This window comes from Aquimixticola soesokkakensis (assembly GCF_900172375.1).
Classification (GTDB): domain Bacteria; phylum Pseudomonadota; class Alphaproteobacteria; order Rhodobacterales; family Rhodobacteraceae; genus Aquimixticola; species Aquimixticola soesokkakensis.
The window spans coordinates 111,937-166,826 of record NZ_FWFS01000010.1 but is presented as its reverse complement, the minus strand read 5'-3'; the positions used below and the strand labels follow the sequence as shown (position 1 = coordinate 166,826).

Genomic DNA, 54,890 nt, shown 5'->3' with positions numbered 1-54,890 from the left:
GATCACCGAATTTCGCACCCGCGAGGACGGTTGGTACGACGACGTTTTGATTGCGCAGATGATCGATCTGGCCCGTTCGACGGGCGATGTGACGCGCAATCCGGTGACCTTGTCGCGGCTTGATGCACGCGAAGAAAGCTTTTGGACGTCGCATTTTGGCGGGCTTTACGTGTTGCGCGATGTCGCGGCACCGGCAGTGATCCGCGGGGGCGCGGCCTTGGAGGGCGATTTGCCCTTGCCGGTGATCGACATTGCCGCGCGCAATGCGGTGGCACGGTTTTTGACCGACAATAGTTTGGTCGAGCCGGTGGTGCGCGCCCGTGGCACGCAGGGCGCAACGTTTCTGGCGCAGAAACTGGATTTCATGGTGGTCGAGGCGGCAAGCGCGGCCGGCGTGTCGATTGGCACCGGCACGCCACGCGCCCTGCGTGATGCAGCCCAGCAGTTGGGGCCAGCTCTGCCCGAAGCGGCGCAGGGGCTTGGGGCGTTGTTGCGATGGTCGCAAGAGGGCGGAAGCTGGCCTGCGCTGTCGTCCCAGCATCCGGCATATTTTTACACCCTGCGCGCAGCGGCAGAGCATCCGCTGGCACCTTTGGTGAACCGGTTGCTGGCCGAGCTGTGCCCCGCAGACCCCGTTCAGGCCTTTTTGTGGAACAAGCCGCAGTTTTACGCAACCTACGCCCGGTGGGCGGAGCCGATGCAGGCCTTTGTGGCGGATTGGCTTGCGGCGCAGTACCTGCCAGACAAAGCTGCCTTTCGCACCGCTCGTTTTGTCACGCGCGACGCGGCACTATCGGGGGCAAGCGCGGCAGTGCGCCGCGTGGCCAAGGCGGCGCCGGTCCCGCCACCGCCACCCCTGCCGTCAGCGTCACCGACCAAGCCACTGGCAAGCCCCTGGGGCTCTGCAAAGCCAACGGGGGCGCCCAAAGCGCCTGATATCATCGACCTCGTGGGCCCTTGGGGCGCGGTGCAAAGGAGAGAGGAATGATTGCGTTTTTTCGATTGGCGGTGTTTGGCTTGATCGGGCTGAGCGTGCTCTATGGGCTGGTGCTGATTTATGCGCGCTCTGTGAGGCGCGAGAAGCTGGAAAAAGACTGGCTGCGGGAGGGATCAATCGGCGCGCAGGAGGACTATGTGTCCCAAGGACTGGCCGAATACCGCAGGTCTTTCGCCAAGAAATTGATTTTGCTTGTTTATATTGTGCCGATTGTGACGGTCGGCCTTGTGCTGTATGTCGTGAATTTTAGCTGAAGGGGCGTTTGAATGCGTTACGTCAAATGGGGACTCGGGGTCATTCTGGCCATCATCGTGTTTGGGTTTTTGCACTACACCCTGCCACAGCACGACATCGTGCGGATCGTCAGTTCCGAAAACCGCCGGATTGATTTCGGTGAGAACTCGATCTTCTGGGCTGCGCCGGATTCGGGCAATGCCACTGCGGCGAACCGCGATGTGTTCTTCATCAACACGGTCAAACCCAATGGCAAACCGATGGTCTATCGCAATGAAGATACGGGCTGGGGCTGGCCACCCTATTTCAAGTTCGACACATCCAACCTGCAAGCGCAGGCCAATGATCTGACCTCGACCTCGGCCAATCCGCAGTGGGTGTCCGTCACCCATTACGGCTGGCGCAACGAGCTACTGTCGATTTTCCCCAATGCGGTGGGGGTCAAAGCGGTCGCAGGTCCCGATGACACCTCTTTTCCCTGGGTGAACACGGTGATCTTGCTGTTCCTGCTGGTGCTTGTGCTTTTGATCTGGCGGATGATCGCGCAGTTTCGCGAGCGCACGATTGATCCGCTGCTCGAGGATGTCGATGACGCCTGGGACGACAGCCGCACCGCGGCGCGCGGCAAATGGCGCAGGTTCAAAGGCTGGCTGGGCACCTGGAAAGGCAAGCCGCGCAATTGAGCTGCGGACAGTGACGCCTGTGCGCGACCACTTGAAAGACGCCCCTGTTTTGGGGGCGTCTTTTTTCGTGCGGGTCCGCTTTATTCGGGCTGTACAACGCCCTTTTGGTTGGTGACGCGATACTGGCGCGGCGTCATGCCGAAATGGTCGCGAAACAGTCGGTGAAAATGGCTCATGTTTGCGATCCCGACGTCTTGCGCAATTTCCGCAAGCCCATCGGCCGTGCCCGCCAATTGCCGCGCGGCATAGGCCATGCGGTGATCGTTGATGTAATCCGAAGGTGTTTTTCCGAGGAATTTCTGGACCGTGCGGCTGACATGGGCGTGGGCCTTGCCCGTGCTGCGGGCAAAACCGGCGGCGCCGTCGCGAAATACCTCCGGGCGCCGCGCGGCAAGACAGGCCTGCGCGAGCCAGTCGGGCGCATCCGCAGGCAGCTCGACCGGCTCGGCGCTCAAGTCGTTGAGAAGCGGCAGCAAAAAGGCTTCGATCTGCAGCTTGGTGCGCGCCCCGCGCTCCAGAACCGTGGCGCGCTGCGCCAGGTCGATACGGGCGCGGGCGTCGAAATGAACCTGCTGTGGAAAGGGGTTTTCTTTGCCAAAATAGCGCTCGCCAAGGCCATATCGCTTTTCAAGCCGATCAACGAGCGCGGATTGAATCACGATGTTGACGACGTGAGTCTCTTCCCCGACGCCTTGAAGCCCGTGCAGGTCATGCGGGCGCACGAAGACGCAATCCCCTTCGTTCAAAAGAATTTTCTCGCCATTGATATAGTGGCGGGCGCGCCCGTTGGTGAGCCAGAAAATTTCGTAAAAATCGTGCGCATGCATGGCTTTAGGCACTGAACGTGACAAAAGAGTGCGCGAGAAATGGAAGCTGTCTGACTTGTTCAGAATGTCAGCGGACTGAAGCGTCAGTGTGTTCATATGCAACCCGAAAACCTGTTAAAAGTGGAACCTATGCGCCACGACATCACACTGTGTTGCTTGACGCATGGTTAACAATATACGCACGTTCAGGTTGATTGTCGCTCGCAAAGTGACATCGCACAGCCTTTTGGTGCAAAATCGCGTGCAGAGTTGAGCAGAGCGGCGGCAGGGCCGCGCGGCGGCGTTCTGAACGCGGTGTGGTGACAGCGCGCCGCAAACCGGATAGGCCTGCGCGCAGGACATAATATCGGGCCTTGGGTGCAAGGCCATAAGACGGGATACGCCGATGCCGCAGACTGTTTTTGAGCGCAACGTAAAGATCGCCCCTTCCATTCTATCCGCAGATTTCGCCAATTTCGGCGCGGAAATTCGCGCGATCGAGGCGCAGGGCTGTGATTGGGTGCATGTCGATGTGATGGACGGGCATTTCGTGCCCAACCTCACCTTTGGCCCGCAGACCTGCAAGGCGATCCGCCCGCATATCAAAACGGTCATGGACGTGCACCTGATGATCGCCCCCGTCGATCCCTATATCGAAGCCTTCGCCGAGGCCGGGGCCGATTTCATTTCAGCCCATGTCGAATCCGGCCCCCATGTGCACCGCACGATGCAGGCCATTCGCGGCTGCGGTGTCAAAGCGGGCATCGCGTTGAACCCCGCGACGCCTGTGGAGGCGGTGGAATATCTGCTCGACATGGTCGATCTGGTCAATGTGATGACGGTGAACCCGGGATTTGGCGGGCAGAAACTGATCCAGAGCCAGATTGCCAAGGTCGAACGCCTGCGGGCGATGATCGGCGATCGCCCCATCCATATCGAAATCGACGGCGGTGTCGATCCGACCACCATCCCGCTGGTGCGCGCGGCCGGGGCGGATGTTTTCGTTGCCGGTTCTGCCGTGTTCAAAGGCGGCTCGGTTGACCAGCCCGAAGTCTATGGCGACAACATGCGCAAGCTGCGCGCCGCTGCTGAATAAGGAGAAAACCATGACTATTCAGAAAACCGTCCAGATCGGTGATTTGTCGATTTCCAACGATCTGCCTTTTTCGATCATTTGCGGCCCGTGCCAGCTGGAAAGCCTCGATCACGCACGCATGTTGGCCGAACGCATCGCCGAGGCCTGCGCGGCAACGGGGACCGGCTTTATTTTCAAAGGGTCCTACGACAAGGCCAACCGGTCTTCCTTGCAAGGCAAACGTGGCCTGGGTGCCGACAAGGGGCTCGAAATCCTGTCGAAAATCAAAGACGAATTCGGCGTGCCGGTGATCACGGATGTGCATGAGCCGTCCCATTGCGCGATGGCGGCGGAATTTGTCGATATCCTGCAAATCCCCGCTTTCCTGTGCCGCCAGACCGATCTGTTGCTGGCAGCGGGTGAAACCGGCCTTGCGATCAACGTGAAAAAGGGCCAGTTTCTGGCCCCTTGGGACATGCAGAACGTGGCGGCGAAAGTGGCCTCGACCGGCAACGAGCGGATCATGCTGTGCGAGCGCGGGACCTCCTTTGGCTACAACACTTTGGTAAGCGATTTTCGTGGTTTGCCGACGATGGCCGAGACGGGCTATCCGGTGGTCTTTGATGCGACCCATTCGGTCCAGCAACCCGGTGGCAATGGCACTTCGACAGGGGGCGATCGTCGCATGGTGCCGCCTCTGGCACGCGCGGCAGTGGCCGTTGGCGTCGCGGCGCTGTTCATCGAGACGCATGAAGACCCTGATAACGCGCCGTCCGACGGGCCGAACATGGTGCGGATCGAAGACCTGCAGCCCCTGCTTGCCAAACTGCGCGCGATCGACACGATCCAGAAGGGCTAAGTCCTTTTGAAAACGGCCTTTCCTGCGGCTCAGGCGCTGCGGGAAAGGCGATGCACCGACGCCTCGTTGCGGTGGTGCAGCACGAAGGGACGGCCCTCGACCTCGGCCACGCGGATCGGTGTGTCATAGAGGGCCGACAGACGCTCCGAGGTCAGCACCTCACGCGTCAGCCCTTGATGGACGAGTTTCCCGTCCTTCATGGCAACCACACGATCCGCCCAGGCGGCGGCATAATTCACCTCGTGGATCACGATCACGACCGAGCGCATTTTTGCCCCCGGACGCGAGAGGTCGAAGAGGCGCGACATCAGCGTTTGCGCATGGCGCGGGTCAAGGTTGTTGAGCGGCTCGTCAAGCAACAGCCAATCCGTTTCCTGCGCATAGGCCATGGCAACCTGGGCGCGCTGGCGTTGCCCGCCGGAGAGTTCGTCGATGTAGCGATGCGCCAGATCATCCAGTTCAAAGAGGTTGAGCGCTTGGGCGATCGCGGTGTCATCGGCAGCGGTGAGGCGTCCGTGGCTGTGCGGCCAGCGCCCGAAAGCGACCAGATCGCGCACCGTCAGCCTTGAGGTGATGCCGCTTGATTGTGTCAGGATCGCAAGGCTACGCGCAAGGTCGCGGCGCGGCGTTTTGCCAAGGTCGCGCCCGTCGATCTGCACAGTGCCCGATTGCACAGGCATAAGCGCGGAAATCAGGTGCAAAAGCGTGGATTTCCCCGCGCCATTCGGGCCGATCAGCGCCGTGATTCCGCCCTTGGCAATGTCGAGGGAGATGTCGTTCAGGATCACGCTATCGTCGATTTTATGGCCAAGGCCGCTGGTCGAGATCATGCTGATTTTCCTTTCAGAACAAGGGCTAGAAACACAAGGCCGCCGACGAACTCGATGATCACCGCAAGCGAGGATTCCTGGCCCAACAGGCGTTCGAAAACAAACTGCCCTGCAACAAGAATGATGGCGGCGATCAGGGCCGTTGCGGGAATGAGCAGCGCATGGCGATGGGTGCCAAGCAGGCTGCGCGCAAGCGAGGCGGCGAGCAATCCAAGGAAGGTCACGGGGCCGACGAGCGCTGTTGCGGAGGCGGTGAGCACGGCAACGAGCGCGAGCACCACGAGCACCCAGCGGTCGTGGTCCAGCCCCAGCCCGAGTGCGGTTTGTCGCCCCAGTCCCATCACGTCGAGGCGGCGTGCAAGGGCAAGGCTGGCGAGGAGGGCAGGGGCAATCAGCAGGCTCGCAAGGATCAGGTTTCCGCGATCCACAGCGCCGAACGTGGCAAACATTTTTCCCTGAACGATGGCAAATTCCGAAGGGTCGATCATCCGCCCCATCAGGCCCGAAAGCGAGCGCAACAGCACCCCAATGATGACGCCGGTCAGCAACATGCGTGACAGGTCGCGCGGGCCGCTCTTTGCGCCAAGCAGGACGGAAAACAGCGCGCAGGCCGCGACCACCATGACGCTGGTGTCGATCAGAAACTGCGCCCCCGCGCCGATGCTGGCCAGTCCAAAGCCGCCCATGGTGAACACCAGCAGGGTTTGCACAAAGATGAACAGCGCGTCGAACCCGAGGATTCCGGGGGTGAGGATGCGGTTTTCGCTGACCGTTTGAAAGAGGATCGTGGCGGTGCCGATGGCAAGGCCCACAGCCACCAGTGCCGCCAGTTTGACGCCGCGCAGGCTTAGGATAAAGGCTGCAGGGCCCGCCTCGTCCCCCCGGATCAGCGCCCAGGTCGGGCTGGCAAACTGCCACATCAAAAAGGCCCCCGCGAGAGCAAGCAGGGTCACGGCAAGGGCGGCGAGGCGACGGTCAGCTGGCATGATGCGCCTCTTTTTGACGGTGGGGCGCGCGGTGCCGTCGGGGTTTGCTTGACAAGAGCCACAGGAAAATCGCCGCGCCCAGAACGCCTGCCACGGTGCCCACGGGAATTTCATAGGGGTAGCGGATCAGCCGCCCGATGATATCCGCGCTCAGCACAAGGATCGCACCGCCGACTGCCACAACGGGCAGGGAGGCGCGCAAGCGGTCGCCCATCAGTCGCGCGACGATATTGGGCACCACAAGGCCGATGAAGGGGATCGCGCCGACAGTGACCACGACCAGCGCCGTCACCAGCGACACGGCCACAAGGCCAAGCCGCAGCGCCCCGCGATAGTTCAGACCGAGCGAAAGCGCGGTGCCTTCGCCCATGCCCGCAATGGTAAGCATATCGGCGGCGAAATAGGCCAAAAGCGCCACTGCGCCCGCAATCCAGAGCAATTCGTAACGCCCTGCGATGACGCCGGAAAAATCCCCCGTCATCCAGTTGCCCAGATATTGCACGAGGTCGGCTTGCCACGCGAACCACGACGCCCCCGCGCCCAATATGCCGCTCCAGATCATGCCGACCAGCGGCACCATGAAGGGATCGCGCGGCGATAACCGTCGGACAAGGGCGAGGAACAGGGCAGCGGCCATCAGCGCCGTGCCGGCCGCGACTACCATTTTGACCATCACCGGCGCTCCCGGGGCCAGGAGGGTGATCACGATTAGCCCCAGCATGGCCCCCTCGGTCGTGCCGGTGGTGGAGGGTTCGACAAAGCGGTTGCGCACGAGTTGCTGCATGATGACCCCTGCCACGGCCATGGCAGACCCCGCCAGCAAGGCTGCAAAACTGCGTGGCAGGCGGCTTTCGAGCATCAGGTGCAGGGTGCCGCCGGTTGCGTTGGGTGTCGCGCCCCCCGCCGACCCAAGCTCTGCCGCGCCGACGAGGGTACTGATGACCATCAAGACGGCAAGCAGGGCCAGGGCCCGATATAAAAAGGGAGAGCGGCGCGACATCCCGGTTCAGCTTTCGGGGGAGAAGGCGGCGATCAGATCGTCGAGGGTCGAGGTCACGGACTGGATGCCGCCGGTGTCGAGATAGATGTTGCCGGAATTCAGATAGACAACATGGCCCTCTTTCCAGGCTTTGGTGCCGGTTACGAGCGCGTTGTCGAGGGTGGCTTTGGCCGCTTCGCCGGATTGGCCGATGGCTGCGCCACGGTCGATCACAAACAGCCAGTCAGGGTCGGTCTGGGCGATGAATTCAAAGGAAACCGCTTCGCCATGGGTGGCCTCGCCGATGCCTTCCACGGCTTCGGGCAGGTTCAACGCCTGGTGAATCCAGCCAAAGCGCGAGGTCGCGCCATAGGCCGACACATTCCCGCCGTTGGTCAGGATGATCAGCCCGTTGCCCTTGCCTTGGGCGGCCTCGGCGGCCTGTGCGATTTTCGCGTCCAGCTCTGCGCCCAACTGGGCCGCGGCATCCTGCTTTTCAAAGATTTCGCCATAGGCGGTCAGGCGGGCATGGATCTGTGCGATCTGATCGGTGGGGTCGATGGTCATGTCGATGGTGGGGGCGACCTGTGCCAGCGCCTCGGCCTTGAGCGACGAGCGACCGCCCGCGATGATGAGGTCGGGCTGGGCCATGGCCAGTTTTTCGAAATCGGGTTCGAACAACGTCCCCATCACCGGCACGCTGGCGGTGACATCGGCCAGCAGCGGAAGGGAGAAATCGGGAATGCCTGCGATCGTCACGTCCAGCGCATCGAGCGTGTCGATGGCGTTCACGTCAAAGACGACAACGGTTTGAGGTGCCGGGGTGATGGTTTGCGCACCGGTTGCCGTTTCAATCGTCACCTCTTGCGCGAGCGCCGGAAGGCTGGCGGCTCCAAAGCAGGCGAGGGCGAGGAGGGGGAGGAACTTGCGGGGAGTGATGTTGCGCATTTGCGGCATATCGCGGGCCTTTCGCTCAAGGAATGTCAGGGCATGAACGTGTGGCTGACGCTGGCACGCGGCTGGCTGCACGAAATATGCAAGACGTAAATGCCGTCGCCAAGGCTGTCCAGCGCTAATCCGATCAAAAGTATCGGATTAGTGCTTAGGCGGGTGTGCGCGGGGATAATGCGACAAATTGCCCATAAGAAATGGCCCGCCCCAAAGCGGGACGGGCCAAAGGCCGTTGTTAAAGCTCTGCGTCTAACCGGGCTTATTTTTCGTAAGCGGGCAGCGCTTTGAGCTGTTCTTCGGTCATGGACACGAAGACGCGCAGCGTGTCGCCATCGTTTTCCTGCATCACGTCAAGGTCATCCATGGCAAGCGCAACGGGTTTTTCACCAAGGCCCAGGAAGCCACCAACGTCGATCACGGCTTCGTCAACGGTGCCGTCAGCGGTCAGAACGAGGTCGGACACTTCGCCCAGATCTTCGTCATTGGGACCGTAAACGCTGGCACCGGTCAGGGCGTCAGCCGTGATCTCGGCGGACTCGATCTGGGTGTAGCCGTCGCTCATGCTCATGTCGGCCTGCATGGTCGCATCAGCGGACATGTCGGTCGTCATTTCCGGCGTGGCCATGTCGGACTGGGCCTCTGCGGTCAGGTTCGGGTCCTGATCCATGGGCGCTGTTGCTTGCATGTCGGCGTCTGCCGTCATGGTGTCATCGGCCATCGGCGCTGTCATGGTTGCATCGTCGGTCATCGTGTCGTCCATGGCCGTGTCCATGTCGTTGGACATCTGGTATTCAGGGGCGTTTTCGAGAGCCGATTGCGGCGCATTCACAACGAGGAAGAAGTCGTTGGGGTTTTCTTCGGTGCTGTCGTCGGCCACGAAGTCGAGTTGATCCATGCGGATGGCAACCTGACGTTCGCCCAGACCAAGGAAGCCGCCGATGTCGAGCAGCACTGCGTCCACGGCACCGTCGCGATCCAGGATCACGTCACCGATTTCCCCGATGTCGTTCCAGTTGTCCTGCACGCCGTCGATGCTGTCTGCGTCCATATCGGCATCTTGTGCGTAAAGGCGCATGCCGATGAGATTGGTCGCTTGCAGTTCCATCGGGTCCATTTGGGTGAGGAACATGCTGGAGGACATGTCACTGGAGGCGTCCGCCGTCACTTCGGCATCTTGCGCATATGCACCCAATGCGGTTGCGGACAGGATTGCGGTCGAAAGCAAAAGATTTTTCATGTGTGTCTCCCTAGGGATAGTTTGAATGGCGCTTGTTGCGCTTGGGATGACAACAGTGCTGGGCGTGAGTTTGTTCCAAATTTTTCTTTAATGGCAATATGTTGCCTGTTTGGCGCAAGAATAGGCGAGGTTTCGCGGATGTGGTCTTGCATGCGAAAAAGAGCGGAACTTTTGGGGGTTTTTTGCATTTGCGCGCGCGTTCTTTAAAACCGGGGGTCGCGTCAAAACCGGGGATCGCGTCAATCTTTGTTCGCGCCCCGCCGGTTTGTGACGCCAGCGCCGCGGCAAAAAAAATCGCACAGCGGTGAGGCTGTGCGATTAATGCGGGTGCGTTTGTGACCGAGGGGCGGGAGCGGGCTTTGGCGGGTGGCCGCATGGTCGAAAACATCGAAAGCTTCGGGGCATCTTTTAATGGGACCCTTGTGCCAGATCTTGGGTGCGCAGCGCCGAAAGAAGCGCATCGAATGTCGCGTCCGCTGTGTGGTCGCAGCGGATATCTTTGGCGCTGTCGCCAACATAAGCCTGCGCCAGCGAGTGACATAATGCGCTGCGGCACTGCACATGAAGATCGAAAAGATCTTCTGAATGTATGGAGTAAGTCATGGTATAGCCTCGCGTTTTCTCGTTTTCATCAGTTGCGGGACCAACGCGCAGCTCTGGGGGGCGGGTTCCGGATCGGGCGGTTTTTTGTGTGAATATGGTTACTTGGTCACGACTCCGTAGCGTCATTTCCGCGCAGGGGCAGGCTTTGCATGGAGGTCGGGGAACTTTCCGCCAATTGCGGGGTTGATGTCTGATCGTATTTAGCCTGTCCGTGATGCGCCTGCATCCGGCCTTGGCGCCGCTTTTGAAAAGACGGCTTTGAAAGGGAACTGTGTGAACGACGAGACGAATGATCCGCGCATGCCTCACTCCGGATCAAAGCCTTCGCGCCACACCGTGGCCCCTCAAAACAGCGCAAGCCAGCAAACGGACGCCTCACAGGATGCAGCACGCGTCGCGCCGACCGCGCGCCTTGCGCGTGCGCGCGGGGCAACGCCGGTCGCAACGTCAGGGCTGCTTGTGTTTCTGGCGGTGATCGCGGCGGGCTGTGTGATTTTCGTGGCCAAGCCGGTTTTGCTGCCCGTAACCTTTGGCATCCTCGTGGCGCTGACGTTGAGCCCCTTGGTGCGCACCGCGGGGCGTTTTGGCATTCCGCCCTCGGTGTCGTCTATTTCGCTGGTGATCGCCTTTGGTTTGACGGTGTTGATCGGGGGATATTTGATCGCGCCCGCAGCGACTGACCTGTTGCAAAGCGCTCCTGAAATCCAGTTGGAAATTCAACGCAAGATTGCGACACTGAGTTCGTCGATGGCCGAGTTGATGCAGGTTTCGGCGAATGTGGAGGATATCGCGGGCAGCACGCCGAGCGATGTGCAAAAGGTGGATGTGCAGGACGGCGGGCTGCTGACCTCTGCGGCGATCAACATGGCCTCGATCCTGGCCTCGGGGCTGGTGGCTTTGGTGCTGTCGCTCTTCCTGCTCGCCTCGGGCGACACGATGCAGCAAAAAATCATTTCCGCCCAGCCGACCGCTTCGAAACGGCGCCGCGCGCGCGCGATCTTGCAGGCGGTCGAAGTCTCCGTGTCTCGCTATCTTTTGTCGATTTCGATCATCAATTTCGGCTTGGGCTGCGTGGTGACATTGGCGCTTTGGGCCTTGGGCGTGCCCGAACCCGTTGTCTGGGGGGCGCTGGCGTTCATCCTGAATTTCATGCCCTATCTGGGGCCGGGTATTTTCACCGTGGTGATCGCTTTGGTGTCTTTTGTGTCGTTTGACACGATCGGGCAGGCGATCTACCCGCCGCTTGCCTTCATGTTGATCAACGCGATGGAGGGCAATGTTGTGACCCCCGTTGTCGTGGGCCGTTCCATGTCGCTCAACCCCATCGTGGTGTTTATTTCGGTGGTGCTTTGGGCGTGGCTTTGGGGCGTTGCGGGGGCGCTTGTCGCCGTGCCGATGCTGGTCTGCCTGAAAGTTGTTTGTGATCACGTTCCGGGCCTGGCCATGTTGGGCCATTTCCTCGGACCCAAAGGTGCGGTCTTTCCCGGACGGCGCAGGCAGGGTTTCACATGACCCGTATTTGTGTCGTTCTGAACGCAGGGTCGGGCCGCAAACAGGCGCAAAGCCTGTGCGAGTCCGTTGCTGCCGCCTTCGAGGCGCAGGGCTGCCCGGCCCAGTTGCGGCTCGCTGAAGGCGCCGAGATCCCCAAAGTCGCCCAGCAGGTTGCACGCGAAGGTTTCGAGATTGTCGTGGCTGCGGGCGGCGATGGGACCATTTGCGCGGTCGCCTCAGCGCTGTCTGGCAGTGGCGGGACCCTCGGGATTTTGCCGATGGGCACGTTCAATTATTTCGCCCGCTCCCTCGATTTGCCGCTGGACGATATCGAGGCAGCGGTAGCGGTGATTTGTGCGGGGGCCAAACGGCCCTTGGGATATGCGCGCGTGAATGGGGAGGTGTTTTTGAACAACGCCTCGCTGGGCACCTATCCGGCGATCCTGAAGGAACGCGAAGCGATTTACGACAAATGGGGGCGCTCGCGGGTGGCGGCCTATTGGTCGGTGGTCAAAACCCTGCTCGGGCTGCGGTCACAGATGCGCCTGCGGCTGGTGGCGCAATCCGCGCAGGGCCCGATCAGCCATGATCTGGCGACCCCTTTGGTGTTTGTGATGAACAACGCCTTCCAGCTCGAGGCGATGGGCCTGCCGGGCAAGGAGCACATCGCTGCGGGCAATCTTTTAGCCTTTGTGGCGCCGAAAGTCGGGCGGTGGGGGATGATCCGCATCGCTTTGGCGCTGGCCGTGGGGCGTGCGCGCAACCACCGCCATTTTGAAATGATTGCCGCCCCCTCTCTCACGCTTGAGGAAACCGGTAGCCGCAAACACCGCCCGCGCCGGATTGCGCGCGACGGGGAACGGGCGATGCTTGCCGCTCCGTTTCGCTTTGAACTCTGTCGCGATGACCTTAGCGTGATGGTGCCCCAAACCCGTGCGCAGGATTTGCGATGATGCGGTTGGTCCATCTGTCGGATTTGCATTTCGGGCGCGATCGCGCCGAGCTGGTCGCCCCGATGATTGCGCAAGTGAACGCGCTTGCGCCTGATCTGGTGCTGATCTCGGGCGATTTTACCCAGCGCGCGCGGCGCGACCAGTTTGCGCAGGCGCGCGATTTGATGTCACGGCTGGAGGCGCGGGTTCTTGCGGTGCCGGGCAATCACGATATGCCACTCTGGAACCTGCCCGCGCGGCTTTTGGCGCCCTTTGCCCGCTATCGCGCTGCAATTGCGGATGATCTGTGTCCGGTGTTCGAGAATGACGACATCGTCGTCGCCTGCGCCAATACCGCCGATCCGCTGGCCCATCAGCGCGGCTTGTTCCGCCCACGGGAGGTGGCGCGGATTTGTGCGCTGTTTTCCCAAGCGGGCGCGCGCAAGCGGGTGCTCGTTGCACACCATCCGCTGGAACAGCCGCCCGGATCGAGCAAAGCGCCGATGAAAGGTGCCGAGTCGGCGGCCGCAAGGCTGCGCGAGGTCGGGGTGGATCTGGTGCTTTCGGGGCATTTGCACCGCTGGTGGATTGCGCCGCTGGGGGCGGTGGGGACGCGCGGCTTGCAGGTGCAGGCGGGCACAGGCCTGTCCAACCGCCTGCGCGACGAAGAAAACAATTTCAACCTGATCGAATTGCGTGCGCAGGCCATCCGCGTCACCCGCTATCTGACGCTGGAGAATGGCACGAGTTTCACGCCCGAGGCCGCGCAGGACTTTCCCTGCGCGCCCTGAGGGGCGTTACAGCAATTCGCGCGGGATCGGTTCGGCGGCGTTGGGATCGACGGGGTTGATGTGAAGCGCGCGGCTTTCCAATTCATCCGAGCGCTGCGCGAGGTCAAGCACCTCCTGCAGTTGGGCACCGCGTTTGAAATCCGGCTCGCTGGGGGTGCCGTTCTGGATCGCACTGATGAAGCGCTCGTACACCGTGGGCACTGGCGGGCAGGCGACATCGGACCATGTTTGAGACAGGAGCGCGTCCGGGCCGATGCAGCTGCGCAGCACCGAGGTCGCATCCTCGAAACTGACTTCGAGCGCGCCGAGATCGCCGTAGATGCGCAGATAAAGATCGTTGTGATGGCCCGAGGCAAAGCGCGTCGCGCTGATCGTGCCAAGAGCGCCGTTTTCCAGTTCCAGATGCATCACGGCGCTGTCGTTCGCGTCGAGCGGATAGTCTCCGATCCGGTCGAAGGGCGCCTTGTGGAAGGTTTTCAGCCGCGCCGAAACCTGCACCGGCGAGAGGCCGGCAATGAAGGTGGCGTAGTCGATGATGTGGATGCCCACATCGCCCAGCACGCCTTTCGATCCGTGAGCGGTGGACAGACGCCACAGCCATGCAGGGTCGGTTTTCCAGTCGCCCCACGCGGGCTGGGTCAGCCAGCTTTGCAGGTAGGAGGCATCGAAATGGCGTATCTCGCCAATGGCGCCGTCAGCCACCAGTTTGGCCGCCGCTTGCAGCGCGGGGACATTGCGGTAGCTGAGGTTGAGCATATTCACCTTGCCCGCCGCCTGCGCTGCGGCGACCATTTCCAGCGCCAGCGCAAAATCGGTGGTCAGGGGTTTTTCGCACAGCACGTGCTTTCCCGACGCCAGCAAGGACATCGAGGTCGCGTAATGCGCCGCATCGGGTGTGACATTCGACGCCGCGTCAAAGTCGCATTGGAGGATCGCCTCATCCAGCGTGTGGTAGCGCTGCGCGATGCCGAATTCGTCACAAAATGCGTTCAGCGCATCGGGGCGCGCATCCACTCCGGCGACGATTTCGACGTTCTCCATCTGCTTGTAGGCCTCGACATGGGTGCGGCCCATATTGCCGGTGCCGAGTATCAGCAGGCGCACAGGTGCCGCCATCAGCGAAAGCCCTCTTCGCCATCGCTATGCAGGCGGGGGCCGCGTTCCTGAATGGGTTCGAGTGCGGTTTCGACCGGGATATTGGGCGCATCCGTGGGGTTTGCGACCCGCGCGGCGGGGTTGAAGGCCCATGTCACCCCGTTGGAAATCACGCGCTGCACATTGGCGTCGTGATAGGTCGGGTAGGTTTCATGGCCGGGGCGGAAGTAGAAAATATTGCCCGCACCGCGTTTGTAGGTCAGACCCGAGCGAAAGACTTCGCCGCCCTGAAACCAGCTGATGAACACGGTTTCCAGCGGTTCCGGCACCCCGAAGGGCTCGCCGTACATTTCTTCGTTCTCAAGCTCGAAATAATCGCCCAGGCCGGCGGCAATGGGGTGGTTTTTCGAGGTCACCCAGAGCCGCTCGCGCTCGCCCGCTTCGCGCCATGTCAGATTGCAGGCTGCGCCCATCAACATTTTGAACGGCTTGGCGAAATGGGCTGAATGCAGGAAAATCATCCCCATGCCCGACCACACCGCTTCGACAACGCGTTGCGCGACCTCGTCGGACACGTCGCCATGCGCGGCATGTCCCCACCACAGCAACACATCGGTCTTGGCCAGACGATCTGCGCTAAGCCCGTGTTCGGGGTCTTGCAGCACGGCCGTCTCGGCCACGATGCCGTCCTGCGTGTTGAGGGCATCGGCGATACAGCTATGCATGCCGTTTGGGTAAATCTCGCGGACAGTTGCGTTTTTCTGTTCGTGGACGTTTTCGCCCCAAACGAGTGCGCGGATGGGTGACTTTGAGAGGGGGGCGGTCATGGCAGAGAGTCCTTGCTGTTGGTCGAGCGGGTGGCCGTGACCAGAGCGCTTTGAGGGCAACCTGTTGGCAGGTCGTGAGGGATGCAAGGGAAATTGGCGCTAAAGGGCCGATTTCAAAGCGGTTTGACAGGCGATGCGAAAGGCTTGTGCATCGCTGGGGTTTCGTGCGCAGGTTCTGGCCGCGCGCCGCTGGCTGGGCTAGAGTGGGCAAATCATCTATGAGTTTGTGAGGTCCGATTGATGAAGCCGCAAGAGACGTTCGGCCATACGCCCGTTCCAAAACCGAGCGCAGTCGGGGCGGTATCGCCGCGTAACATCCGCATCGCGATTGCGGCGTTCAGTCTGGTGCTGGCGGGGGTCAGCGCCAGCTACATGCTGCGAGAATTCGCGGGCTACCGAACCAACACAAAAGAGGCGAATGCGGCGTTTCTGAAGCTTCAGGCGATGGATCACGACCCCGAAATGGGGCGCGCGGTCTATACGCGGATTGAGGCCCTGGATACATGTTTGCGCGCGCAGACCTCTTTGCTTTCGACGATGTTCGTTGATAATTCACCCGAACGGATTGCCCAGCATTGCCTTGAAAGTGCACAGAAAATTCTCGATGACGCGCCCAGCTTTTCGCTGGCCTATTCCGTTGTCGCCCAGTCCCAGGTCGGCCTGGAAAACTGGGACGCGGCGGGGGAGGCTTTGGTCAATGCGCGCGCGACGGGGCGCAATGAAAGCTGGCTTGCCCAGCGGCGGGTCGCAACAGCTTTGGCGATGCCCGAACCCCGCAGTGATGCGGTGGAGGTGGCGCTGCGTGCGGATATCGCGCTGCTGCTGACAACAACAGAGGCGCGTGGCTGGATCGCGAGTTACTATCTGGGCGATGAGACCGTGCGCCCGTTGATCGTCGCGGTGGCGCAAACGCTGGATGATCGGGTTCAACAGCAGTTTCTGGCGACGATCCGTCGTTTGGGGCAGGGCAGCTAGGCTTTGAGCGTGGAGACCGGTCCGGCGTCAGGCGGATATGAAAAAGGCGCCCACCAAAGTGGACGCCTTTGAAATCTTTGCAGATTTCCCGCGAGGGAAGTCTTATGCGAGTGCGAGGTTGATCGCGGACTCACGGCCGTCACGGCCAGCTTCGATGTCGAAAGTGACTTTCGCGCCATCACGCAGGGTGGTGAGACCCGAACGCTCGACTGCGGAGATGTGAACGAACACGTCTTTTTTGCCGCCTTCGGGCTCGATAAAGCCGAAACCTTTGGTGCTGTTAAACCATTTCACGGTGCCATTAGCCATCGTGTATACTCCTGTTTTGCGCTGCCCGCGATACTGCGGCAGCCCGGCTAGGTCAGTGGTCGATCGAAGACTGTAGCCGTAAGGAAAACAGAAGGGTCGAAAGAGATAACGTCGCAGGGCGGGTTATAGCATGTAATTTGCGACTCAGTAAGGGGTTTCTTTTGGTGTCGCTTTGTTGGGCAGGCCGCGCCTTTCGGGGGCCTGCTTGGGGGCGTCTCGCGCCAGATGGTTCTTGGGCTCTTTGGGGCGCCTTGGCCCGTCCTAGCGCGTGAACTTCTTGTGTTTCAGGCGTTTGGGTTCCAGGGCATCGGCGCCAAGGCGGCGCTTTTTGTCTTCTTCGTAGTCTTCAAAGTTGCCTTCGAACCATTCCACATGCGCATCGCCTTCAAAGGCGAGGATGTGGGTGCAGATGCGGTCGAGGAAGAAGCGGTCGTGCGAAATAACCACAGCGCAGCCCGCGAAATCGGTCAGCGCGTCTTCGAGCGCGCGCAGCGTGTCGACGTCGAGGTCGTTGGTCGGCTCATCGAGCAGCAGCACGTTGCCACCCGAGCGCAAGAGGCGCGCCATGTGGACACGGTTGCGTTCCCCGCCCGACAGAATGCCGACTTTTTTCTGCTGGTCGCCGCCTTTGAAGTTGAAGGTCGAGCAATAGGCGCGGCCGTTCACTTCGGCATCGCCGAGTTTGATGATGTCTTGGCCATCCGCAATGGCTTCCCAGACGTTGGCGTTGGGGTCGAGGTCGTCGCGGGACTGATCGACGTAGCTGAGTTTGACCGTATCGCCGTATTCGACCGTGCCTTCGTCGGGCTGTTCCTGGCCCGTAAGCATCCGAAACAGCGTGGTTTTCCCCGCGCCGTTGGGGCCGATCACGCCGACAATCCCGCCCGGCGGCAGGGAAAATTCGAGCCCCTCCACCAGAAGCTTGTCGCCCATCGCCTTTTTCAGGCCTTTGACTTCGATCACCTTGTTGCCAAGGCGCGGGCCGTTCGGGATGACGATCTGCGCACGGCCCACTTTTTCGCGCTCGGACTGACCGGCGAGTTCGTTATAGGCGTTGATGCGCGCTTTTTGCTTGGCCTGACGGGCCTTTGCGCCCTGACGCATCCATTCTAGTTCGCGTTCCAGCGTTTTCTGTTTGGATTTGTCCTCGCGCGCTTCCTGGGACAGGCGTTTGGCTTTCTGTTCAAGCCAAGAGGAATAGTTGCCCTCGTAGGGGATGCCTGCACCGCGGTCGAGTTCGAGAATCCAGCCGGTGATATCATCGAGGAAATAGCGGTCGTGGGTGACGCAGAGGATGGTGCCTTTGTAGTCGATCAGGTGTTGTTGCAGCCATGCGATGGTTTCGGCGTCGAGGTGGTTGGTCGGCTCGTCGAGGAGCAGCATATCGGGCGCTTCGAGCAGCAGTTTGCACAGGGCCACGCGGCGCTTTTCACCGCCCGAAAGCGTTGTCACCTCAGCGTCATCGGGGGGGCAGCGCAGTGCCTCGAGCGCCACGTCGATCTGGCTGTCGAGATCCCAGAGGTTCTGTGCGTCGATTTCATCCTGAAGCGCGGCCATTTCGTCGGCGGTTTCTTCGGAGTAGTTCATCGCGAGTTCGTTGTAGCGATCGAGCACGGCCTTTTTCTCGGCCACGCCAAGCATCACGTTGCCACGCACGTCGAGCGAGGGGTCGAGTTCGGGTTCCTGCGGCAGGTAGCCGACATTTGCGCCCTCTGCGGCCCAAGCTTCGCCTTGGAAATCTTTGTCCTGACCGGCCATGATGCGCATCAGGGTCGATTTCCCCGTGCCGTTCACGCCAACCACCCCGATCTTCACACCGGGGAGAAAGTTTAGACGGATGTTTTCAAACACCTTTTTGCCGCCGGGGTATGTTTTGGACACGCCGTCCATGAAGTAAACGAACTGATTGGCTGCCATGGGAATGCTCCGTTGGTGCGGGTTAAGGGCGATATTTTGCGCTGGTTTAGCGGTTTGAGGGGCTGCGTGCAATGCGCGCGCACGGGGCAGGCCGTGGCGCAAGCCTGCTCCGGTATCGGGCGCTTCGTCCCCTTGTTTTGGAGCGGCTTGCCGCCTATGGGTTTTGGAGCGGCTTGCCGCCTATGGACGCGGCGGGGCAGCTTGGAACGCGAAAATGCAGGCGATGCGAGACAGAGGAGTGACGGTTGCAGGGCTTTTGGCCGCGCTCTCGCTTGCGTTCGTCATCGGCCTGCACCAGCCGCGCATGGCGCGTGTCGACATCGAAACCACATTGTACGGCGTCGCGCTTGAGGCGATGGAGATATGCGGGCATGGCGCCGGGGGAGAAGAAACACCCCGCGATTGCGCCGCTTGCGTGTTGGCGTCACATGCGGTTTTGCCCGCGCATCTGCACGCCACGCGCCCGCGTGCGCCTCTGTATCGCATCGCCCTGCGGCCCGCGCCGAAGTCGCAGCAGGCGCACCGCCATCCCGCGCGATATTTTGCGCGCGCCCCGCCGATTGGAACAGGGCTGATCACGGCCTGATCGCGGCCTGACCTGCGACATCCTGAGGTGTCACAGCGGGCCGCTTCTTTCCTTTCACAATCGGATAAAATCAAATGAAAACTGTATTTTGCGGTGCGGCTGCGGCTGTGCTTTTTTCCCTCTCGCCGGTCTTTGCCCATGCCACGCTTGAAAGCGGCACGGCGCAGCGCGGGGCGGCCTATAAGGCGGTGATCCGCATTGGCCACGGCTGCGAGGGCAAGGCCACCAAGGCCTTGCGCGTGGCGTTGCCCGAGGGCTTTGTGTCGGCCAAGCCGATGCCCAAAGCAGGCTGGCATCTGAAGGTCGAAAATGGGGCCTATGCGGCGCGCTATGTCGTGCATGGCAGCCCTGTGGCCGAGGGCGCGCGCACGGTGGTCTGGTCGGGCGGCGTTCTTGAGGATGCCTGGTACGACGAATTCGTTGTACGCGGCACCGTTGCGGCGGAATTGGCGGTGGATACGCCGCTCTATTTCAAAGTGACCCAGCTGTGTGACGGGGCGCAAGCGGCCTGGACCGAGGTGCCGGCCGCCGGCGAAACCACCTCCGATTTGGCCATGCCCGCGCCGATGGTGACGGTCATCGAGGGGATGACGCATTCCCATCACTAGGGCTGCGCCCCTTTGACGCTTTGTGCCAAGCGGTGATCCGCCCTGCCGCGCCACGTGCTGCGGCAGGGCTTTTTTGCAGCATTTGTGACATCTTGGCTGTGGAGTACTGGACAAGCGCCTGACTTGCCTGCCAGATGCGCGGCAATGCGCCACATATTGCCACATGCCCGCGCCGGACAGGTTATCGGCCTTTTGGGGGGATCGTTTGATCCGGCCCACGAAGGGCATGCCCATATCACCCGCGCTGCGCTCAAGCGCTTTGGCCTGGATGAGGTGTGGTGGTTGGTGTCGCCGGGCAATCCGCTTAAGGCGCATGGTCCAGCCGAAATAGAACGGCGTTTGGCGCGCGCGCGCGACGTGATGGATCACCCGCGCGTCAGGATTACCGATTTCGAAACGCAAGCGGGCACGCGCTATACGGCGGCGACGCTGAAAGCGCTCATAAAAGCCTATCCGGGGGTCACTTTTGTTTGGCTGATGGGCGCGGACAATCTGGCGCAATTCCATCGCTGGGACCATTGGCGCTGGATCATGGAAACCGTGCCGATCGGCGTCATCGCGCGGCCCGGGGCCTCGATTACGGCGCGGGTCTCGCGGGCGGCGAATGTCTATGAAGGGGCCAGATTGCCGTCGCGCGAAAGCCGGATGCTGGCCAAGGGCCGCGCGCCGCGCTGGTGCTATGTGAATGTCCCGATGAGCGATGCCTCGTCCTCGGCGATCCGGGCGCGGGGCGATTGGGCGGGCTAGGGCGGCTTCTGTCCGGCTTGTGAACGCGCGCGCCATGGCTGTGGCTTGCAGTGCGCGCGGGCGCGGGCTTAACTCGCGCGCATGACACGCGATTCCCGTTCCCCCGACGCCATCCCAAAATCCAGCGCCGCGCGCACCAATGCTGCGCGTTTGAGCCGCCGTGCCTTTTTGGGCGCAGGGGCTGCCAGCGGTGCGCTGGCGCTCGCAAGCCCGCTTGGGGCGCAAACAGCCCCCGCGGTTGTGCGCTCGCCCTATCCGGTGGCGCGGCCAAGCGATCTGTGGAAGCGCGCGGTGCCAAGCGGGGCGCAGGTCGTGGCGGATGCGCGCCTTGGCGGGGCCGTAAGTGCTGCGGTGGCGGATGCGGCCACGGGCGTGATGCTGGATCAGTTCGACGGGGCCGATGCCTTGCCCCCCGCCTCGGTGGCCAAGGTGATTACCGCGCTCTATGCGCTTGAACATCTCGGGGCAGATCACCGCTTTGGCACGCAGGTGATCGCCACGGGGCCTGTTGCGGGCGGCATCGTTCAGGGCGATTTGGTTTTGGCGGGGGGCGGTGATCCTACGCTCGACAGCGACGGGTTGGTGGCGCTGGTGGCGCAACTGAAAGCGGCAGGGATCACCGGTGTTTCGGGAGCGTTTCGGGTGTGGGACGGGGCCTTGCCCCAGATCGAGCGGATCGACAGCGACCAAACCGATTACGCAGGCTACAATCCGGCGATTTCGGGGCTGAACCTGAATTATAACCGTGTGAATTTCGAATGGCGCAAGCAGGGCGGGGCCTATGCGGTGTCGATGGATGCGCGCGCGGCGACGGTGGTGCCTGCTGTGCGGGTCGCATCGGTCAGCATCGTTGCGCGCAGCACGCCGCTGTTTGCCTATCGAGCGGATGCGACGCATGAATATTGGTCCGTGGCCCAGGAAGCGCTGGGCAATGGCGGGTCGCGCTGGTTGCCGGTGCGCAGGCCCGCGCTTTACGCAGGCGATGTCTTTGCGACGCTTGCCGCGGCGCAGGGCGTGCGATTGGGACCGGTGCAGGAGGCGCGCGGTCTTAGCGCAGGCACGGTTGTGGCCAGCGTCGCGAGCGCGCCGTTGACGGTGATCGTCAAGGACATGTTGAAATATTCAACCAACCTGACCGCAGAGGTTTTGGGTCTGGCGACCACGCGCGCGCGCGGCGGGCAAGCCAGCACCTTGAAGGCCTCGGCAGGGCTGATGAGCGACTGGGCGCAGGCGCGGTTTGGCGTGCGAAGCCTGTCCTTTGTGGATCATTCCGGCCTGGGGGGCGCAAGCCGCATCACGGGCGCGGATATGGTGCGCGTTCTGGTCGCCCCCGGGGTGGAGGCGCGCCTTGCGCCCCTGTTGAAGGCGGTCGCGGTCGAGGATGAGGGTGTGAGCGTGGTTGCCAAAACCGGCACGTTGGACTTTGCCTCGGCATTGGCAGGCTATGTCGAGGTCGGCGGCAAACGTCTGGCTTTCGCCAGTTTTGCCGCCGATCTGCCCGCGCGCCGTCAGGCACAAGCGAGCGCGGCAGAGGTGCCCGTCGGGGCGCGGACCTACAACAGCCGCGCCAAGGCGTTGCACCGCGCGTGGATTTCGCGCTGGTCGACGCTTTACGCCGTTTAGTGTGACACCTGTGCGATGGTGAGGTGGCGCGCGCGGGCGCCACGCTCGATCGCAGCGGCATGAAGGCGGTCGAGTTCCAGTTCGTCGCGGATTTCTTCGAGCATGCGCAATTCGCTATCGCGGATACGCCCGTCCGAGGCCGCAACATCGCAAGCCAGCGCATAGGCGGTTTCAAAGAGGCGCTCGGGAAGGTTTTCGCGCACAAGGCCAAACAGCGCATCCAGCCCGTCCTCCTGGTCAAACAGCGCGATAACCGTTTGGCTGACGCCTGTGATGCGGTCGGCATCGTAATCGCCAAAGACCGGAAGGTGATTCACGATATTTTCGATCGAGAGCAATTCCGAGGTGCGGATCGTCTCGTCGGAGGCGGAGACGGCGAACATGATCGCCACGAGGCAGTCCTGCGGCGTCATCGAATGGGTGAAATCCTGCACTTTTATAGTCCTTTGAGCACGGTTGAGCGGCAGATTATTGACGAAATCGGGGCGGGGCAATAGGAGAGGGGGCTTGCGGGGAGCGACCTCGCGCGAGTTTGAGGAATGTCGTGATGACTGATCTGCGTGACGCTGGAATGACGTCGAAAGCCTGGCCGTTTGAAGAAGCGCGGGCCGTATTGAAACGCTATGAGCAGTCCAAGGACAAAAAGGGCTATGTGCTGTTCGAAACGGGCTACGGGCCCTCGGGTCTACCGCACCTTGGCACCTTTGGCGAAGTGTTGCGCACGACGATGATCCGCCGCGCCTTCGAGGTGATTTCCGATATTCCCACCAAGCTGATTTGTTTTTCCGACGATATGGACGGAATGCGCAAAGTGCCCGCGAATATGCCGCAACAGGAGATGTTGCAGGCCAATGCGCAAAAGCCGCTGAGTGCCGTGCCCGATCCTTTCGGGGAATACGACAGCTTTGGCGCGCATAACAACGCGATGCTGCGCCGTTTTCTGGATACTTTCGGGTTCGAGTATGAATTCTACTCGGCCACGGCGTTTTACAAATCGGGCGATTTCGATGCGGTGCTGAAACGCGCCTGCGAGCGCTATGACGACGTGATGAAAGTCATGCTCAAGACTTTGCGGGCGGAGCGGGCGGCGACCTATTCGATCTTTCTGCCGATCCATCCCGAAACCGGCCGCGTGCTCTATGTGCCGATCAAATCGGTTGATGCGGTGAATTACACGGTCACTTTCGATGACGAGGACGGGCGTGAATGGACGCTGCCCGTCACCGGCGGCAATGTGAAACTGCAGTGGAAGCCCGACTTTGGCGCGCGTTGGGCGGCGCTGGGCGTCGATTTCGAGATGTATGGCAAGGATCATGCTGCCAACTCGCCGGTCTATGATCGCATTTGCGAAATTCTGGGCGGTGTCAAACCGGCACATTTTGTCTATGAGCTGTTTCTGGACAAGAACGGTGAAAAGATTTCGAAATCCGTGGGCAATGGTCTGACGATCGACGAGTGGCTGAGCTATGCCTCGACCGAAAGCCTTGCCTATTTCATGTTCCAGAAACCCAAAACCGCGAAACGGATGCATTTTGACGTGATTCCGCGGGCGGTGGACGAGTATCACCAGCAGTTGCGCGCCTATCCCACCCAGACACCGGAGCAGCAAGCGGCAAACCCCGTGTTCCACATCCACGGCGCGGATGTGCCTGCGTCGGATATGGTGGTGCCGTTCTCGATGTTGCTCAACCTTGCCTCTGTGGCGGGGGCAGAGCAGAAAGAACAACTGTGGGGCTACATGCGCAACTATGCGCCCGACGCCTCGCCACAAACCCATCCGCAACTGGATGCGGCGGCGGGTTTTGCGGTGCGTTACTACAATGATTTCGTGAAGCCGGAGAAAGTGTTCCGCGCGCCGAACGATCAGGAACGCGGGGCGCTGCAGGCGCTGGTGGCCGCGCTTCAAAGTCCCGAGGCCGCGCTGGACGAGATTGCGCGCAAGAATGCGCTGATGGGCACTGAGGATGCACTGCCGGAGGCGGATTTCACCGATGGGGATTTCTTGCAGTCGGTGGTCTTTGCCGTCGGCAAGAACAACGGCTTTGAAAACCTGCGCGAGTGGTTCAAGGCGCTCTACGAGGTGCTTTTGGGTGCCAGCCAAGGGCCGCGGTTCGGCAGCTTTATGGCACTCTACGGGGTCGAAAAATCCGTGGCCCTGATCGAGGATGGGTTGGCGGGCAGGCTCGGCTGAGGCCGCGGTTTGCACGAAAATTGATCCAAACACCCCTGTTGTGCCGTTTAAGTGACATCACAACAGGGGAAAATCGGTATGCGTATTTTACTTGGATTGATGACATCGCTTGCGCTGGGCGGCACGGCTTGGGCGCAAACAACGATGAGCGCACCCGAAGCGGTGGTGCGCGAGCAGCTTGAGGCGTTTGACACCCGTGACGTTGCGCGCGCGTGGAGCCATGCCTCGGACACCATCAAAGGTCTTTTCGGGTCGATCGAAACCTTCGCCCGGATGGTCGAGCAGGGCTACCCCCCGATCTGGGACAGCGCGGGCGCGCGGTTGATTGGCGAGCGTGCCGAGGGCGGACGCCAGATTGTCGAGATGGCGGTGACCGGCGAAAACGGACGCGAACAGGTGTTCGAATATACTTTGATCGAGACGGCGCAGGGCTGGAAAATCGACGGCGTGCGTCCGATCGAGTTGCCCGGACTGGCTGTCTGACGCCCGCCTGTGTTGCGCCCCCCCGAGCTGTGGCGCGCGCTTGGTTAACGGCGGGATTAACCCGTTGACCCTATTCCTTTGCCCATTCGGATCACGCACCGGACCTCACCCTGAGGCCGCGCGGGATGTCATGGATGTGGAAAGGGGTTCGAATGAACAAGGCAATTACCGAGGGTCTGGCATTGATGCCGACCACATTTGCAAACGGGTTGGACGTCTGGTCGAGTGAAAACGGCACGCCCGGCTCGGCGACCTACGAAACGGCGGCCAATGCGGCCTTCGTCGCGGCGGACGCAGATTTCGGCGGTGCGCTGGAAATTCTCAAACAAACATCGACCACCAAGCTGCGCTACATGGGCGAAACGCCGATGCTGCCGGGCATGTATCTGCGCGTCACTGCGCGGGTCAAAGCCATGTCGGGCAACCTGTGCTCTGTGCGCATCGCGGGGTGGGCAGGTTCGAGCAGCACGGCCCACGTAAACGGTTTGGTCGAGGTCGGCCCCGAAGTGGCGCTAACGGCCTACGGTGAAGTTGTTGAAGTGTCGGCAATTATCGGCACAGGCGCGCGTGGCGGCGTTGACATGCCTTGGGGGCTGTCGCCGATCCTGGGACACTTTGGTCTGGATCTGGTGGGCAGCAACGGCGGTGTCGTGCGCATCGACGATCTGGTGATCGAGGATGTGTCGGATTTCTTTCTTGCCGACAGTCTGGGCCAGATTGATGTGCGCGATTTCGGGGCGGTTGGCGATGGCGTCACGGATTCGCTTGCGGCTTTTGAAGCAGCAGATGCGGCGGCGGCGGGGCGCACCGTCCTGATTGCCGAGGGCGTTTACGCCTTGTCGGGCGGGATCACCTTTGAAAACCACGTGCGTTTCGAGGGCACGGTCACGATGCCCGCCGGCGCAATTTTTTCGATGCGCAAAGATTTCAACCTGACAAGCTATATCGACGCCTTCGGGGATGAGGTTCTGGCGTTTCGCAAAGCGTTTCAGGCGCTGCTGAACTTTACCGACCATGACAGTCTGGATCTTTGTGGTCGCCGGATCGAAGTGACAGAACCCTTTGATATGCAAGAGGTTGTCGGCAACAAGACCTCCTATGAGGTGCGTCGCGTGGTGCGCAATGGCCAGTTCAACGTGCAGACCAGCAGCGCGTGGGACGACACTGTGGTGACGTCAAGTGCGACCTACTCGGTGGCCTCGCCCGAACAGCTGACCAATGTTGCCAATATCGCCAATATCCCCGTCGGCGCGCGCATCAGCGGCGCGGGCGTCGGCCGCGAGGTTTACGTGAAAGCGGTCAATGTCGGCGCCGGGTCTTTGACCTTGAGCCAGCCGTTCTACGGCGCGGCATCCACCCAGACCTACACCTTCACGCGCTATAAGTATGTGCTTGATTTCACCGGGTTTTCGAAGCTTTCGCAGTTCCAGCTGTCGGATGTCGAATTTCTGTTGAACGGCCGCGCCTCGGCGATTGCGATGGCCCCGGCCGGCGAGACGTTCCACGTCAAGGATTGCCACTTCAAAAAGCCCAAAGACCGCGGCATCACCTCGATTGGCACCGGCTGTCAGGATCTGCAAATCGACCGCTGTCATTTCTATTCCAACGAAAGCAACCTGGCTGCAACCGCACGCACGTCCATCGGCTTTAACGTGAATGCCAACGACAGCAAAATTCGCAACAACCGGATGCAACACATGGGGCATTCGATGATCTTGTTTGGCAATGGCCACCTGATTGTCGGGAACCACTGTTTCCAAGGCGACCAGTTGACCGATAGCCCGCGCAAAGGGTCGATCATTTTCACCTATCCCAATGTGAAATCTTTGGTGACCGGCAATTACATCGACAATTCGTTTATCGAGATGACGAATGAACATGATGCCGCGCCCGCGTTTTCCAACGAGTTTTCGTTCGGTGGTCTGACTGTCACGGGCAATATTTTCACGGCCAATGACGTGGCGGCGTCCTTTTCGTGGATCGTGATCAAACCCTATGGCGCGGGACATTTCATTCAGGGGCTGGCGGTGCAGGGCAACGTGTTCAAGGCGTTGAACGGCAATGTGGACCGCGTTGAGCGCGTCGACGAAAGCTTTGCAACGCTCGACTACTGGCGCACGCGCAACCTTGTGTTTTCTGGCAATACGTTCAACGCGATCAATCAAAGCACGTTCAACCCGGTGTCTTTGGAGTTCACGCAATCGACGGCTGCGACCAGTTGGACGCTGGATGCCTCGGCCTATCTGCCCTTTGGCGGGAACGCGCGGACGGTAGAATCCGTCATGCCCGAAGGCGCGATCAAAAATGCCAGCAATGCCAATGTATTCAGTCACCCCTATGTGGTGAACAACTATGGCACGACGGCCAAATTGACCCAGTTGAACTGGTCCGAGCCGGTCAAGGGGACGGTGAACGTGATTATTCGCGCCGATAAGCCGATTTAACGCGCGACGACATGCAGCCAAGGCCGGGGGGACTTTCCTCGGCCTTGGCTATTCAGGCGCCACCGGCTGCGTGAGATCATCTGCCGTGAGGTGAAAGGCTTTGCCAAAACCGCCGTTCAGCGCGCCACTCAGGGGACGAAACCGCACGAAATGGAAATCCGAAAACGCGAGGTAGAGTGCGGATTTCGGGTGATCGCTGCGCCATGCCGCAAGCAGATCGTCGGTTTTCTCCGCAAATTCAGCCACCGCCGATAGGGTAAGGCGGGGAAAGGCCAAGGGATCGCCCTTGTCGGGTGGTTCTGCGATCAAGAGCGAACAGGTCGGGGCGGTGCGCAAGGCTTGGGTGTGTAGGGCGAGGTCCGAAATCAACGTCAGTGGAGTGAAATCAGGTGTCATGCCAAAGCCGATGCGTGTCACATGGGGCGCGCCATCCACCAAGACGCCGAGCGCGGCAAACCGCGCGTGGCTGAGAAGCCTGCGCGCAAGGCTGCGGGCCTCGGAGTCGGTTGGGCGCAGGATGTTTTCGGGGCGTGTCGTCATGGTCCCAGCCTATCATAGGCGCGCGCTAGGGGCAGGGGTAAATCGCCCCAATTGCGACACGCGCCCCGTTTGGGGCTGGTTCTGCCGCCCGCGCGCGCTACTGTCAGTCGTATGATGGATCACGAGTTTCTTTTGGAGACGCGCGCGCAAGCGCAGGCGTCATTGCCGGATGCCTTGCGCGTGCTTTTGGCGGATTATCCGCGTCTTGGCTGGGACTCACACCCTGAATTCAGCGGTTTGGTGTCTTTCTGGCTGGAGCGGCATTTGGGGTTTCGCAAACTTCTGGCCCAGCTGCAACGCGATGCGCAGGAGCGGCTGGATCGCGATATGTCGGCGCAAAGCTACGCCCATCGGCTGTCGCATATGGGCGGCTCGCTGGTGTCGGGGTTGCATGGCCATCATCAGATCGAGGACCACCATTATTTCCCGCGCCTCAAAGCCCTTGATGGGCGACTTGAGCGGGGGTTTGATATTCTCGAAAGAGATCATGCGGCGATGGACGGGATGCTGGCGCGCTTTAGCGAGGCGGCAAATCTGGTGCTCACCACCGGGCAGGACGCGGATGCACGCGAGCATACGGCGCGGTTTTCCCAAGAACTGGCGACCTTTGGGGAGCTGCTGGACCGTCATTTGATCGACGAGGAAGAGATCATCGTGCCCGTGATTTTAAACAATGGCGCGGCTGGTTTGTCCTGAAATCAGAGCGCGGTGGTGCGGTGCGCTAAAGCGCCTTAGTCCAAGCGCGCATAGAGGTTGACCAGTTCATTCTGGTTTTCCAGCATCCACGCCCCCGTCTGCGCAACCTCGATCAATATCTCGTCCGCGATGGTGCCCTCCTGGGTGGCGGCCCATTCAAATTCGGGCATGATCCGCACCCAGTTGGAAAATAGCAATTCCGTCGAAAGTTCGATCTCCGGCGTGGGCGGGGCCGGGATGCGGAAATCGGGATGGGTGAAGGCCAGCGCGAAACTTGCCCTGTCGAACTCGTCCAGCGTTTCGATGAGTTGGCTGCGGTGCATCTCGCTTTTGAGGTCGAGCGACAGCATGCATAGCCCTTTTTCCATCCGTTTGAGCAGCATGCGTTGGCGTCCTGCGATGTTGACCAGCTGCGTCGTCAGCGGATTGGCCGAAGCCATCACCATGCTTTGCTCAAGCGCGCTGGTCGCGAGATTGGAGACTTCCGTCAGCTCGTCCGCTGCACTGGAGAGCGCGCCCAGAGAGGCGGGCCGCATCGCTGTGCCTTCACTTGGCAAGGCCAGCATGCGCTGCATTCCCTCCCACATCTTCTTGGAACGCATCAGTGTCGAACGGACAGGCGGGTTTTGGGTCGCCGGCCAGCCCAAGGCCTCATTGCCGTTCAGAAGATTTTCCAAACTGTCCTCAAACAGGATCATGTCGTGCTTTAACGCGGCCTGCATCTGCGCTGCTTCAATGCCTGCGGTAATATAGCAGGCCTGCGCGGCCATCCTCTGGGCAAGCAACCGCTGGCGACCGGCAACATTGACCATATCATTCACCATCGATTGCGCGAGGCAAAGCTGCGGACAGGCTAGAAGAGCCAGAAAAACACCGATTTTCAGATAGACAGGCATCACGTGGCTCCAAAGGTCACGTCGACCATGACAACTATCCGTAAGCAAAACGCTAATTTTGGCCGTTTTCCGGCCGTATCCGCCATCTGCTGAACATTTATGCAGCTTGCGCGATGCTCCCTGCGCGCCCTGAGATTGTGTTGCGCTGCCTTGCGCAGATTGGAACGCGATGCGGGGGGGCGGCGTTAGATTGGTGAAATCACACTTTGGAGCGCGGCATGGACACGTTATTTTCGGTTTTAGGGGGCATGGGACTGCTGTTTTTACTGGCGGTCGGGGTTTTGGCCGGATGGATTGCGTCCCTGTTGAACGGCGGGCGCCACAAGCTGCGCTACATTGCGATGGGCGTCGTCGGGGCGCTGATTTTTCCGCTGCTGCTCGCGGTGCTCGGGGCGACGGTGGTCGCGGCGGGCGGGCTGGTCCTGCTTGTGCTTTCGGCGCTGGTGGGGGCGGCCATTCTGTTGGTCATTGCCAAACTGGTGTTCGACTAAGCGCCAAACGGCGCATTCTTGAGGGAGGAGACCTCAAAGGAGATGTCATTTGACTGTCGAAGCCATGCTCGACCGCGTTTTTGTATTTTTAAACCGGATTAATAATTCCTTCATCGATCTGGCCATTGTGGCCGGGGCGATTGTTTTGGGGTTGCTCTTGAACTGGGCGTTGCGCGCGTTGATCCGGCGGATCTTTGCGGATCGCTCGCATGTGGTGCGCGAATTGGTGCGCCGCGCCGCGATGCCCATGCGTATGGTGGCGGTTCTGGTCGCGCTGTTGATCATTCTGCCGGCGGTGTCGTTGCCAACGGTGTGGGTCAACGGTATCCAGCGCGGGATGGGCATTGTCCTCTTGCTCGTGATCGGTTGGACCCTGATCCTTCTCGTCAATCATTTTACCACGCGCGCCGTGGATCGCTATAAAACCGATGATGAGGAAAACCTGACGGCGCGCAAGACCATCACCCAGCTGCGCGTGCTGCGTCAGACCTCTTTTGTGGTGATCGTGATGCTTACCGGCAGCTCGATTCTGCTGACCTTTCCGGCGGTGCGCGACTTTGGTTCTGCGCTTTTTGCCTCTGCCGGTGTGGCCGGCCTTGTCATCGGGATCGCGGCGCGTCCTGTTTTGTCAAATATTTTCGCGGGTGTTCAGATCGCCCTGACCCAGCCGATCCGTATCGATGACGTAGTCATTGTCGAGGGCGAATGGGGCTGGATCGAGGAAATCACCGCGACCTATGTCGTGATCCGCATCTGGGACTGGCGCCGGCTTGTGGTGCCGCTTACGTATTTTATCGAGAACCCGTTCCAGAACTGGACGCGCGACAGCACGAATGTCATTGGCGCGGTGATGTGGCGCGTGGACTATACCGCACCGATTGATGCGATCCGTGCGCGGTTGATCGATATCGTCAAAGACAGCCCCTATTGGGACGGGCAGGTCGTTAATTTGCAAGTCACCGAAGTCGGCGATTATGTGGTCGAGCTGCGCGGCTTGATGTCCGCACGCACCTCGCCGCGCCTCTGGGAATTGCGCTGCGAAGTGCGCGAAAAACTTTTGACATGGTTGCAGAACGAACATCCGCATGCCCTGCCGCGAGCGCGCAACAGTTTCGAGTTCAGGGGCGAAACGCCCGCGCAGGAGGGCCGCAGCCTGTCCGCCGGTGCGCGCGGGGACGGGCGCGCTGAAAACGGGCCGTTTGACATGACCCCGCCGCATCAAAAGGACGGGCAGGGCGATCGTTAGACGCTATTGTAGGTGCCGATGATGTCATGAAAGCTGTTGACCAGCGAGTCGAGCGACGGCGCGATGGCGATAATCGTGCCCGAGGACACAGAACCGGTTGCGTAGGAAAAGATCATCTCGTTGAGAAAGCTGTTCCAGAACGACAGGGCCATCTTGGCGCGCAGTTCGATCTGCGGGCTTGCGGGCGGGGGAAGGTCGCTCAGCGGATCACCGTTGACCAGCGCGCTCGCGGTGTTCGTCAGCGTCGTCTGTTCGCGCGCGATTTGCGCAGCATCAATCAAGGTGCCATTGCGCGCGGCTTCGCAAAGGTTGGTCATCAACATCTGGGTGTCGGCAAGATATTGCGCGGCTGTCATCACCCAATGCACATCCTGCGCATTGTCGTGGGGCCGGGTGACAAGCGTCTCGACAAGGTCATGGCTGGCGGCAATGAAGGTTGCGGCATCCGAAGTGCGCAGCGCGGCGAGGGCCGTGACCTGGGCGCGCAAATCGGCGTCGAACAGCGGCAACAGGCCGATCCCCGCATCGCCGTCGAGCAGACCGGCGAGGTTTTGGTCGATGGCAGTTGCCGTTTCGGAAGCCGAGGCAAGAGTCGGGTCGATTTGCACAAGACATGCGTTGAGCGCTGTTTCGACAGCGCGTGTGTAAATCAGGGCGGCAGCGTTGATATGTTCAAGCTGAATCTCCTCCGCCCGGGCAGGCGCGGCGAGGGTCGTAAGCGCCAGGGCGCAGGCGCAGGCACGGCGCAAAATAGAAACCAACATGGCAGATCCTTTGGAATATAGGTCTGTGGGTCAGGATAGGGTGCAGGGGTTAACGCGCGGTTGAGAGCGGGATGTCGCGGCGCGAACCCCACAGTTGCAGATTTGTCGGCGGTGGCTTTCGCGCGCTTTCGTGTGCTTTTCGCTGGACGGCGCAGATCAGCTTCGCTAAATCGCTTGCACCGGCTGGATGGCCGCGCGATATCGCGCTGTGCCCGTGTGGCGGAATGGTAGACGCAGGGGATTCAAAATCCCCCGCCGCGAGGCGTGCCGGTTCGAGTCCGGCCACGGGTACCAGCCGGATTTCAATGAAAAATCTTCCAAAAGCAGACCGGCATTTCTAACCGCTCGGATCGCGAAACGCACTGATGCTGGCGCGCAAAGCTGGGCCCGCGTTGCCGCGGCGCGCAGGAATGACAGTCTTCAAGGCCCTTGGCGGAGGTATGACATCCGCGCGCGGTCAGGCGTCTTCTCGAAACTGTCGGGGAATAAATGGTGCTGTAGGGGAGGATTGAACTCCCGACCTCTCCCTTACCAAGGGAGTGCTCTACCACTGAGCTACTACAGCGCCGGTGCGGTGTGATCGTCGTCACGCCCGTCTTGTGGGCGGCTGATTAGACGCAAACGAGAAGGCGCGCAAGCGGTAAATGTTGAAAAAATCGGCCAGGGGCGAAAACTCTTGGAATGGGATCGCGGCTGCGGCGCAGAGCAACAGGTCGCGCAGAGGTGAGCGAAGTTCTGGACGCCCTAGCCCCGTTTCGCTAGGAAACCCTCATGGAGCAAGACGACAAGCGCAAATCACCCAACCGACCCCAGTCCAGCAGCCGCGACGCGCGGATGAAGGCCGCCTTGCGGGCGAATCTCGCCAAACGCAAGGCCCAGACCCGTGCGCGGCGCGAGGGCGATGGGGTGGACGGTGATCCTGCGCAGATCTCTCAGCCCGACTCGAGCGAAAAAGATAACGAATAGGCGGTAAAGATGGACAGTATTCTGGTGCGCGGCAATGGCCCGCTGAGCGGCGATATTCCGATTGCAGGCGCAAAGAACGCCTGTCTGACGCTCATGCCCGCAACATTGCTGTCGGACGAGCCGCTGACGCTGACCAATGCGCCGCGCCTCTCGGACATCAAAACCATGACCGCGCTGCTGGCCTCTTTGGGGGCCGAAGTCACCAGCCTGCAAGATGGCAAGGTGCTGGCAATGTCCTGTCACAACGACATAAACCCCCATGCCGATTATGAAATCGTGCGAAAAATGCGAGCTTCCAACCTTGTGCTCGGGCCGCTGCTGGCGCGTCTGGGCCATGCGGTTGTCTCTCTGCCCGGCGGCTGCGCCATTGGCGCGCGTCCGATGGACATTCATATTGACGCTCTGGCGGCGCTGGGCGCGGACATCGAGTTGAAAGAGGGCTACCTGCACGCCAAAGCCAAGGGGGGCAAACTCAAGGGCGCGGTGCATGAAATGCGTTTTGCCTCTGTCGGCGCGACCGAAAACTTCGTGATGGCGGCCACGCTTGCAAAAGGCACATCGGTGCTGAAAAATGCCGCCAAAGAGCCCGAGATCGTCGATCTGGTGCGCTGCCTGCGGGCGATGGGCGCGCAGATCGAGGGCGAAGGCACCGCGACCATCACCATCGAGGGGGTGGACCGGCTGCACGGCGCCACCCACCCGGTTGTGACCGACCGCATCGAACTCGGGACCTTCATGCTGGCCCCCGCCATCTGTGGCGGCACCGTCACCTGTCTGGGTGGCAAGATGGACCTTGTCGCGGCCTTTGCCGAAAAACTGGATGCAGCGGGCATTTCCGTTACCGAGGACGCGCGCGGCCTGACGGTCAGCCGCAAAAACGGGCGCGTCAAAGCCGTGGACGTGAAAACCGAAATCTTCCCCGGCTTTCCGACCGACCTGCAGGCGCAGATGATGGCGCTTTTGTGTACGGCGCAGGGCACTTCGGTTCTTGAAGAAACGATTTTCGAGAACAGGTTCATGCATGCGCCCGAATTGATCCGCATGGGTGCCAATATCGAGGTGCACGGCGGTCACGCGACGGTTCACGGGGTCGAACGCCTCAAGGGCGCGCGCGTCATGGCCACCGATCTGCGCGCCTCCGTGTCGCTGATTCTGGCCGGACTGGCGGCAGAGGGCGAAACGGTGGTGAGCCGCGTCTATCACCTTGATCGCGGCTACGAGCGGGTCGAGGAAAAATTCAGCGGCGTCGGCGCGCATATCGAACGCATCAAGGAGTGAACCATGGTTGAGGACGCGAAATTCGAGGATGGCTATGAAAAGCCGTTGAATCTCAAGGCGCTGGACGCCGACGATCTGCGCGTCCTTTCCGCTTTGGTCCAGGACGCCGTGGTGCCTGCGGGCGAGATTTCCTTTGACCGCGACAAGCGCCGTTTTGCTTTGCTGATCAATCGTTTTCGCTGGGAGGATGCCGGATTTGCGCAGCAGCGCCAGCGCCCCGTCGAGCGGGTTCAGGCCGTGCTGTGTTTTGACGATGTGCACAGCGCGCAAAGCCTCGGGCTTGAGGCGCGCGACAAAGACACGATCCTGTCGATTCTCGCGATCACCTTCGAGGCGGGCGAGGATGGCACGGGCCGTGTTGAGGTGACGCTGGCAGGGGACGGGGCGATTGCGCTGCGTGTCGAGGCGCTGGATGTGACGCTCAAGGATGTGACGCGCCCCTACATCGCCCCCTCCAAGAAAGCGCCCCGCCACCCCGACTAGGCCCGCCTGCGGCCTCTTGCGCGCTTGAGTAGCGCGCGCGCGGACGGTAAGTCTGCCGCAAAGGAGACATCCATGCCGCATTTTCTGTCCCAAACCGACGCTGATTTCGAGGCCCGCTTTACCGCCCTTTTGGGAATGAAGCGCGAGGACAGCCCTGACGTGGACACTGCCGTTGCCGCCATCATTGCGGATGTGCGGGCGCGCGGCGATTCGGCTGTGCTGGAATTGACGGCGAAATTCGACCGGATGGCGATCGCCCCTGCGCAGATGCGCTTTAGCGAGGCCGAAATTGCGGCCGAATGCGCCAAAGTGAGCGACGCAGACCGCGCTGCACTGGAACTGGCCGCCGCGCGCATCCGCGCCTATCACGAACGCCAGTTGCCCAAGGATGAAAGCTGGACCGACGCGACGGGCGCGACCCTTGGCTGGCGGTGGTCTGCGGTGTCGGCCGCGGGGCTGTATGTGCCCGGCGGTTTGGCGTCCTACCCGTCTTCGGTGCTGATGAACGCGATTCCTGCCAAGGTTGCGGGCGTGGGCCGACTGGCCATCACCGTGCCAACGCCGGATGGCGTGACCAACCCGCTGGTGCTTTTGGCCGCGCGCATCGCAGGGGTCGATGAAATCTACCGCATCGGCGGTGCACAGGCGATTGCGGCGCTGGCCTATGGCACCCAAACCATTGCCCCCGTCGATAAGATCACCGGTCCGGGCAATGCCTTTGTCGCCGCCGCAAAGCGGCGCGTGTTCGGCAAGGTCGGCATCGACATGATCGCGGGCCCGTCGGAGATTCTGGTGATTGCCGACAAGGACAATGACCCCGACTGGATCGCGGTGGATTTGCTGTCGCAGGCCGAGCACGACGAAAGCGCGCAATCGATCCTGATCACCGATGATGCCGCCTTCGGAGAGGCCGTGGCGCAGGCCGTGGCCAAACGTCTCGAAACGCTGGAGCGGCGCAAGATTGCGGGCAAAAGCTGGGAAGATTTCGGGGCGGTGATCGTCGTGGATAGTCTCGACAAAGCCGTGGAGCTGTCGGATCGCATCGCGCCCGAGCACCTTGAACTCTGCGTGGCCGATCCGGTGGCTCTTAGTCGCAACATCACCCACGCGGGCGCGATTTTTCTGGGTGCATGGACGCCCGAGGCCATTGGCGACTACATCGGCGGGCCGAACCACGTCTTGCCCACCGCCCGTTCGGCGCGGTTTTCGTCGGGACTCTCGGTGCTTGATTTCATGAAACGCACCACGCTGGCGCAGATGACGCCGCAGGCGCTGGCGGCGATTGGCCCAAGTGCCGAACGTCTGGCGCAATCCGAAAGCCTGCAAGCGCACGGGTTGTCGGTGCGCGCCCGTCTGGATCGGCTGAACGGGCCGGATGCCGTCTGACATGCGCCTGCTATCGCGTCTGCGCGCCAGGCCGCTCCCGGAAACCGAGGCCCGCAAAGCCCGCTCGATTGCGCAGCTGCGCAGCGAAGCCGTGCCCGTGTTTGACATTCTGCCTCCCCTCGATGGCGCGGCGCAGATCACGCTGCGCAAAGCCCCGCAAGTGGCGGGTCGTGCGATCGGGGCAATGATCTGTGCCGTGCTGGGGGAAACGCGCGACATCGATCTGGTGGCCGAGCTGGTCGAACAATATCACGCCGACGATCTGTTCACGGCCGCCGAACGCGCCTTTATCGCGGACCCCGCGCCCGATGATGCGACCTGTGCGCGCTTTGTGTGGCGCTATGAGGGGGTCAACGTGCTGCTTTGGGCCTGCGGGTTCGGGGACGCGCTGCCCTATCCTGCCGAAGCGGTTCATGCGCCGCGGATGGGGCGGCTGCTCAGTCGCCTCGGGCGCGAGGGGCTGCAAGTGCAGGCCAAAATGCGACCTGCGGGTGATATCCTCGACGCGGCCGATCTTGCCTATCGCTATCACTGGGCGGTAAGGAACGCGCGGCTGAATAAACGGCATCCGCCGTCCAACCTCGATCAAGGGGTTGTCTACGAGCGGCATTACGCATTCAATTGGCTGATCGGATCGCTCGGTCAGGACTGGGACGATATCACCACCGATACGTGACCCAAATACGTGACCCAAAAGGGCAAGCGCTGGAGACATCATGAGTAAACTGGTGGCCATCGAGATCGACGACACGGGGCTTGCTGCCCCGACGCCGGAGATCGAACAGGAACGCAAGGTCGCCATTTTCGACCTGCTGGAGGACAACAGTTTCGATCTGCCCACGCGCGCGGACCGCAGCCTGGCCAAAGGGCCGTTCAAGCTGCTGCTATGTATCCGCGAGCGGCGCCTCGTGTTTGACCTTTCCGAGGAAAGCGGCACGCAGGTTGCGGAATTCCATCTGTCTCTGGGGCCGTTCCGTCAGGTGGTGAAAGACTATTTCCAGATTTGCGAAAGCTATTTCGACGCGGTCAAGAAACTGCCCCCCAGCCATATCGAAGCCATAGATATGGCGCGCCGCGGCATCCACAACGAGGGCGCGCGCGTGCTGCAAGAACGCCTTGAGGGCAAGGCCGTGGTCGATATCGACACGGCGCGCCGCTTGTTCACCCTGATCTGCGTTTTGCACTGGGGAGGCTGAGGATTGCCGCAAACCCTGCCCACCTCGGTGCTGTTTTGCTGTGACCACAACGCGGTCCGCTCGCCCATGGCCGAGGGGTTGATGAAAAAAATTTACGGCCAAACGCTTTACGTCCAATCCGCGGGCGTGCGCAATGATATGGACGTGGATGGCTTCGCGGTCGCCGTTTGTCACGAACTCGGCGTCGAGTTGTCACGCCATCAGGCGCGGTCTTTTGAGGAAATGCAGGACTGGGGCGACGATATCTCCAGCTATGATGTCGTCATCGCCCTTTCGCCCGCCAGCCAGCGTATGGCACTGGAATTAACGCGGTTTTTCCACCTTGAGGTGGAATATTGGCCGATCATGGACCCCACGGGCATGGGGGAGGGGCGGGAGGCCAAACTTGATGCCTACCGCCAGACTCGCGACCAGATCGCACAGCGTATCGCCGAGCGCTTCGGCCCCGCCCCCCGATAGCGCAGGCGCAGGCTGAACCAAAGCAGGGTTTGTGGCGCGCAAAAGCCCCCGAATGCGCAGGCAAGCCCTTGAATACACCTGTCGCTTGGGTCAAATTCGACAAAACTGATGCTTACAAGCACGCGATCTTATAAATCGCGTTGAATCGTGCTTGAAAAACCCCCCGCAAAAGCGCATCTACTGCTCGCCCGACTGTTTCACGGGTGGAACAACTATGGAGTGAACATGGCCAAGGAAGAAATGCTCGAATTTCCCGGTGTCGTTAAGGAACTCCTGCCGAATGCGACATTCCTGGTCGAGCTGGAAAACGGCCATACGATCATCGCTCACACGGCAGGCAAGATGCGCAAAAACCGCATCCGCGTTCTGGCAGGGGACAAAGTCCAAGTCGAAATGACGCCCTACGATTTGACCAAGGGTCGGATCAATTACCGCTTCCGCTAAGGGACGCTTGCAAAAGACCTTCGGGTCTTTTGGCTGTAAAATGAACGGTTTGACATGCGATTGATCCTCGGCTCAGGCAGCCCGCGCCGCAAAGAACTTTTGGCGACATTGGGCGCTGAGCCCGACGAGATCCGCTCTCCCGACATTGACGAGACCCCGCACAAGGGCGAATTGCCACGCCCCTATTGCATCCGGATGGCCCGCGAAAAGGCCGCCGTGATCGAGGCGACTGCGCAAGAAATCGTTCTGTGTGCCGATACCACAGTTGCGTTGGGGCGGCGTATTCTGGGCAAACCGGCCGATGAAAAAGAAGCGGCGCAGTTCCTGACCCTGATGTCGGGGCGGCGTCACCGCGTGATCACCGCCGTGGCGGTCAAGCGGGGCGATCAGCTGTGGCAACGCGATGTTGTCACCACCGTCCAGATGAAGCGCCTCTCGGACATGGAATTGAACGCCTATCTGGCGTCCAACGATTGGCAGGGCAAGGCGGGCGCCTATGGCATTCAAGGGCCTGCGGGCGCGTTTCTGCCGTGGATTCAAGGCAGCTATTCTGCGGTGATGGGCCTGCCTTTGGCCGAAACCGCAACACTTTTGACCGCCGCCGGTTACCCGCTTTACAGACAGGATTGAGATCATGAAGGGCAGTGTCATCGCCTTGGGCGTTTGGGAAGAACAACGGATTGCCGCGCGCATCGTCGATGGCAAACTCGAAGACCTGCTCATCGATTTGCCCGAGGATGCGGCCCCGGCCCCCGGCGCGATTTTTCGCGCGCGCGGCGGGCGGCTTCTCAAGGGGATGGGGGGGGCGCTTTTGGACCTGCCCGAGGGCGAGACCGCCTATCTGCGTGGCTCCAAAGGCCTCAAACCCAATGCGCCGATGCTGGTGCAGGTGTCGCATTACGCCGAAGACGGCAAGGCGGTGCCGGTGACGACCCGTCTGCTGTTCAAGTCGAAATTCGCCATCGTGACCCCCGATGCACCCGGCCTCAACATCTCGCGCAGCATCGAGGACGAAGACGAGCGCCTGCGCTTGCACGACCTTGCCACCGCCGCGATGGAGGATGCCCCGGAAGCGCTGGGCCTGATCCTGCGCTCGGCCTGCGAGGGGGCGTCGGATGAAACGGTCTCCGAAGACATTCTGGCGATGCGCGAATTGGCCGAGGCCGTGCTGGCCGACACCACGGGGGAGCCGGAATTGCTGGTCGATGGTCCCGATGCCTGGGATCTGGCATGGCGCGACTGGCCACAGGCCGAAGTGTTTGACGATGGCCCCGATGCCTTTGAAAACCACGGTGTGCTCGAATTGATCGACAAGGTGCTCGATATCCGCGTTGGTCTGGGGGGCGGGGCCTTTGCCTTCATCGAGCCGACCCGCGCGCTGGTGGCGGTGGATGTGAACACCGGCGGTGATTTTTCCCAAGCAGCAGGTCTGAAGGCCAATATCGCTCTGGCGCGCGATTTGCCGCGTCAGTTGCGTCTGCGCGGGCTTGCAGGGCAGATCACCCTCGATCTTGCGCCCATGCCCAAAAAGGAACGCCGTGTTTTTGAATCCGTGCTGCGCGCGGCCCTCAAAGAGGACGGCACAGAAACGGTGATGGCGGGCTGGACGCCGCTGGGCCTGTATGAATTGCAACGCAAGCGCGAGCGCCTGCCCCTGATCGCGGCGCTGGCATGAGCTGTCCGATCTGCCAGAAGGAAACGGATGCGTCCTATCGCCCGTTTTGCTCGAAGAAATGTGCCGATATCGACTTGGCCCGCTGGTTCAACGGCGGCTACGCCGTCCCGAGCGCGCGCGAAGAGGATCCCGACGAAGTGCAGCGCGCCCTCTTGGAAGCCCTCGAAGCCGAGGCGGAAGAGCGCGCAGCGGATGGAGCGAAAAAACCACACTAAAAACTGCGCTTTCCCTCTGGACACCGTCCCAAGGCGCGACTATTACACCGCAACCCAAGCGACGCTACGGCCAAACGGCCAGCTTCGCATCCCGTGCCCGGGTAGCTCAGGGGTAGAGCAGTGGATTGAAAATCCTCGTGTCGGTGGTTCGATTCCGCCCCTGGGCACCATTTAACTCTCTTTAAAATCCAGAGTTCACATGCGATTTCGTGTGGTTTTTGCTGTTCTTCTGCGCGTGGTTTTCGTGCGGGAGACGGGCGGTTTCCTATGGGGTCTGTCGCAAAAATAATTTGTCTTGGGTTGCGCGATAATACTTGATTAAAACAGTCAGATGTTTTAACCCTCCCTCGAAAGAGCGAGCACCCAAGACCCTGTGGCAGCCAGCGATACCCCCTGACGCCAATAGGACTTTACATGAACACTCGCTCCCGCCTGCTGGCGAGCACAGTTGTGCTCGCAGCGCTGCCGCTTTGCGCCCTTCCCGCTCTTGCCCAAGACGTCGAGGACATGTTTCTGGGCACCATTGTCATCGGCGAAAGCCGCCGTGGCATTCAAACCGACACGGCCGACTCCGTGACGGTGATCACGCAAGAGGAAATCGATGCGCGCCAGGCGTCGAGCATGGCCGAGCTGCTTGATAGCGTGCCCAATGTGGCGCTGGTGAACGGGTCGCAGCCGCAAGGTGCGGCCGTGTCGATCCGCGGCCTGGGAACGCAATCGGGTACCTATGGCACGGACGGCAAAGTGGCGGTTGTGGTGGATGGGGTGGCCAGCGGGGCCGAGGAAATCTATCGCAACGGCGCGATGATGGCCCTGGAGCCCGAGCTGTTTCGCACTGTCACCGTGACGCGGGGACCGGCGGAAAGTTTCCGCTATTCCTCGGGGGCCATTGGCGGCACGATCGAGGCCGAAACCAAGGAGGCGTCCGATTTTCTGGACGGCGACGACACCTTCGCGCTGCGCCAGAAACTGGGCTACGAGAGCAACGGCAACGGTTATTCGACCTCCACGATCCTTGCGTTTGCGCCCGATTCCAAGCTCGATGTGATTGCCTTTCTGGGCTACCGCTCGGTGGGAGATCGCAAGGACGGCAGCGGCACCACGCAGGATGCCACCGGTTTCGACCAGCCTTCGGCGCTGTTGAAGGCAAACTATGCCTTTAACGACGCGCACAAGCTGACGTTCTCGGTGTCCTACAACGAGGTGCCCGAATACGATGTGCCCTATAACGCCTATCTTCCGAGCTGGTCGGATACGCTTGTGGATCGCGAGACCAAGGATAGCACCGCCTATCTTGCCTACCGCTACAACCCGATCGACAACGACCTGATCAATGTCGAAGCGCGGCTGACCTACAAGAAAGAAGACATGCGTATCTTCGATGTGGCCGGGACATCGACCAGCGGCATCTACAATGCCGATCACAGCACCGAGACCTACGCATTGCGTCTGGAAAACGAGGCGCGGTTTGCCACGGGCGCTTTGGGCCACAGCCTGCTCACCGGGGTGGAGGTCAAGCAGCGCGAACGGTCCTCGACCCTCTTGGCGGGCGATTACATCGGCTATAACGATGCCTCTGCCCCGGGCGGCTATGACACCAGTTTCTCGCTCTATGTGACGGATGAAATTGCGCTGGGCGACAAGCTGACGCTGACCCCGCAACTGCGCTACGAAGAGCAAACGCTGCGCTCGGAGGGGAATGATTACGACGCCGTCAGCTATACCACCGTTTACGGTGTCCCCGATGGCGCAACCTACCGTGCAAAAGCCACCACTGGCGCGCTGTCGGCGCGCTACGAACTGACCCCCGATCTGGCGGTCTTCGGTTCGGCGGCCTATAACGAAAACCTGCCTATCCTCGACGATCTGCGCTCGGATGCCTATCGCGAACAAAGCGAAAAGGCGCGCACCTTTGAACTGGGCCTGTCCTATGATGCGGTAAGCGTGCTGACCGGCAGCGATGCGCTGCGGGCAAAATTCACCGCCTTTGACACCGCGATCTGGGATGGCACCACCTATTCGGGCGTGGACTCTGCGCGCCTGAAGGGGGCTGAAGTCGAACTGTCCTACGTGCATCCGTCCTTTTACGCCGATGTGAACGCGGCCCGTACACGGGGCACGATCAACGGGACGGATGAGGATTACAAATGGGCCCCCGCCGATGCGCTACAGGTGACGCTGGGCAAGAAAATGCTGGCCGAACAACTTGATCTGTCGGTGGAGGCCAAACACGCCTGGGCGCAGAACCGCACCCCCGATACCAACGCCACCTATTACCCCGGAACGGTGCCCTCGCAGGCCTATACGGTCTACACGGTTTCGGCGGGCTACACCCCCAACGCCGGTCTGGCAGAGGGCATCGAGTTTCGCGCAACGGTCGAAAACCTGTTTGACGAAACCTATCGCCCCTACCTGAGCACGCGCAACGCCACGGGGCGCAGCCTCAAACTGAGCCTGTCCAAAACCTTTTAAGGTCTTGATCTTGCGGCGCGCCCGATCCGGCGCGCCACCCCCAGATTTGCCATCGGAGCACCCTTGCCATGACACAGGCCCAAATGACTGCCGCTGAAATCCGCGCCGCCCGCGCGCAGGCACCCCAAACCCGTGACCGCGATTTTGCCCAAAGCCTCGGGATTTGCGAGGCCCAGCTTGTCGCAAGCTACACAGGTCAGCCGTTGAGCGCCCAAAGCGGCGCGCAAAGCGTGACCCGGATCGTTGCGCATCCGGATGCGGTCATGCCCGCCGTCAAGGCGCTGGGCGAGGTGATGGCCCTGACGCGCAACGCGTCCTGTGTGCACGAACGTGTGGGCACCTTTGAAGACTACCGCGCTGGCCCGCATGCCTCGATGGTGCTGGGGCCCGATATCGACACGCGGATTTTCCCCAAACATTGGGCCTTCGGCTTCGCGGTTGAAAAGCAAACGGACAATGGCGTCCGCCGCTCGTTGCAGTTTTTCGATTTTGCAGGCGATGCCCTGCAGAAAATCCACCTGCGCGAGTCCTCTACCCTTGAGGCATGGGAACCGCTGGTTGCCCGGCTGCGCCTCGAGGATCAATCCGACGCGATCACCGTCACGCCCTCTGCGCCCACCGAAGGGCCAAAGGTCAACGAAGACAAGCGTGACGTGTTGATCGACGAATGGAAGGGCATGAGCGACACCCACCAGTTCAACCGCATCACCGCGCGTTTGGGGATGAACCGGCTGGGGGCCTATCTTGTGGCCGGTGCGCCCTTTGCGCGCCCCGTTCCGCTGGCGGCGGTGGAGCCGTTTTTCCACGCGGTGGCGGCAGCCGGTCAGAAAGTCATCCTCTTTGTCGGCAATCCGGGCAATATCCAGATCCACTGGGGCAGGCTCGACACCATCAAGGTGATGGGGCCGTGGATCAACGTGATGGATCCGCAGTTCAACCTGCATCTGCGCGCCGACCACATCGCGCAGGTGTTTGTGGTGGACAAGCCGACCAAACGGGGACCGGCGATTTCGCTTGAGGCGTTTGATGCCGAGGGCGGGCTTATTTTCCAATGCTTTGGCCAGCGCGATGACGCCGGTGATCTGTCGGTCTGGCAGGGCATCGTCGATGCGCTTGTCCCCGCAGCGGTGGCGGCACAATGAAACAGCTGATCCTTGCGGCGCTGCTTGCCGCCCCGCTTGGCCTTGGGGGGGCGCAGGCCCAAAACACTGCTGCGGCGCAGCGTATCGTGTCCATCGGCGGTCCCGTCAGCGAAATCATCTATGCGCTGGGCGAGGGCGCGCGGGTTGTCGCGCGTGACACCACCTCGACCTTTCCCCAAGACGTCACCGCCTTGCCCGATGTGGGCTACATGCGCCAGCTCTCCGCCGAGGGCGTTCTGTCGGTGAACCCCGATCTGATCCTCACGCGCGACACAGCCGGCCCGCCCGAGGTGCTCGACCAGTTGCGCGCCGCGTCGGTGCCGGTGGTTGCTGTGCACGACGGGTTTAGCGCGGAGGCGGTCGTGGAGGCCATTCATACCGTGGGCGCGGCGCTGGGCGTGCCGGAGAAATCCGACGCGCTGGCCGCAGAGGTCACACAGCAATTCAAGGCGCTGGCGGATCGCAACGCCGCCCAGGCCCTTGAAGACGCCCCGCGCGCCATGTTCATCCTGTCCAATCAGGCAGGCAGGTTGAATGTGGCGGGCGGGGGCACAGGGGCCGATGGCATCCTCGCGCTCGCGGGGGCGCAAAATGTCATGGGCGCCGCCTATCAGGGCTATAAGATCATGTCCGACGAGGCGATTATCACCGCCGCACCGGATGTCATCGTGATGATGGAAGACACCGACCCCGCGGCCGATAGCGCGCATGACGCGCGCCGCGCCGAGGTTCTGGCCCTGCCTGCCATCGCCTTGACGCCCGCAGGCCGCAACGCTGCCTTCGTGCTGGTCGCGCCCAGCGCTCTGGGCTTTGGCCCGCGCACGGCACAATTTGCGACCGGCTTGCACGCGGCGCTGGCGGATGCTGTCGGGCGCTCGGTGAACTGATGGCCCTCGCAAGCATCGCCCCGCCGTTCCCATCCGCACGCCAAAGCGGCGACCGGCGGGCCCGCGCGCGCGTTGTGCGCATCGGGCTGATCGTGGCGCTGGGGCTTTCGATGGTGCTTGGGCTGGGCGGCGGCGCGGCCTCGGATACCGATGTCTGGGGGGGGCTTTTGACCAAATTCGGCCTCGCAACCGCCTCGGCGCGCGATGTGACGATCATTTGGGATATCCGCATGCCGCGGGTGATGACGGCGGCGCTTGTGGGGGCGGCGCTGGCGGTGGCGGGGGCGGTGATGCAGGGGTTGTTTCGCAATCCGCTCGCAGATCCCGGATTGGTCGGTGTCAGCGCGGGGGCAGGGCTTGGCGCGGTGGCGGCCATCGTTTTGGGCGGGCTGTTGCCACTTGCGGTGCAGGTCGCAAGCGGGGCCTACCTTGTGCCGTTTTCGGCCTTTTTGGGTGGCTGGGCGAGCACGCTGGTGCTGTACCGGATCGCAACGCGCGGCGGGCGGACCTCGGTGGCGACGATGTTGCTCGCGGGCATCGCGTTGGGGGCGCTGACGGGCGCGATCACCGGGATCATCGTGTACAAAGCCGATGACAGCCAGCTGCGTGACCTGACCTTTTGGGGCATGGGATCGGTGGCGGGTGCCACTTGGGCGAAACTCTGGGCGGCCGCGCCGCTGATCCTTGCAAGCCTCTTCGTTGCCCCCTTTCTGGCCCGCGCGCTGGATGCTCTGGCGCTGGGCGAGGCCGTCGCCAGCCACATGGGCATCGACACCCAGATGATGAAACGCGTTGCCATCCTGTCGGTGGCAGGCTCGGTGGGGGCCTGCGTTGCGATCACCGGCGGCATCGGGTTTGTCGGCATCGTCGTGCCGCATCTGCTGCGCCTTGTGCAGGGGCCCGAACACCGCAACCTCTTGCCCAATGCCGCCCTGCTGGGGGCGGTGGTGCTGTTGCTTGCCGATATGGTCAGCCGCGTTGTTGTTGCGCCTGCCGAACTGCCCATCGGGATCGTGACAGCCATTCTGGGCGGGCCTGTCTTTATGTGGATTTTGTTGAAAAACAGGAGTCTGTCGGATGTCTGAGACCTCGATTACCGCCAGCAAACTGCGCGTGCGCTTCGGGCGCCATACGGCGCTCAACGGTGTGGATTTTAGCGCACAGGCCGGTCAGTTGACGGCCATTGTCGGCCCCAACGGCTCGGGCAAGACGACGCTGTTGCGCGCCTTGACCGGCGACGTCGCCCATAGCGGCAAGGTCTGGATCAACGGGCGCGAGACCGCCAGCCTGCGTCCCGTCGAACTGGCCCGCCTGCGCGCGGTCCTGCCACAATCGGGCAGTGTCGCCTTTCCCTTCACCGTTCTGGAACTGGTGCGTCTGGGGCTGACAGCGGGGCTTGCCACTGCCTGCCCGCAGGCGCAGGCAACCCTACCGCAGGCGGCGCTGGCGCGGGTTGGACTGGCGGGTTTCGAAAGCCGTCTGGTGCAGGATCTGTCGGGCGGCGAGCGCCAGCGCGTGCATCTGGCACGCGTCCTTGTGCAGATCTGGGAGCCGGTCCTGGAGGGCGCGCCGCGGTGGCTGTTTCTGGACGAACCGGTGTCGGCGCTGGATATCGGGCATCAGTTGATCGTGATGCAGCTTGCGCATGATTATGCGCAAGCGGGCGGCGGGGTGGTTGCGGTGATGCATGACCTCAACCTGACGGCGATGTTTGCCGATCACGTCACGCTGTTGGGGGCAGGGCAGGTGCGCGCCAGCGGTGCGCCCCAGGAGGTGCTGACGGACCGCGACCTGTCGGCCTGCTATGGCTGTGCGCTGCGCACCAACACGCCGCCGCCCTTTGGCGGAACGTGGATTTTGCCCCAAGCCACGGGTCAATCGCCCAGTCAATCGGCGGGTCTATCTTTGGGGCAGGGGAGCCTGTCATGAGCGCCCCCGACCTCAGCGTTCTTCCGGTTCTACGCTCCCCCGATCTGGACGGCACACAGGCGTTTTATGAGACGCAGCTTGGCTTTGTGCCCGAACGGGTGACGCCCGATTACCTGATCCTGCGCCGCAGCGGGATCGAGTTGCATTTCTGCCCGCCCGATGTGCGGGACGGGCGCGCAACCGAAAGCAGTTGCTACATCCGCGGCGGTGGCATCGACGCGCTTTACGACGAATTCACCGCGCGCGGGGTTGCGGGCTTGCGCCCCTTTGTGCATCGCCCCTGGGGGATGTTCGAATTCTACCTCTCCGACCCTTGGGGCGTTTTGCTCAAATTCGGACGCTCGGATCGAGAAGGCGGTGCGCCGCAAAGCCTAAGGGGCTGACAGGGCCTGCGGGCAGATCACCTCAAGCGTCCCCCAGCCCTGCGCCGGGGGCACGAGATCGACGGGCACAGGGCTGTCGATCCGCAAGGTGCCGCCCTCGAGATGCATGGAAATCGGCCCCTGCGGCGTCGGAACGCTGGCGCGCAGATGCGTCAGATCGCCAAGGCAGGGCGCGATACGCGCGCGGGTAAACCCCGCCTGTGCGGGGCGCACGCCCAGAACCTGCCCCACCAGATCGCGCGCGGGGGTGCTGCTCCAGCCATGGGCGTGGCTGTTGCCGGTCCAGATTTCGTTGAAACTGTCGTACCCCTGTGCGATCAGACTGTCCCAGCGGCGCAACTGCGCAGGCAAAAGGTCGCTACGCCCCGCCACGGCCAGTGCATCATGCACAACGTAGCTCATGAAAGGCTGGGCGCGCACCACGTCGCGCGACACATCCCAATCGGGGGTAAAGCGGCTGGTGATGACCGAGCGGAACCGCGCGCCGGTGTCGTCGGCCGGATCCTCGGGACGTTTGAACAGCCAGCTGCGCTCGACGAGGTTGCGCGTCATCGCCTCGGCGGCGCGGGGCTGGCGGTCAGGGGGCACCAGCCCTGCCACCAAAGCAAGGGCGGTGGAAATCTGGTTGGTGGCGGGTTGGGAAACGCCGTCGACAAGGCGGTCGACATAGAGGCCGCGCGCCGCGTCCCAAAACCCCTCAAAGCCGCGCTGCACCCCGGCGTAGAGGTCTTGGGCCCATGTCGCGCGCCCCAGATCGCCCAGATCCCGCGCCATCTGCGCAAACTCGCGCAGGCCGCGCGCCCAAAGCCCGTTCAGGGCGGCGCTTGTTGCGGTCGTGTCGATGGCGGACCAATCCACGAGGTTCCACTCGGTCACATCCGTGAGCAGCCCGCTGTCGTCGAGAAAGGGCAGATACCAGCGCAAAATCCCTTCCGCCGGCCCCATCAGCGCACGGGTGCGCGCGACATCGCCGCTGTGCAGATAGGTTTCGAACAGCGCGTGCAGCCAGTGCAGCGACCAGTCGGGGATGGTGAAGCCTTCGCCAAATTCGACATCTCCGGCGACGCTCATGGGCAAAATCCCATCGCTGCGGGGCGAGGCGGCCAGTTCAAGGTTGCGCCAGCACAGCGCGATGTCATCGTTGCAGGCCAGATGGGTCAGCACATGCACAACGCTATCGCCCGCCCAGGCGCGTTGTTCGCGCGAGGGGCAGTCGATGAAACAATCCCATGAATTCAGCGCAACGGTGCGTTTGGACGCCGCATACAGCCGGTCCAGCCCTGTATCGGAACTGACGAAGTCATGCGCTCCGCGCCAGGGATAGAGCGCTTCGATGCAGTGCAGGTCCTGAAGCGTAAAGGCCGTGTCGCTGATCAGAACGACGTAGCGAAAGCCCTGTCGGTCGAAGGTTTCAAAGTGATCTTGGGTGCCGCGCGCCACATAGCGCGTGCCGCCATGGGCGCCAAAATGCGCCGCCTCGCGGATCGGGGCCTCAAGGTAGGAGATGTCGAGCCGCGCGCCCTGCTCGGCTGCGATGGTGAACGCGACATAGCCTGCAACCATGCGGCCCATGTCAACGATCACGCGGTGGTGCTCGCCCTTGTCCAACGTCGCCGCGGGGAGGGCGCATGACTGGTTGGACAGGGTTTGGGCCTGCAAAACCGACGCCTCGACGCGCGCGGCAGGGGCTGCAAGCGCGGTATCGATTGCGCCCTGAGCGGCTTGAACCGTGACGCTGCGGGGGGCGATGACTTCACAGCTCATGGGGGCCAGACCATGGGGCAAAAGCGCGCCGTAGGGGTCGCTGGGGGGGCGGGAGCGCCCCGGTCCGCCCATGTGGATAGGGGTGATTTTAAGCGCACGCGGCCAGGAGCTGTCGTCAAAGCCGAGCTGCGCCCAGTCGCCCGCGCGCCCCCGTGCATCAAAACTTTCGGCCGCAACGCCGCCCCCCACCAGACTGGCGTCAGGGTCATGGGCATCGTCGCGCATCCCCGCACATAGCTGAGCGGCCCAGCTGTCGTCGCTGGTCACCCAGACCTGCGCGCCCGACGCATCGGTGTAGTGCCCCTCGAACACGGCCACACCGCTGCGCCCCAGCGTGGCATTGCCCACCGCGGGCATCCAGAGCGAATTGGCCCGCCCGTAGTAGCGCACCTCAAGGGCGATGACATTGGCACCGGTCTGCAGGTAGGGCGCAATATCATAGGTGTCAAAGCTGAGGCGGCGGGGCTGGCCGCGCACCGGCCCGCGCCCGATGATGCGACCGTTCACGCGCAAACGATAGCGGCTGTCGGCGGTGAGGCGCGCGTCAAAGCGGTCCGGGACGCGGTCCAGTATCAGAGGTTTGCGAAACAGCGCCAGCGCGGGCGGGCGCTCGCGCCGGTCGGGCGAAATCGGGTTGCCTTGGGATGTGCCGGGATCTGCAACCCAGATCCAGTGCCCTTTCCAGAGACGGGGCCAATCGGGGGTGTGGTGTGAGGGCGCGGCTGTGCTTGGCGATGCAGGCGGTGTCATGTCGGTCTTTCTTGAGAGGCAGCCCGTCAGGCCAGAACGCGGGTGAAAAACCGCAGTAAATCGCCCGAAAGCTTTGCGGCATGGGTTTGGGGATCGGCCAGATCGTCCTCTGTAAACCAGAAATGGCCTGCATCGGGAAACACGCGCCGGCGCACGGGAAAGCCCGCCTGCTGCAGAGCCTGAGCAAAATCCAGCGATTGCTGCGGATCAATCGCCGGATCAAGCAGCCCCCAGGACAGGAACACGGGCAGCGCGCGCGCCGTGGTGATCTGGCGCAAGGGCGAGGCGCGATGGTAGCGCAGGGGGTCATCAAAGGGACCGCAGCCAAGCATCCTCTCGGTCAGATTGGCGCTGCGCTCGGGGGATTTGGCGATGTCCTCCTGCCAGTGCTTGAGCAGATCATAGGGGCCGTAAATACAGGCCATTGCGCGCAGGGGCGGCAGGCGGTCGCCAAGGGCGGCGAGGGCGCTCAGATGCGCTCCGGCGGAAGCGCCCAGAAGGGCGATACGCGCCCCGTCCAGCCCGAGGTCTTGTGCCTGTGCGTGCAGGGCGCAGATGCCTGTTTCAAGGTCGCAAAGATTGTCCGGAAACACCGCCCCCTCGGTCGAGCGGCGATAATCCACCGAGGCAAAGGCGATGCCGTGTCGGGCGAAAAACGCCCCCCAGTGATTGAGGTCCGCGCGCCCGCCGCGCCGCCACCCGCCCCCCGAGGCCGCGACAATCAGTGGATGCCGGATGCCCTGCGTGGGCACAAAGAGGTCGGCGTTCAGCGTTGGCGTGAGCGCGACGGTTTGCACACTAGCCGCGGGGGGCGCAGAATGGGCGGTCACGCGACAGCCTCCTCTGCCCGATCCGCGCCGGTGATCCACGACACGATCTTGTTGTGATCGGCCTGCGCGCGCATCACATCGGCCACTTTTCGTCCGCGATTGAGCACGACGATGCGATCGGACACGTTCAGGCACAGCGGCAGGTTGTGGGTCACCAGAACGATGGCAAACCCCGCCGCGGCCATGCGTTTGATCAGCGCTTCGACCATCAGCGTTTGTTCATATCCGAGCGCCGCCGTGGGCTCGTCCATCAAAATGACACCGCCGCCGCGTTCAAACAAGCGCACAGCGGCGCGCGAGATCGCCGTGACCTGACGCTGCCCGCCCGACAGCATTTCCACCGCCCGCTCGGGCGGGGCGGTGCGCACGCCAAGCTTGTCGAGTTGGGTGCGGGTGGCTTTGTGCATTTTGCCAAAGTCGACAAAGCCAAACAGCGAGAGCGGAAAGGGGCGCAGGGGCTCGCGCCCCAGTTGCAGGTTGGTCGAAATATCCAGTGTGTCGACCAGCGCGAGGTCCTGATAGACCATTTCCACCCCCAAATCGGAGGCCACGGACGGGGTATATTTGGTGACCAGTTTGCCGTCGATGCGGATCGTGCCCTCGGAGGGCGCATGGGCGCCGGACATCACCTTGAGCAGGGTGGATTTTCCGGCACCATTGTCGCCCAGAAGGCTGACGATTTCACCGGCGTTCACGTGGAAATCCACCCCATCGAGCGCTTTGACATAGCCGTAGTGTTTGGCAATGCCCCCAAGCGCGAGGGCGGGGGGGGAGTCAGGATGTGCCATCATTTCACTCCATCATGTACGTTGAGCGTCGAAATGCGCACAAGCCGCGTTGAAATCGCTTCGGTGAGATATTTGTCGAGCAAAAGCGCGCCGATCATCAGCGCCCCGGTGGACACGGTCGCCCAATAGGGCTCGACCCCTGCAATCGTCAGACCGTCGGCAATGGTCCCCAGGATCAGCGCGCCGATCAACACGCGCGGCAAGGATCCGCGCCCGCCCTGCAAGGACACACCGGCCAGCGCAACGGCTGTCAGCGCAGTGAAAATGACCCCCGGACTGGCGGTGGGCGAGGCCTCACCGACCAGCGCCATGGTCATCATGCCCGCGATGCCCGCAAGTGTTCCCGAAAAGACAAAACCCATCATGCGGTACTGGCGCTCGTTAAGACCCGCACGGCGCACGGCTTCGGCGTTTCCGCCCACCGCACGCATGCGAATACCCGCACGTGTCTGGGTCAGGAAAACGGTAAGCCCGATGTAGAGGGCGGCAACGATGAAGGCGTGCGAGGGGATGCCGAAATAGCGCGCCGAGCCCATGAATTCCAACTGGAACAGCCCGTAAATCGAATAGCCGCCGACGACTTTGGCCGCCAGGCCGGAGGTGACGGACAGGGTGCCGATGGTCACGATCAACGGGTTGAGCCCCTTGAGCGAAATCCACCCGTTCACGAAACCGCACAGCGCGCCGATGACCACCCCAAGCGCGAGGGCCAGCGGGATCGCAAACCCGAAGTTTTGCAAGGCGACGGCCGTGACGCAGGAAGCCAAAGCCCCCACACCGGGCAGCGAAAGGTCAAAAGCGCCCGAGAAAAGCCCGATGGCCACGGCTGCGGCGTAAACGGCCGTCACCGAAGAGGCGCTCAGGATCAGCATCGCGTTGTTGGCGGTGGCAAAATAGGGGGCGTTCCAGATGGCAAAGCCGATCAGAAGCACCGCCCAAAGCACCAGAATGCCGCGATCGCGCAGAAACACCAGCAGCGCCACATCGCGTGGCACCGCGGACGATGGGCGGGCGGTTTTCAAAGGGGCCTTGGGGGCGGCGGCCCCCAAAGGGCCGCCTGTTTTTGCATGTGACATGGGGGGTTTGACACTCACGAGAGTGCTCCTTACTTCGTGACTTTAATCGGAATTTCGAGGATCGGGCCCGCCGTGGTGGGGTCCTCCATCATCGACACGAGGGTTTCGAAATTCTGATGCGCATCGCCTTCGAAATCGAAACCGGCCACGGCATAGAGATCGCCGCTGCTCACAGCCTCGAGCGCCTCTGCGCCCCCGCCGCCCGACACGACACAGGGTAGGTCCTTGCCTGCCGCGCGAAAGGCCGTGATCGCGCCCATGGCATTTTCATCATTGGCGGCATAAACGGCCGTGGCATCGGGTTTGGATTGCAGCATCTGGGCTGCTTTTTGCTGGCTTTCCAAACGCTCAAGGCTGATCGCTGTGGCGACGATGCTTGCCTGCGGCGCGCCGCTGGCAAGGGCGGCTTTGGCGGCGTTATCCGTCAGTTCTGCGGCTTTCGTGCCCGACGAATCGCCAAAGAACAGCACCTGCGCCGAACCGTCGAGCTTTTCGGTGATGCACTGCGCCAGTTGATCGGCCAAACTGGCGCCATAGTCCTCATAGTTGATGTCGGAAAAGGCGATGCCCGGTTGCGGACCGTCCAACCCGTAGTCGGCGGGACGCCCTGAGACCACGAGGGCCACGTTTTTGTCGATGGCGGTTTTGACAACGCCGCGCAGGGCGGCGGCGCGAATCACGATGGACCACGCGCCCTGCACCTTGCCGGTTTCGATCACCTGCGAAAGCTGCTGCGCTTGTTGACCGGGGTCGAATTTGGGGTCGAGGGACACAAAGCCGATGCCGGCGTCCTGTGCAAAATGTTCAACAGCGCCCGACAGGCCCTGCATTGCGGGAATATCCAGCGCGATGGGCGAAAAGGCGATGGATTTTGCGGGGTCTGCGGCCTGCGCGCCGGGTGTCGCGGCGATAGCGGCGATCAGCGCGACGCAGGCGGTACAGGTTTTCATCAGACGCGTGGCTGTCCGTGCGGATGTCATGGGGATCCTCCATTGATCGTGTTCAGGCTGCGGGGGACGCGCTCCTCCAGCGCTTCGTGCCCTCCCTTGGCATCTGGACCCTAGGCGGATTGGACCATTTCAAAAAATTGAAAGATTAAAGGAAAGAGTATCACTCTCGTGAATGGTTGTGCGGCGCAGGACGTATTGATGCCGCGAATGGGGGATGATCCGAAAAATCAATTTCGCAGATGGGCGCGCGCTTTCTAAAACCTAAAAAACACCCCGGATGGGGACCAAAAGGGGAGGAGACCACCGTGGAGAGCATCGAACAGGTCGCGGATCGCGCGACCGAGCACCTGTGGGAAGGGTTTGCAAAAGCACCCTTTCATCTGGATGCGGCGTCCCGGGAGTGGGTCGCGCAAACATTCGAAAAGCTGGATGATCGCGCCAAAGCGGCGCTGGTGTTTTGCGTCTTTACCTTCGGGCCGCAAGTCGATCTGGCGCGCCTGAAGGGCTTGCAGCCGGGGTTCATCACCCGCATGGCGGGCGGGTCAGCAGCGCAGGAACGGGCGCAACTGGCGCGGCTGAACGGCGAATTCGCAGTGCCGGTGATGTTTTCGACCGACCTTGAAGGCAGCTCGACAACCCCCATCGAAGCCACACCATCCCCCGTTCCGCTGGCCTTTTCGGCGGCGAATGATCCCGCATTGACCCAGGCCGCAGCGGCTGCGATGGCCCGCGAGGCGCGCGCGCATGGGCTGGGCTGGAGTTTTACGCCCGCGCTGGATTTGAACGTGGCGTTCCGCTCGTCGATTACGGGGACGCGCAGCTACGGCTCTGACCTTGAAAAGGTACGCGACCATGCGCTGGCGACCTTGAAAGGCCTGCAAAGCGAAGGGATCGGCGCGACGGCCAAACATTGGCCCGGCGAAGGCTATGACCCGCGCGACCAGCACCTTGTCACCACCGTAAACCCCCTGTCGTTTGCGCAGTGGGAGGCGAGTTTTGGCACGCTGTACCGCGCGGCGATCGATGCGGGCGTTCTGGCCATCATGCCCGCCCATATCGCGCTGCCGTCCTACATGCGCGAAGTCGAGGGCGTGGAGGGGGCCGCGGCCTTTGTTCCGGCCTCGCTCAACGCTGCGCTGAACGAAAACCTGTTGCGCGGGCGTCTGGGCTTTAATGGCCTGTTGATTTCCGATGCGACAGCGATGGCGGGAATCAGTGGAATTTTGCCGCGCGACGCCTTGGTAATCGACGCGCTGAATGCGGGCAACGACGTGATTCTCGATGCGCCGGATCTGGCGCGCGACGTTGACACGATTCTGGCAGCTCTGGCGGACGGGCGTTTGCCCCGGGCGCGTCTGGACGCGGCGGTCGCACGGCAGTTGGCGTTCAAAGCAGCGCTTGGCGCGCATCGCGACTCCACGCCCGAACCCCGCGACCCCGCCGCCGATCGCGCTACGATCCTGAGTGTGCTGGAGCGCGCGCCGACGCTGGTCAAAACCCGCGACGACCTGCTGCCGATGACCCCCGCGCGCTACAAGAAAATCTGCCTTGTGACCCGTGGAAAGGGCTTTCCGCCCGCCTCGACCACGCGCCCCTTGCCGCTCGGGCTGGCCGATCTGTTGCGCGCGCGCGGATTCGAGGTGGTCGAACATGCCTGGGGCACGCCCGTCGATCCCGAGGGCTGTGATCTTTTGCTCTATGCCTATGCCGAGGAATGCCTGCTGACACGCGGCACGATCACGAATGATTGGGGCGGAATGACCGGTCAGTTCGAGCAGGCGATGAAGCGGTTCTGGAACGATTTGCCCTGTGTGATGGTGTCGTTCGGCTGGCCGTATCACCTTTTCGAGGCCAATCGCGTCCACACCTACGTCAACGCCTATATGGCGCATCCCAAGATGTTGGAAATCACTCTTGAGGCCTTG

At 61.9% G+C, this 54,890-nt stretch carries 56 protein-coding genes and 3 tRNA genes (2 of these 59 only partly in view); 39 read left to right on the top strand and 20 right to left on the bottom strand.

Annotation, left to right across the window (positions count from 1 at the left end):
- The 3 genes in view from AQS8620_RS13675 to AQS8620_RS13665 are tightly spaced (at most 12 nt apart) and all read left to right on the top strand, a layout consistent with a single transcriptional unit that may run on beyond the window.
- A protein-coding gene (locus AQS8620_RS13675; protein WP_085837547.1) for a DUF6638 family protein crosses the window boundary here: on the top strand, positions 1–988 show its 3' portion. 479 nt of this gene lie to the left of the window's left edge; only the last 988 of its 1,467 coding nucleotides appear in the window; its start codon lies beyond the left edge, outside the window; its stop codon occupies positions 986–988.
- Positions 985–1,251: a hypothetical protein gene (locus AQS8620_RS13670; RefSeq protein ID WP_085837545.1), complete on the top strand. Its 267-nt coding sequence runs from the start codon at positions 985–987 to the stop codon at positions 1,249–1,251. Before AQS8620_RS13675 ends, AQS8620_RS13670 begins: the two co-directional genes overlap by 4 nt.
- A gap of 12 nt (positions 1,252–1,263) precedes the next feature.
- The gene (locus AQS8620_RS13665; RefSeq protein ID WP_085837543.1) at positions 1,264–1,914 is read left to right on the top strand and encodes a DUF1523 family protein; all 651 of its coding nucleotides are present in this window, start codon (positions 1,264–1,266) and stop codon (positions 1,912–1,914) included.
- Between the two features lie 80 nt (positions 1,915–1,994).
- Here AQS8620_RS13665 and AQS8620_RS13660 read toward each other — a convergent pair whose 3' ends face one another.
- Complete coding sequence (locus AQS8620_RS13660) at positions 1,995–2,741, bottom strand: helix-turn-helix transcriptional regulator (protein ID WP_085837541.1); 747 nt, start codon at positions 2,739–2,741, stop codon at positions 1,995–1,997.
- A gap of 385 nt (positions 2,742–3,126) precedes the next feature.
- On the opposite strand from AQS8620_RS13660, the gene rpe reads away from it, so the two are divergent.
- Positions 3,127–3,816 (top strand): ribulose-phosphate 3-epimerase, encoded by a 690-nt coding sequence (rpe, locus tag AQS8620_RS13655; protein ID WP_085837540.1) that lies wholly within the window; start codon positions 3,127–3,129, stop codon positions 3,814–3,816.
- A gap of 10 nt (positions 3,817–3,826) precedes the next feature.
- A complete protein-coding gene (gene kdsA / locus AQS8620_RS13650) occupies positions 3,827–4,654 on the top strand; it encodes a 3-deoxy-8-phosphooctulonate synthase (protein WP_085837614.1) in 828 nt (275 codons plus the stop codon).
- A 29-nt stretch (positions 4,655–4,683) separates the two neighbouring features.
- Here the strand turns inward: kdsA and AQS8620_RS13645 are convergent, their stop codons facing one another.
- The 5 genes from AQS8620_RS13645 to AQS8620_RS13625 all read right to left on the bottom strand — a co-directional run bounded on the left by AQS8620_RS13645 (position 4,684) and on the right by AQS8620_RS13625 (position 9,637).
- Entirely contained in the window at positions 4,684–5,484 is an 801-nt protein-coding gene (locus AQS8620_RS13645; protein ID WP_085837538.1) for an iron ABC transporter ATP-binding protein, read from the bottom strand.
- Positions 5,481–6,470 carry an iron chelate uptake ABC transporter family permease subunit gene (locus AQS8620_RS13640; protein ID WP_085837537.1) on the bottom strand — a complete coding sequence of 330 codons (990 nt, stop codon included), beginning with the start codon at positions 6,468–6,470 and terminating at the stop codon, positions 5,481–5,483. Before AQS8620_RS13640 ends, AQS8620_RS13645 begins: the two co-directional genes overlap by 4 nt.
- The gene (locus AQS8620_RS13635; protein WP_085837535.1) at positions 6,460–7,470 is read right to left on the bottom strand and encodes an ABC transporter permease; all 1,011 of its coding nucleotides are present in this window, start codon (positions 7,468–7,470) and stop codon (positions 6,460–6,462) included. The genes AQS8620_RS13640 and AQS8620_RS13635 overlap by 11 nt, the downstream gene beginning before the upstream one ends.
- A 6-nt stretch (positions 7,471–7,476) precedes the next feature.
- Positions 7,477–8,397, bottom strand: coding sequence for a siderophore ABC transporter substrate-binding protein (locus tag AQS8620_RS13630; RefSeq protein ID WP_143267531.1), 921 nt, complete (start codon positions 8,395–8,397; stop codon positions 7,477–7,479).
- A gap of 262 nt (positions 8,398–8,659) precedes the next feature.
- A complete protein-coding gene (locus AQS8620_RS13625) occupies positions 8,660–9,637 on the bottom strand; it encodes a PRC-barrel domain-containing protein (RefSeq protein WP_085837531.1) in 978 nt (325 codons plus the stop codon).
- Between the two features lie 876 nt (positions 9,638–10,513).
- Here AQS8620_RS13625 and AQS8620_RS13615 point away from each other — a divergent pair.
- The 3 genes from AQS8620_RS13615 to AQS8620_RS13605 are packed head-to-tail and all read left to right on the top strand — an operon-like array spanning position 10,514 to position 13,454.
- Entirely contained in the window at positions 10,514–11,752 is a 1,239-nt protein-coding gene (locus AQS8620_RS13615) for an AI-2E family transporter (protein WP_085837527.1), read from the top strand.
- Entirely contained in the window at positions 11,749–12,684 is a 936-nt protein-coding gene (locus tag AQS8620_RS13610) for a diacylglycerol/lipid kinase family protein (protein WP_085837525.1), read from the top strand. The genes AQS8620_RS13615 and AQS8620_RS13610 overlap by 4 nt, the downstream gene beginning before the upstream one ends.
- On the top strand, positions 12,681–13,454 hold the full coding sequence (locus AQS8620_RS13605) for a metallophosphoesterase family protein (protein WP_085837523.1): 774 nt from the start codon (positions 12,681–12,683) through the stop codon (positions 13,452–13,454). Before AQS8620_RS13610 ends, AQS8620_RS13605 begins: the two co-directional genes overlap by 4 nt.
- Positions 13,455–13,460: 6 nt before the next feature.
- Here AQS8620_RS13605 and AQS8620_RS13600 read toward each other — a convergent pair whose 3' ends face one another.
- Together AQS8620_RS13600 and AQS8620_RS13595 are read right to left on the bottom strand one after the other, a co-directional pair.
- Positions 13,461–14,570, bottom strand: a complete 1,110-nt coding sequence (locus AQS8620_RS13600) for a Gfo/Idh/MocA family protein (protein WP_085837521.1) — start codon at positions 14,568–14,570, stop codon at positions 13,461–13,463.
- On the bottom strand, positions 14,570–15,376 hold the full coding sequence (locus tag AQS8620_RS13595; RefSeq protein WP_085837519.1) for a ThuA domain-containing protein: 807 nt from the start codon (positions 15,374–15,376) through the stop codon (positions 14,570–14,572). The genes AQS8620_RS13600 and AQS8620_RS13595 overlap by 1 nt, the downstream gene beginning before the upstream one ends.
- Before the next feature lie 240 nt (positions 15,377–15,616).
- Between AQS8620_RS13595 and AQS8620_RS13590 the strand changes: the two genes are divergently transcribed.
- Entirely contained in the window at positions 15,617–16,351 is a 735-nt protein-coding gene (locus tag AQS8620_RS13590; protein ID WP_085837517.1) for a hypothetical protein, read from the top strand.
- Between the two features lie 102 nt (positions 16,352–16,453).
- On the opposite strand, the gene AQS8620_RS13585 is transcribed toward AQS8620_RS13590, so the two are convergent.
- Together AQS8620_RS13585 and ettA are read right to left on the bottom strand one after the other, a co-directional pair.
- Positions 16,454–16,660: a cold-shock protein gene (locus AQS8620_RS13585; protein ID WP_085837515.1), complete on the bottom strand. Its 207-nt coding sequence runs from the start codon at positions 16,658–16,660 to the stop codon at positions 16,454–16,456.
- A gap of 261 nt (positions 16,661–16,921) precedes the next feature.
- On the bottom strand, positions 16,922–18,577 hold the full coding sequence (ettA, locus tag AQS8620_RS13580; protein WP_085837513.1) for an energy-dependent translational throttle protein EttA: 1,656 nt from the start codon (positions 18,575–18,577) through the stop codon (positions 16,922–16,924).
- A 223-nt stretch (positions 18,578–18,800) separates the two neighbouring features.
- Between ettA and AQS8620_RS13575 the strand changes: the two genes are divergently transcribed.
- From AQS8620_RS13575 to dacB, 4 genes are all read left to right on the top strand, one after another.
- Complete coding sequence (locus AQS8620_RS13575; protein WP_143267530.1) at positions 18,801–19,163, top strand: hypothetical protein; 363 nt, start codon at positions 18,801–18,803, stop codon at positions 19,161–19,163.
- Between the two features lie 74 nt (positions 19,164–19,237).
- Positions 19,238–19,771, top strand: coding sequence for a YcnI family copper-binding membrane protein (locus AQS8620_RS13570; RefSeq protein WP_085837510.1), 534 nt, complete (start codon positions 19,238–19,240; stop codon positions 19,769–19,771).
- 144 nt (positions 19,772–19,915) lie between these two features.
- Positions 19,916–20,518: a nicotinate-nucleotide adenylyltransferase gene (locus AQS8620_RS13565; protein WP_085837508.1), complete on the top strand. Its 603-nt coding sequence runs from the start codon at positions 19,916–19,918 to the stop codon at positions 20,516–20,518.
- A gap of 81 nt (positions 20,519–20,599) precedes the next feature.
- A complete protein-coding gene (dacB, locus tag AQS8620_RS13560) occupies positions 20,600–22,141 on the top strand; it encodes a D-alanyl-D-alanine carboxypeptidase/D-alanyl-D-alanine endopeptidase (RefSeq protein WP_085837506.1) in 1,542 nt (513 codons plus the stop codon).
- Here dacB and AQS8620_RS13555 read toward each other — a convergent pair.
- Positions 22,138–22,554, bottom strand: a complete 417-nt coding sequence (locus AQS8620_RS13555; protein WP_085837613.1) for a tellurite resistance TerB family protein — start codon at positions 22,552–22,554, stop codon at positions 22,138–22,140. The genes dacB and AQS8620_RS13555 overlap by 4 nt on opposite strands.
- Before the next feature lie 134 nt (positions 22,555–22,688).
- Here AQS8620_RS13555 and AQS8620_RS13550 point away from each other — a divergent pair, with 134 nt between their 5' ends.
- From AQS8620_RS13550 to AQS8620_RS13540, 3 genes are all read left to right on the top strand, one after another.
- Positions 22,689–24,332, top strand: coding sequence for a lysine--tRNA ligase (locus tag AQS8620_RS13550; RefSeq protein WP_085837504.1), 1,644 nt, complete (start codon positions 22,689–22,691; stop codon positions 24,330–24,332).
- 78 nt (positions 24,333–24,410) lie between these two features.
- On the top strand, positions 24,411–24,815 hold the full coding sequence (locus AQS8620_RS13545; RefSeq protein ID WP_085837503.1) for a DUF4864 domain-containing protein: 405 nt from the start codon (positions 24,411–24,413) through the stop codon (positions 24,813–24,815).
- 152 nt (positions 24,816–24,967) lie between these two features.
- The gene (locus tag AQS8620_RS13540) at positions 24,968–27,259 is read left to right on the top strand and encodes a glycosyl hydrolase family 28-related protein (protein WP_085837501.1); all 2,292 of its coding nucleotides are present in this window, start codon (positions 24,968–24,970) and stop codon (positions 27,257–27,259) included.
- Positions 27,260–27,307: 48 nt separating this feature from the next.
- On the opposite strand, the gene AQS8620_RS13535 is transcribed toward AQS8620_RS13540, so the two are convergent.
- Complete coding sequence (locus AQS8620_RS13535) at positions 27,308–27,799, bottom strand: HugZ family pyridoxamine 5'-phosphate oxidase (RefSeq protein WP_085837499.1); 492 nt, start codon at positions 27,797–27,799, stop codon at positions 27,308–27,310.
- Positions 27,800–27,910: 111 nt separating this feature from the next.
- Between AQS8620_RS13535 and AQS8620_RS13530 the strand changes: the two genes are divergently transcribed.
- Positions 27,911–28,495: a hemerythrin domain-containing protein gene (locus tag AQS8620_RS13530; RefSeq protein ID WP_234990494.1), complete on the top strand. Its 585-nt coding sequence runs from the start codon at positions 27,911–27,913 to the stop codon at positions 28,493–28,495.
- 35 nt (positions 28,496–28,530) lie between these two features.
- Here the strand turns inward: AQS8620_RS13530 and AQS8620_RS13525 are convergent, their stop codons facing one another.
- On the bottom strand, positions 28,531–29,391 hold the full coding sequence (locus tag AQS8620_RS13525) for a type IV pili methyl-accepting chemotaxis transducer N-terminal domain-containing protein (RefSeq protein WP_085837497.1): 861 nt from the start codon (positions 29,389–29,391) through the stop codon (positions 28,531–28,533).
- A gap of 218 nt (positions 29,392–29,609) precedes the next feature.
- Between AQS8620_RS13525 and AQS8620_RS13520 the strand changes: the two genes are divergently transcribed.
- A complete protein-coding gene (locus AQS8620_RS13520) occupies positions 29,610–29,882 on the top strand; it encodes a GlsB/YeaQ/YmgE family stress response membrane protein (RefSeq protein WP_085837495.1) in 273 nt (90 codons plus the stop codon).
- 49 nt (positions 29,883–29,931) lie between these two features.
- Complete coding sequence (locus AQS8620_RS13515) at positions 29,932–31,128, top strand: mechanosensitive ion channel family protein (RefSeq protein ID WP_143267529.1); 1,197 nt, start codon at positions 29,932–29,934, stop codon at positions 31,126–31,128.
- On the opposite strand, the gene AQS8620_RS13510 is transcribed toward AQS8620_RS13515, so the two are convergent.
- A complete protein-coding gene (locus tag AQS8620_RS13510; RefSeq protein WP_085837491.1) occupies positions 31,125–31,892 on the bottom strand; it encodes a hypothetical protein in 768 nt (255 codons plus the stop codon). The two genes, AQS8620_RS13515 and AQS8620_RS13510, sit on opposite strands and share 4 nt — an antisense overlap.
- 210 nt (positions 31,893–32,102) lie before the next feature.
- On the opposite strand from AQS8620_RS13510, the gene AQS8620_RS13505 reads away from it, so the two are divergent.
- Positions 32,103–32,186 (top strand) — tRNA-Leu (locus AQS8620_RS13505).
- Positions 32,187–32,382: 196 nt separating this feature from the next.
- Here AQS8620_RS13505 and AQS8620_RS13500 read toward each other — a convergent pair.
- Positions 32,383–32,457: transfer RNA gene (locus AQS8620_RS13500), tRNA-Thr, on the bottom strand.
- 206 nt (positions 32,458–32,663) lie between these two features.
- Between AQS8620_RS13500 and AQS8620_RS13495 the strand changes: the two genes are divergently transcribed.
- From AQS8620_RS13495 to AQS8620_RS13410, 18 genes are all read left to right on the top strand, one after another.
- The gene (locus AQS8620_RS13495; RefSeq protein ID WP_085837489.1) at positions 32,664–32,858 is read left to right on the top strand and encodes a hypothetical protein; all 195 of its coding nucleotides are present in this window, start codon (positions 32,664–32,666) and stop codon (positions 32,856–32,858) included.
- Positions 32,859–32,867: 9 nt separating this feature from the next.
- Positions 32,868–34,136, top strand: a complete 1,269-nt coding sequence (murA, locus tag AQS8620_RS13490) for a UDP-N-acetylglucosamine 1-carboxyvinyltransferase (RefSeq protein WP_085837487.1) — start codon at positions 32,868–32,870, stop codon at positions 34,134–34,136.
- A gap of 3 nt (positions 34,137–34,139) precedes the next feature.
- Positions 34,140–34,619 carry a DUF2948 family protein gene (locus tag AQS8620_RS13485; protein ID WP_085837485.1) on the top strand — a complete coding sequence of 160 codons (480 nt, stop codon included), beginning with the start codon at positions 34,140–34,142 and terminating at the stop codon, positions 34,617–34,619.
- Between the two features lie 72 nt (positions 34,620–34,691).
- Positions 34,692–36,005: a histidinol dehydrogenase gene (hisD, locus tag AQS8620_RS13480; protein WP_085837483.1), complete on the top strand. Its 1,314-nt coding sequence runs from the start codon at positions 34,692–34,694 to the stop codon at positions 36,003–36,005.
- A gap of 1 nt (position 36,006) precedes the next feature.
- On the top strand, positions 36,007–36,681 hold the full coding sequence (locus tag AQS8620_RS13475; RefSeq protein ID WP_159453253.1) for a DUF4272 domain-containing protein: 675 nt from the start codon (positions 36,007–36,009) through the stop codon (positions 36,679–36,681).
- Between the two features lie 40 nt (positions 36,682–36,721).
- Complete coding sequence (locus AQS8620_RS13470; protein ID WP_085837479.1) at positions 36,722–37,201, top strand: UPF0262 family protein; 480 nt, start codon at positions 36,722–36,724, stop codon at positions 37,199–37,201.
- Between the two features lie 3 nt (positions 37,202–37,204).
- Positions 37,205–37,660, top strand: coding sequence for an arsenate-mycothiol transferase ArsC (locus AQS8620_RS13465; protein ID WP_085837477.1), 456 nt, complete (start codon positions 37,205–37,207; stop codon positions 37,658–37,660).
- 225 nt (positions 37,661–37,885) lie between these two features.
- Complete coding sequence (infA, locus tag AQS8620_RS13460; RefSeq protein WP_009573923.1) at positions 37,886–38,104, top strand: translation initiation factor IF-1; 219 nt, start codon at positions 37,886–37,888, stop codon at positions 38,102–38,104.
- Positions 38,105–38,158: 54 nt separating this feature from the next.
- Entirely contained in the window at positions 38,159–38,734 is a 576-nt protein-coding gene (locus tag AQS8620_RS13455; RefSeq protein ID WP_085837475.1) for a Maf family protein, read from the top strand.
- Between the two features lie 4 nt (positions 38,735–38,738).
- Entirely contained in the window at positions 38,739–39,779 is a 1,041-nt protein-coding gene (locus AQS8620_RS13450) for a ribonuclease E/G (RefSeq protein WP_085837473.1), read from the top strand.
- On the top strand, positions 39,776–39,994 hold the full coding sequence (locus AQS8620_RS13445) for a DNA gyrase inhibitor YacG (RefSeq protein ID WP_085837471.1): 219 nt from the start codon (positions 39,776–39,778) through the stop codon (positions 39,992–39,994). Before AQS8620_RS13450 ends, AQS8620_RS13445 begins: the two co-directional genes overlap by 4 nt.
- A gap of 95 nt (positions 39,995–40,089) precedes the next feature.
- Positions 40,090–40,164: transfer RNA gene (locus tag AQS8620_RS13440), tRNA-Phe, on the top strand.
- A 244-nt stretch (positions 40,165–40,408) separates the two neighbouring features.
- Positions 40,409–42,466, top strand: coding sequence for a TonB-dependent receptor domain-containing protein (locus tag AQS8620_RS13435; protein WP_085837469.1), 2,058 nt, complete (start codon positions 40,409–40,411; stop codon positions 42,464–42,466).
- Positions 42,467–42,534: 68 nt separating this feature from the next.
- Complete coding sequence (locus AQS8620_RS13430; protein ID WP_085837468.1) at positions 42,535–43,608, top strand: hemin-degrading factor; 1,074 nt, start codon at positions 42,535–42,537, stop codon at positions 43,606–43,608.
- Positions 43,605–44,495 carry a heme/hemin ABC transporter substrate-binding protein gene (locus tag AQS8620_RS13425; protein WP_085837466.1) on the top strand — a complete coding sequence of 297 codons (891 nt, stop codon included), beginning with the start codon at positions 43,605–43,607 and terminating at the stop codon, positions 44,493–44,495. Before AQS8620_RS13430 ends, AQS8620_RS13425 begins: the two co-directional genes overlap by 4 nt.
- On the top strand, positions 44,495–45,580 hold the full coding sequence (locus AQS8620_RS13420; RefSeq protein WP_085837464.1) for a FecCD family ABC transporter permease: 1,086 nt from the start codon (positions 44,495–44,497) through the stop codon (positions 45,578–45,580). Before AQS8620_RS13425 ends, AQS8620_RS13420 begins: the two co-directional genes overlap by 1 nt.
- Positions 45,573–46,424 (top strand): heme ABC transporter ATP-binding protein, encoded by an 852-nt coding sequence (locus AQS8620_RS13415; protein WP_085837462.1) that lies wholly within the window; start codon positions 45,573–45,575, stop codon positions 46,422–46,424. Before AQS8620_RS13420 ends, AQS8620_RS13415 begins: the two co-directional genes overlap by 8 nt.
- The gene (locus tag AQS8620_RS13410) at positions 46,421–46,807 is read left to right on the top strand and encodes a bleomycin resistance protein (protein ID WP_085837460.1); all 387 of its coding nucleotides are present in this window, start codon (positions 46,421–46,423) and stop codon (positions 46,805–46,807) included. The genes AQS8620_RS13415 and AQS8620_RS13410 overlap by 4 nt, the downstream gene beginning before the upstream one ends.
- Here the strand turns inward: AQS8620_RS13410 and AQS8620_RS13405 are convergent.
- The 5 genes from AQS8620_RS13405 to AQS8620_RS13385 are packed head-to-tail and all read right to left on the bottom strand — an operon-like array spanning position 46,796 to position 52,995.
- On the bottom strand, positions 46,796–49,321 hold the full coding sequence (locus AQS8620_RS13405) for a family 78 glycoside hydrolase catalytic domain (protein WP_085837458.1): 2,526 nt from the start codon (positions 49,319–49,321) through the stop codon (positions 46,796–46,798). The two genes, AQS8620_RS13410 and AQS8620_RS13405, sit on opposite strands and share 12 nt — an antisense overlap.
- Positions 49,322–49,347: 26 nt before the next feature.
- Positions 49,348–50,151 (bottom strand): alpha/beta hydrolase, encoded by an 804-nt coding sequence (locus AQS8620_RS13400; RefSeq protein WP_159453252.1) that lies wholly within the window; start codon positions 50,149–50,151, stop codon positions 49,348–49,350.
- Entirely contained in the window at positions 50,148–50,939 is a 792-nt protein-coding gene (locus AQS8620_RS13395) for an ATP-binding cassette domain-containing protein (RefSeq protein WP_159453251.1), read from the bottom strand. Before AQS8620_RS13395 ends, AQS8620_RS13400 begins: the two co-directional genes overlap by 4 nt.
- Entirely contained in the window at positions 50,939–52,033 is a 1,095-nt protein-coding gene (locus AQS8620_RS13390; RefSeq protein ID WP_085837452.1) for an ABC transporter permease, read from the bottom strand. The genes AQS8620_RS13395 and AQS8620_RS13390 overlap by 1 nt, the downstream gene beginning before the upstream one ends.
- An 11-nt stretch (positions 52,034–52,044) precedes the next feature.
- Positions 52,045–52,995 carry a sugar ABC transporter substrate-binding protein gene (locus AQS8620_RS13385; RefSeq protein WP_085837451.1) on the bottom strand — a complete coding sequence of 317 codons (951 nt, stop codon included), beginning with the start codon at positions 52,993–52,995 and terminating at the stop codon, positions 52,045–52,047.
- A gap of 275 nt (positions 52,996–53,270) precedes the next feature.
- On the opposite strand from AQS8620_RS13385, the gene AQS8620_RS13380 reads away from it, so the two are divergent.
- Positions 53,271–54,890: the 5' portion of a glycoside hydrolase family 3 protein gene (locus AQS8620_RS13380; RefSeq protein ID WP_159453250.1), read on the top strand. It continues 78 nt past the right edge of the window; only the first 1,620 of its 1,698 coding nucleotides appear in the window; it begins with the start codon at positions 53,271–53,273; its stop codon lies off the right edge, out of view.

What these genes read in the sequence shown, in the direction of transcription:
- AQS8620_RS13670 (WP_085837545.1), top strand. Translation starts at nt 985, where the DNA reads ATGATTGCGTTTTTTCGATTGGCGGTGTTTGGCTTGATCGGGCTGAGC.
- AQS8620_RS13665 (WP_085837543.1), top strand. Translation starts at nt 1,264, where the DNA reads ATGCGTTACGTCAAATGGGGACTCGGGGTCATTCTGGCCATCATCGTG.
- AQS8620_RS13660 (WP_085837541.1), bottom strand. Translation starts at nt 2,741, where the DNA reads ATGCATGCGCACGATTTTTACGAAATTTTCTGGCTCACCAACGGGCGC.
- rpe (WP_085837540.1), top strand. Translation starts at nt 3,127, where the DNA reads ATGCCGCAGACTGTTTTTGAGCGCAACGTAAAGATCGCCCCTTCCATT.
- kdsA (WP_085837614.1), top strand. Translation starts at nt 3,827, where the DNA reads ATGACTATTCAGAAAACCGTCCAGATCGGTGATTTGTCGATTTCCAAC.
- AQS8620_RS13645 (WP_085837538.1), bottom strand. Translation starts at nt 5,484, where the DNA reads ATGATCTCGACCAGCGGCCTTGGCCATAAAATCGACGATAGCGTGATC.
- AQS8620_RS13640 (WP_085837537.1), bottom strand. Translation starts at nt 6,470, where the DNA reads ATGCCAGCTGACCGTCGCCTCGCCGCCCTTGCCGTGACCCTGCTTGCT.
- AQS8620_RS13635 (WP_085837535.1), bottom strand. Translation starts at nt 7,470, where the DNA reads ATGTCGCGCCGCTCTCCCTTTTTATATCGGGCCCTGGCCCTGCTTGCC.
- AQS8620_RS13630 (WP_143267531.1), bottom strand. Translation starts at nt 8,397, where the DNA reads ATGCGCAACATCACTCCCCGCAAGTTCCTCCCCCTCCTCGCCCTCGCC.
- AQS8620_RS13625 (WP_085837531.1), bottom strand. Translation starts at nt 9,637, where the DNA reads ATGAAAAATCTTTTGCTTTCGACCGCAATCCTGTCCGCAACCGCATTG.
- AQS8620_RS13610 (WP_085837525.1), top strand. Translation starts at nt 11,749, where the DNA reads ATGACCCGTATTTGTGTCGTTCTGAACGCAGGGTCGGGCCGCAAACAG.
- AQS8620_RS13605 (WP_085837523.1), top strand. Translation starts at nt 12,681, where the DNA reads ATGATGCGGTTGGTCCATCTGTCGGATTTGCATTTCGGGCGCGATCGC.
- AQS8620_RS13600 (WP_085837521.1), bottom strand. Translation starts at nt 14,570, where the DNA reads ATGGCGGCACCTGTGCGCCTGCTGATACTCGGCACCGGCAATATGGGC.
- AQS8620_RS13595 (WP_085837519.1), bottom strand. Translation starts at nt 15,376, where the DNA reads ATGACCGCCCCCCTCTCAAAGTCACCCATCCGCGCACTCGTTTGGGGC.
- AQS8620_RS13590 (WP_085837517.1), top strand. Translation starts at nt 15,617, where the DNA reads ATGAAGCCGCAAGAGACGTTCGGCCATACGCCCGTTCCAAAACCGAGC.
- AQS8620_RS13585 (WP_085837515.1), bottom strand. Translation starts at nt 16,660, where the DNA reads ATGGCTAATGGCACCGTGAAATGGTTTAACAGCACCAAAGGTTTCGGC.
- ettA (WP_085837513.1), bottom strand. Translation starts at nt 18,577, where the DNA reads ATGGCAGCCAATCAGTTCGTTTACTTCATGGACGGCGTGTCCAAAACA.
- AQS8620_RS13575 (WP_143267530.1), top strand. Translation starts at nt 18,801, where the DNA reads ATGCGAGACAGAGGAGTGACGGTTGCAGGGCTTTTGGCCGCGCTCTCG.
- AQS8620_RS13570 (WP_085837510.1), top strand. Translation starts at nt 19,238, where the DNA reads ATGAAAACTGTATTTTGCGGTGCGGCTGCGGCTGTGCTTTTTTCCCTC.
- AQS8620_RS13565 (WP_085837508.1), top strand. Translation starts at nt 19,916, where the DNA reads ATGCGCCACATATTGCCACATGCCCGCGCCGGACAGGTTATCGGCCTT.
- dacB (WP_085837506.1), top strand. Translation starts at nt 20,600, where the DNA reads ATGACACGCGATTCCCGTTCCCCCGACGCCATCCCAAAATCCAGCGCC.
- AQS8620_RS13555 (WP_085837613.1), bottom strand. Translation starts at nt 22,554, where the DNA reads ATGACGCCGCAGGACTGCCTCGTGGCGATCATGTTCGCCGTCTCCGCC.
- AQS8620_RS13550 (WP_085837504.1), top strand. Translation starts at nt 22,689, where the DNA reads ATGACTGATCTGCGTGACGCTGGAATGACGTCGAAAGCCTGGCCGTTT.
- AQS8620_RS13545 (WP_085837503.1), top strand. Translation starts at nt 24,411, where the DNA reads ATGCGTATTTTACTTGGATTGATGACATCGCTTGCGCTGGGCGGCACG.
- AQS8620_RS13540 (WP_085837501.1), top strand. Translation starts at nt 24,968, where the DNA reads ATGAACAAGGCAATTACCGAGGGTCTGGCATTGATGCCGACCACATTT.
- AQS8620_RS13535 (WP_085837499.1), bottom strand. Translation starts at nt 27,799, where the DNA reads ATGACGACACGCCCCGAAAACATCCTGCGCCCAACCGACTCCGAGGCC.
- AQS8620_RS13530 (WP_234990494.1), top strand. Translation starts at nt 27,911, where the DNA reads ATGATGGATCACGAGTTTCTTTTGGAGACGCGCGCGCAAGCGCAGGCG.
- AQS8620_RS13525 (WP_085837497.1), bottom strand. Translation starts at nt 29,391, where the DNA reads ATGCCTGTCTATCTGAAAATCGGTGTTTTTCTGGCTCTTCTAGCCTGT.
- AQS8620_RS13520 (WP_085837495.1), top strand. Translation starts at nt 29,610, where the DNA reads ATGGACACGTTATTTTCGGTTTTAGGGGGCATGGGACTGCTGTTTTTA.
- AQS8620_RS13510 (WP_085837491.1), bottom strand. Translation starts at nt 31,892, where the DNA reads ATGTTGGTTTCTATTTTGCGCCGTGCCTGCGCCTGCGCCCTGGCGCTT.
- AQS8620_RS13495 (WP_085837489.1), top strand. Translation starts at nt 32,664, where the DNA reads ATGGAGCAAGACGACAAGCGCAAATCACCCAACCGACCCCAGTCCAGC.
- murA (WP_085837487.1), top strand. Translation starts at nt 32,868, where the DNA reads ATGGACAGTATTCTGGTGCGCGGCAATGGCCCGCTGAGCGGCGATATT.
- AQS8620_RS13485 (WP_085837485.1), top strand. Translation starts at nt 34,140, where the DNA reads ATGGTTGAGGACGCGAAATTCGAGGATGGCTATGAAAAGCCGTTGAAT.
- hisD (WP_085837483.1), top strand. Translation starts at nt 34,692, where the DNA reads ATGCCGCATTTTCTGTCCCAAACCGACGCTGATTTCGAGGCCCGCTTT.
- AQS8620_RS13475 (WP_159453253.1), top strand. Translation starts at nt 36,007, where the DNA reads ATGCGCCTGCTATCGCGTCTGCGCGCCAGGCCGCTCCCGGAAACCGAG.
- AQS8620_RS13470 (WP_085837479.1), top strand. Translation starts at nt 36,722, where the DNA reads ATGAGTAAACTGGTGGCCATCGAGATCGACGACACGGGGCTTGCTGCC.
- infA (WP_009573923.1), top strand. Translation starts at nt 37,886, where the DNA reads ATGGCCAAGGAAGAAATGCTCGAATTTCCCGGTGTCGTTAAGGAACTC.
- AQS8620_RS13455 (WP_085837475.1), top strand. Translation starts at nt 38,159, where the DNA reads ATGCGATTGATCCTCGGCTCAGGCAGCCCGCGCCGCAAAGAACTTTTG.
- AQS8620_RS13450 (WP_085837473.1), top strand. Translation starts at nt 38,739, where the DNA reads ATGAAGGGCAGTGTCATCGCCTTGGGCGTTTGGGAAGAACAACGGATT.
- AQS8620_RS13445 (WP_085837471.1), top strand. Translation starts at nt 39,776, where the DNA reads ATGAGCTGTCCGATCTGCCAGAAGGAAACGGATGCGTCCTATCGCCCG.
- AQS8620_RS13435 (WP_085837469.1), top strand. Translation starts at nt 40,409, where the DNA reads ATGAACACTCGCTCCCGCCTGCTGGCGAGCACAGTTGTGCTCGCAGCG.
- AQS8620_RS13430 (WP_085837468.1), top strand. Translation starts at nt 42,535, where the DNA reads ATGACACAGGCCCAAATGACTGCCGCTGAAATCCGCGCCGCCCGCGCG.
- AQS8620_RS13425 (WP_085837466.1), top strand. Translation starts at nt 43,605, where the DNA reads ATGAAACAGCTGATCCTTGCGGCGCTGCTTGCCGCCCCGCTTGGCCTT.
- AQS8620_RS13420 (WP_085837464.1), top strand. Translation starts at nt 44,495, where the DNA reads ATGGCCCTCGCAAGCATCGCCCCGCCGTTCCCATCCGCACGCCAAAGC.
- AQS8620_RS13415 (WP_085837462.1), top strand. Translation starts at nt 45,573, where the DNA reads ATGTCTGAGACCTCGATTACCGCCAGCAAACTGCGCGTGCGCTTCGGG.
- AQS8620_RS13410 (WP_085837460.1), top strand. Translation starts at nt 46,421, where the DNA reads ATGAGCGCCCCCGACCTCAGCGTTCTTCCGGTTCTACGCTCCCCCGAT.
- AQS8620_RS13405 (WP_085837458.1), bottom strand. Translation starts at nt 49,321, where the DNA reads ATGACACCGCCTGCATCGCCAAGCACAGCCGCGCCCTCACACCACACC.
- AQS8620_RS13395 (WP_159453251.1), bottom strand. Translation starts at nt 50,939, where the DNA reads ATGGCACATCCTGACTCCCCCCCCGCCCTCGCGCTTGGGGGCATTGCC.
- AQS8620_RS13385 (WP_085837451.1), bottom strand. Translation starts at nt 52,995, where the DNA reads ATGACATCCGCACGGACAGCCACGCGTCTGATGAAAACCTGTACCGCC.